Here is a 40617-nt window from a genome sequence, read left to right on the forward strand (position 1 = left end):
CCGCGGTGCCGGCGACGCCCGCGCCACCGGCCGCGGCCCCGCGGCCGGCCGGCGACGCCGCCACCGGCGGCGGAGCCTCCGACGACACCTGAGAGAATCGGTCCGTGCACATGCCCGAAGCGTCTAGCCCAGTCAGCCCGGCCGCCGCGCCCGCCCCGCGGGTGTTCTCCGGCATCCAGCCCACCGCCGACTCGTTCCACCTCGGCAACTACCTGGGCGCGTTGCGGCAGTGGGTGTCGCTCCAGGACACGCACGAGACGTTCTACTGCGTCGTCGACCTGCACGCGATCACCGTGGAGCACGACCCGGAGCTGCTCCGACGCCGGACGCGGGTGTCGGTGGCGCAGCTCATCGCGATGGGCGTCGACCCGGACCGGGCGACGCTGTTCGTGCAGAGCCACGTCCCCGAGCACGCCGAGCTGGCGTGGGTGCTCGGCTGCATCACCGGGTTCGGCGAGGCGAGCCGGATGACCCAGTTCAAGGACAAGTCGTCCAAGCAGGGGACGTCCGGGACGAGCGTCGGGCTGTTCACCTACCCGGTCCTGCAGGCCGCCGACATCCTGCTGTACACGCCGGAGCCGGGCAGCGCGGCGATGCGCGTCCCGGTCGGCGAGGACCAGCGGCAGCACTTGGAGCTGACCCGGACGCTCGCGCAGCGGTTCAACCACCGGTTCGGCGAGACGTTCGTGGTCCCGGAGGCGCACATCCCGGAGGGCGCCGCCAAGATCACCGACCTGCAGGAGCCGGACGCGAAGATGAGCAAGTCGGCGTCCTCGCCGCAGGGCATCATCGACGTGCTGGAGGAGCCCGGCCCGATGCGCAAGAAGATCATGCGCGCGGTCACCGACACCGGCACCGAGGTGGTCTACGACGAGGAGAAGAAGGCCGGCGTCACCAACCTGCTGCGGATCTACTCCGCGCTGGACGGCACGTCCGTCCCCGACCTGGAGGCGAAGTACGCGGGGTCCGGCTACGGCCAGTTCAAGAAGGACCTCGCCGAGGTCGTCCTCGGCACCTTCACCCCGATCCGGGAGCGCACCACCGCGCTGCTGGACGACCCGGCGGAGCTGGACCGGATCCTGGAGAAGGGCGCCGAGCGCGCCGGGGCGGTCGCGGCGCGCACCATGGAGATCGTCCGTGAGCGGGTCGGCTTCGTGGGACGCGGTCGCTGACCGTGGCGGGCGAGGGGGCGCGTCCCGGGCTCGCGGACACCTTCATCGGGGTGCCCGGGGGCCCGGCCGCCGGCGGCGTCCGGATGATCGGGGTCGCGATCCCGGTCCCGGAGCCGTACGGGACGGAGCTGCAGCGCATCCGCGCCTCCTACGGCGACCCCCTCGCCACCGCGATCCCGACGCACATCACGCTGATGCCGCCGACCGAGGTCGCCCCCGACGAGATGGGGGCGATCGAGGCGCATCTGCTGGACGTCGCGCATTCCGAGCGGCCGTTCCGTATCCGGTTGCGCGGCAGCGGAACGTTCCGACCGGTGTCCCCGGTCGTGTACGTGGCGCTGGCGCAGGGAATCGGCGGCTGCGAGCGCGTGCAGGCGAAGGTCGCGTCGGGGCCGCTCGCCCGGCCGCTGCCGTTCCCGTACCACCCGCACATCACCATCGCCCACCACCTGCCCGACGACGTGATGGACCGCGCCTACAAGGACATGTCCGCCTACCGCGCCGAGTTCGAGGCGTGGGGCTTCTCGCTGTACGAGCACGGCCTGGACGGCGTGTGGCGGCCGCAATGCGATTTCGTGTTCGGCAATGGGAAACGCCACTCAACGTTCAACGGTTGATTACCGTCCGCCGCATCGAGAGCCAAGGGTTGGGTACGTTGCGTACATGCGGCAGGTGATCAGCGGGGTTCAGCGGTGGATCGAGGCTCTGCTGGCGGACGGGAAGGCCGTCCTGGGCGCCGCCCGCGGCCGCTGGCGCTGGTTCGACCACCTCGCCCGCGCCTTCGAGCGCTACCAAGAGCGCCGCGGTGACCGGCTCGCCGCCGCCTTGACCTGCTACGGGTTCCTGTCGTTCTTCCCGCTGCTGGCGCTGGCGTACTCGCTGCTCGGCTATCTGGTCGGGATCAGCACGCAGGCCCGCGACTACTTCGTCAGGGCCGTCCAGGAGCTGCTGCCGGGGCTGTCGGACCAGCTCCAGGTCGAGCAGATCGCCCAGTCCAAGACGGCGGTCGGCGTCGTCGGCCTGGTCGCGCTGCTGTTCACCGGGCTCGGCTGGGTGCAGGTGCTGCGCGAGTCGCTGCGCGACATCTGGGGCAACCCGCCCACCGGCGGCGGCAACTTCTTCCTCAAGCGGCTGTGGGACCTCGCCGTGCTCGCGTTCCTCGGCGTGATCCTCATCTGCGGGATGGCGGTGTCGACGGTCACCTCGTCGGCGACCCACACCGTCCTCGGCTGGTTCTCGCTGGAGGATGTCCCGGGCGCCGGCACCGGGCTGCGGCTGCTGTCGCTGGCCTGCGCCGTCGCGTTCGACACGGTGATCTTCCTGGTGCTGTTCACCCGGCTGTCGGGGACGATCGCGCCGTGGCGGCGGATCATCCGCGGCGCGCTGTTCGGCGCGCTCGGCCTGGAGCTGCTCAAGCAGGTCGCGACGCTGCTGATCGGCCGGACGACGCAGAACCCCGTGTACGCCTCGTTCGCCGTCCTGGTCGGGCTGATGGTGTGGATCAACATCGTGTCCCGGTTCACGCTGTTCGTCGCCGCGTGGACCGCGACCCGCCGCGTCGTGCTGAAGGCCGACGCCGAGGACCCGGAGAACCTCGCCGACCGGGAGATCGGCGAACTGGAGGAGCGCCGCGAGGCGGAGGAGCGCCGCGAAGCGGGGAAGCGCCGTGAAGCGGAGGACCGCCGTGAAGCGGAGGACCGCCGTGAAGCGGAGGACCGCCTCGAACCGGAGGACCGCCCCGGACCGGAGAAGCGCAGGGAGCCGGAGAAGCCCCGCGAGCGGGAACGGGACGGCGCCACGGACGCCCGGGCGTCCTGAACGGCTCTAACGGGCCCCGTCGTTGTAAGAGCCGTCGTTGTAGGAACCGTCGTCGTAGGGGCCGTAAGGGCCGTCGTTGTAGGGCCCCGCGTAGTGCCCGGTGTTCCCGCCGTCCGCTGTGTTCCCGCCGCTGTTTCCGGCAGGGCCCTGGGCGGGGCGGACGTTCCCGCCCGGTCCCACAGCGCCGCCGAGGCCGGTGTTCCCGGCGGGGCTCGGAACGGGGTGGTGGCGACGGCGCCGGTACACCGCGAACAGCACGCCGATGGCCAGCAGCGCGCCGGCCGTCCCGCCGCCGATCTCCCAGACGAGCGCGGACGAGCCGCCCGAGGAGTCCAGCGAGGTGCCGGGGAGCACGCCGCCCGACTCGCCGTCGGTGTGCTTCTTGGCCTGGGTGTCGCCGGGCGCCGCCAGCGTGCCGACCGGCTGCACCTTGCCGCGCGCGGCGAAGCCCCAGTCCAGCAGCTTGGCGGCGGCCTGGAACGGCGAGCCCTCGCCGTGCATCACCGAGACGATGATCGTGTGCCCGTCGCGGCGCGCCTCGGCGACGTAGGTCTGCTGGGCGTGCACGGTGTAGCCGTTCTTGCCGCCGAGCATGCCGCGGTAGCCGTACTTCTGGCCCGGCAGCAGCTTGTTGTGCGTGTAGATCGGATAGCCGCCGACCTTCTTGTGCTTCTTCCTCTCCTTCTTGGTCGGCGGCGCCGGGAACTGGAACTGGGTGGCCTGCACGTACGTCCGGAACTGCGGGCTCTTCATCGCCTCCCGCAGGAAAAGCACCAGGTCGTAGGCCGACGTGTGCTGGGTGCGGATGTTCAGGCCGTAGTCGACGTCGAGGCCGTTCGGCGACGCGGCGAGCGTGTCGTCGGCGTGCAGGTACCTCGCCTCGGTGTTCATGTCGGCGATGGTCTTCTTCATGCCGCCGTTGGCCTCGGCGAGCGTGACCGCCGCGTCGTTCGCCGACATCATCATCAGCGCGTGGAACAGGTCGGAGACCTTGTACTGCATGGACGGCGTCAGCCCGACCTTCGTGCCCTCGACGTCGCACGCCTTCTGCGACGGGCGGACGAGCCGGTTCGGATCGAGCTTGGTGACGAGGGTCGCCGACGTCAGCGTCTTCAGCGTGCTGGCCGGCAGGTACCGCCCGTGCGGGTCCTTGCCCGCCAGCACCTCGCCGGTGTCGGCGTCGGCGACGAGGTAGGAGGAGAACTGCAGCTTCGGCAGCGCGGGCACTCCCGGCGCCTTGTTCAGCACGATGCCGCGGCTCGCCAGCTGCGGCCCGCCGACCGGGTCGCGCTGCGGCGCCGCGGCCGGGCTCGCGGCCGCGGGGGCCGCCAGCAGGCAGACCGCGCTCAGCGGCACGATCATCGGTACGGTCATCCTCGGCACGGCGCGCCGGACACCGGTCCGCCCCTGTCGTCCTGCTCGCAAGCTTCCGACGCTCCTCAGTCCCGCAGCGGCCGTTCCGCCCCGCACGCCCATGGCTCCCCCGAAGACTAGGCGACACATCCGGCGAAGGGGTACCCGACCGTGAAGACGGCAAGCTCGGGACGGATGAGGCGTATGGTGCGTTAGACGATTTTTGTGGTGCTTATGACTACTCACGGTATGTAAGCGGACGCTAGGCTCGGTCACCGTCCGTCGCCGCAGGTAGTTTGGGTCGGGCGGACTAGTTCGATCGAATGGTGCCGGGTACATGATCAATGACCGAAAAGTAGGGGACGCCCGGGCCCGCAGGCGGCCCGTACGGGTCAATTGACCCGCGAAGGGCATGGAGTCCGGCGTGGCGGCGGGCGCGGGCGCCATGATGGTGTGAACACGTGACCTGGACCCGGCGTTTGTCCAGGCTTAGGGACCCGCTGGCTGAATTGCGCCACGTGCCACGCAACGACCTGCAAGGATTGTGGACGGAGGTTGGCCGTGGCCATTGAGTTCAACGCATCGAGGGGCACGACGCTCGGCGTCGAGTGGGAGATCCAGCTCGTCGATGCGGAGACCAGGCACCTGCGGCAGGACGCGCGCCAGGTGCTCGCCGCGCTGCCGTCGCTCAGCGAGGACGGCGAGATCGCCAAGGTGCGGCACGAGCTCATGGAGTCCACCGTCGAGGTCGTGACCGGGATCTCGCACACCGTCGGCGAGGCCAAGAACGACCTCGCGGCCACGCTCGGCGAGCTGCGCACCGCCGCCGCCGACCGCGGCATCGAGCTCGCCTGCACCGGCACCCACCCGATCAGCGACTGGCGCGACGCGGTCATGGCCCCGACGCAGCGCTACGCCGACCTGGTCGAGCAGATGCAGTGGCTGGCCCGGCGCATCCAGACCTTCGGCGTGCACGTCCACGTGGGCGTCTCCGACGGCGCCAAGGCGATCCCGATCGTCAACGCGCTGTCGTCCTACCTCCCGCACTTCCTGGCGCTCACCGCGTCCAGCCCGTTCTGGAGCGGCGCGGACACCGGGCTGGCGTCCTGCCGGGCGGTCGTCTTCGGTCAGCTGCCGACGGCCGGTCCTCCCCACTTGCTGGACGACTGGGCGGCCTTCGAGGATTACATGGACACCTTGCTTCGCGCCGGAACCATCCGGAGCATCAAGGAGGTGTGGTGGGACATCCGCCCCCACCCGGACTTCGGCACCGTCGAGATCCGGATGTTCGACGGGATCCCCACCCTGCGCGAGGTCGGCATGGCGGCGGCGCTGTGCCAGAGCCTGGTCACGCTGTTCGAACAGCAGCTCGACCGCGGCTACACGCTGCCGCGCCCGGCGGCGTGGGTCGTCCGCGACAACAAGTGGCGCGCGACCCGCTACGGCCTCGACGCCATCGTCATCACCGACGACAGCGGCAACACCGCGCCGCTCCGCGACGACCTGTACGAGCTGATCCGCGAACTGGAACCGGTCGCCGACCGGCTCGGCTGCGCCGAGGAGCTCAAGGTCGCCGGCGAGGTCCTGGAGAACGGGGCCGCGTACGAGCGGCAGCGCGCGATCCGGGCGGCGGGCGGATCGCTGGAGAACATCGTCGACGCGGCGGTCACCGAACTCGCCGAGGACAGGTTCGTCGCACTGGGGGAGGTCGTCCATGCCGGGGCCTGAGCGGCCGGCCCGCCCGGACGGGGGCCCCGAGGGAACGGCCAGGGGCGCTTCGGGAGAGAGCACGGGGGGCACCGGTGCGTCCGGTGCCCGTGACGACAGCGGTGACGCCGGCACCACGGGCGGCACCGGCACAGGACAGAACACCCGCGCGGCCGGCAGCGGCGGCGCCGGGAAGAACTCCGGGCGGCGGCCGACCGGCCCCGCCCTCGCGCAGGGGGCGCACATGACACAACCGGGACCCGGGGTGATGCCCGGCCTTGAACCACCGACCGCCCCGGGACCGCACGGCCCCGCGGGCAGCGAGCGCCCGGCGGCCCTGCGGCCGCAGCTCGAGGTGTTCCTCGCCCGGCACGAGGAGGAGCTCGTCGCGTTCCGCCGCGACCTGCACATGCACCCCGAGCTGGGCTACAACGAGCACCGCACCACCGCCCGGATCGCCGAGCGGCTGCGCCTCGCCGGGCTCGAACCGCGGATCCTGCCGAAGGGCACCGGGCTGTTCTGCGACATCGGCCCGGGCGACGGCCCGACCATCGCGCTGCGCGCCGACATCGACGCGCTGCCGCTGCAGGACGAGAAGGAGGACGCCCCGTACCGGTCGACGGCGCCGGGCGTCGCGCACGCGTGCGGGCACGACGTGCACACCACGATGGTGCTGGGCGCCGGCCTGTTCCTCGCCCAGCAGGCCGAGGCGGGGCTGCTGCCCGGCCGGGTCCGGCTGCTGTTCCAGCCGGCCGAGGAGACCCCCGGCGGGGCGCTGGACGTGATGGCCGCCGGCGGCATCGCCGGCGTCGACCGCGCGTTCGCGCTGCACTGCGACCCGCGCATCGAGGTCGGCGAGCTGGGCCTGCGCTCCGGGCCCATCACCGCGGCCTGCGACAAGGTGTACGTGAAGGTGACCGGCCCCGGCGGGCACACCGCCCGGCCGCACCTCACCGCCGACCTGGTGTACGCGCTCGCCAAGATCGTCACCGAGCTGCCGGCGGCGCTGTCCCGGCGGGTCGACCCGCGCTCCAGCCTGTCGCTGGTGTGGGGGCGGGTGTCGGCCGGGTCCGTCGCCAACGCGATCCCCGACGACGGCATCGCCGAGGGCACCGTCCGGTGCCTGGACGACGAGGCGTGGCACCGCGCGCCGGAGATGATGAAGGCGCTGCTGCAGTCCGTCGCCGCCGCCTACGACGTGGAGGCGTCGCTGGAGTACGTCCGGGGCGTCCCGCCGACCGTGAACGAGGCGGCGAGCGTGCAGATGTTCCGCGACGCGGCCGCGCAGGTCCTCGAGCCGGAGGGCGTGGTGCCGACGCCGCAGAGCCTCGGCGGCGAGGACTTCGGCTGGTACCTGGAGTCGATCCCGGGCGCCCTCGCCCGGCTCGGCGTCCGCACCCCCGGCTCGCCCGGCGAGTACGACCTGCACCGCGGCGACTTCGACGTCGACGAGCGGTGCATCCCGGTCGGGGTGCGGGTGCTGGCGGCGACGGCGCTGACCGCCCTGTGGGACGGCGGCCGCCCGGCCGACCCGGAGACCGTCGAGGGCGCCACCCTCGCCTGACGCCTGACGCCTGACGCCTGACGCCCGACGCCCGACGCCTGACCTCCGGCGTCCGGCGCCGGGCGTGTGGCGCCGGGCGTGTGGCGCCCGGGATGTCTGGTGTCCGGCCCGGCGTCCGAAGCCCGGCGCCGGGCGTCCGGCGCTCCGGTGAGGCGGGCCGGCGGCGGTGCTCCGGCCGCCGGCCCGTCCCCCGGAACGGTCACGCGCAGCGATCACCCGCACGCTGACCTGTGCCGATATGCGTACGCATTGGTAACGGACCTGTTGCGAAACGGTGCAAGTCGGCAGCTATTGACCGAACGCGAGGTAGCGTCCCAACGATTTCGGTGGCCGAGCGGCCGCCGATCCCGGGTGGGGAACGGAAGGAGCGCTACCTTGCGCCGTGGACTGAAGATCACTCTCGTCACCGTGACGGGTGCGGCGCTGACGCTGGGCGGCGCTTCCGCGTGCGGTGGCAAGAAGGCCGGCGGCGACAGCGACGGCGGCGACGGCAAGAAGACCCTCAAGGTCGGTCTGGCGTTCGACATCGGCGGCCGCGGCGACCAGTCGTTCAACGACTCGGCGGCGGCCGGCCTCACGAAGGCCGAGAAGGACCTGCACGTCACCACCAAGGAGATCTCCGCGCAGCCGGACGAGCCCGACTCCGACAAGGAGTCCCGCCTGCGGCTGCTCGCCAGCACCGGCTACAACCCGGTCATCGGCGTCGGCTTCTCCTACACCGCGTCGCTGCTGAAGGTCGCCAAGGCCTTCCCGAACACCAAGTTCTTCGTCGTGGACGCCGACGGCTGCAAGGTCGAGGGCGCCAACGTCGCCGGCTCCTGCTTCTCCGAGGAGCAGGGCTCGTTCCTGGTCGGCGCCGCCGCGGCGCTGAAGTCCAAGACCGGGAAGATCGGCTTCATCGGCGGCGTCGACGTCCCGCTGATCCAGAAGTTCTTCGCCGGCTACCAGGCGGGCGCGAAGAAGGCCAAGCCCGGCATCACCGTGCTGCCGCCCAAGTATCTGACCGAGCCGCCGAACTTCAACGGCTTCAAGGACACCGGGCTCGGCAACGAGGCCGCCAAGGGCCAGCTCGACGCGGGCGCCGACGTCATCTACCACGCCGCGGGCGGCGCCGGCATCGGCGTCATCAAGACCGTCGGCGCGGCCGGCAAGTGGGCCATCGGCGTCGACTCCGACCAGTACAACCAGCCCGCCGTCGCCGACGTGAAGACGCACATCCTCACCTCGATGGTCAAGCACGTCGACCTGTCGGTGTTCAACTTCGTCGAGTCGGTCGCGAACAACCAGTTCAAGCCCGGCACGGTGCAGTACAACCTGCAGAACGACGGCGTCGGCTACGCCACCACCGGCGGCAACATCGACGACATCAAGGCCAAGCTGGACGACCTGAAGTCGCAGATCGTCGCCGGCAAGATCACCGTCCCGACGAAGCCGTAGTGGGGACAGGGCGGGCCGCCGCGGCATCCGCCGGGCCGGCCCGCCCGGCCGTCTCCCGGCCGGGCGCGCGCGCCCGGGCCGTGCGTCGCCGACGCGACGCCGCCCGGCGCGCGCGCCCCGGCCGCGTATCCCGAGGCAGGAGGAGGGGCACTCGTGCCTGACCAGGTGCCGGCCGTGCGGCTGACATCGATCACCAAGCGGTTCCCCGGCGTCGTCGCCAACCGCGACATCAACCTGAGCATCGAACCCGGCGAGGTGCACGCGCTCTGCGGCGAGAACGGCGCGGGCAAGTCCACGCTGATGAAGATCCTGTACGGGATGCAGCGGCCGGACGAGGGCACCATCGAGATCGACGGGGAGGCGGTGTCGTTCCGCACCCCCGCCGACGCGATCGCCCGCGGCATCGGCATGGTCCACCAGCACTTCAAGCTGGCCGACAACCTGACCGTGCTGGAGAACGTCATCCTCGGCGCCGAGCCGCGCGCCAAGGGCTGGCTGCGCGGCCGCATCGACTTCGACGCCGCCCGCGCCCGCATCCGCGAGATGTCGAAGGCGTACGGGCTGCGCGTCGACCCCGACGTCCTCGTCGAGACGCTCGGCGTCGGCGAGCGGCAGCGCGTCGAGATCCTCAAGGTGCTGTACCGGGGCGCCCGCCTGCTGATCCTCGACGAGCCCACCGCCGTGCTCGTCCCGCAGGAGGTCGAGGAGCTGTTCGGCAACCTGCGGGAGCTGCGCGCCGAGGGCCTCACCGTCCTGTTCATCTCCCACAAGCTGGACGAGGTGCTGTCGGTCGCCGACACCATCTCGGTGATCCGCCGCGGCACCACCGTCGCGACGCGGCTCGACCCGTCCGAGGTCACCTCGCGGCGGCTCGCCGAGCTGATGGTCGGCTCGCAGCTTCCCACCCCGGAGCTGCGGGACTCGACCGTCACCGAGGACGTCCAGCTGGAGGTCGGCGGGCTCACGGTCCTCACCCCCGAGGGCCGTCCCGTCGTCGACGACGTCTCGCTGCGGATCCGGCGCGGCGAGATCGTCGGGCTGGCCGGCGTCGAGGGCAACGGGCAGAGCGAGCTGATCGAGGCGATCATGGGCCTGCGGTCCGCGGACGCCGGGACGATCGTCTACGGCGGCGAGGAGATCGAGCACTGGCCGACGCGGCGCCGCCGCGAGGCCGGCATCGCCTACATCCCCGAGGACCGGCACCGGCACGGGCTCGTGCTGGAGGCCACCCTGTGGGAGAACCGGGTGCTCGGCCACCAGACGCAGCGCCCCAACGTCCGCGGCCCCTGGGTGGACCGGCGCGGCGCCCGCCGCGACACCACCCGGATCGTCCGCGAGTACGACGTCCGGACGCCCGGCATCGACGTGCCCGCCGCCGCCCTGTCGGGCGGCAACCAGCAGAAGCTGATCGTCGGGCGGGAGATGTCCGGCGAGCCGCGGCTGCTGATCGCCGCGCACCCGACCCGCGGCATCGACGTCGGCGCCCAGGCCGCCATCTGGGACTACCTGCGCCAGGCCCGCGCCGACGGGCTCGCCGTGCTGCTGATCAGCGCCGATCTTGAGGAACTCATCGGAATGTCCGACACCCTGCACGTGATCCTGCGGGGCCGGCTGGTCGCGGAGGTCGATCCGCGGACGGTCACCCCGGAGGAGCTCGGCTCCGCCATGACCGGCGCCGGGGACCCGTCATGACCGGCCCGAACGACACCCCGGACCCGAACGACCCCCCCACCCCGCCCTCCGACCAGAACAAGCCCCCCAAGCCCGACAAGGCCTCCGCCCCCAACACGGCGTCCGGATCCGGCGCGGCTTCGGGATCCAGTGATGCGTCCGAGTCCGGCACGGCGTCCGGGGCCGGTGTTGGCTCCGGGGCGGAGCGGGTGGAGGTTCCCAAGCCGGCTGAGCCCGATCCTTCGGAGCGCGGGGGGCCGGTGAAGGCGGGGCCCGAGCCGGTGCCGTCGTGGAAGGCGGTCCTGCGCGGGCTCGGTCCGACCGGGCTCGGCCTGAAGATCGGCGCGCCGATCCTCGCGCTGCTGATCTCGCTCGGCATCACGATGATCCTGCTCCGGCTGACCGGCGCCGACCCCGTCAGCGCCGTGCAGAGCATGGTCGACTACGGCACGCAGCAGCACTCCATCGTCGACATCATCAACCGCGCCACCCGGTACTACCTGTCGGCGGTCGCGGTCGCGATCGGCTTCCGGATGGCGCTGCTGAACATCGGCGTGGACGGCCAGTACCGGCTGGCGGCGTTCCTCGCCGCTGCGCTGGGCGGCGCGGTCTCGCTGCCCGCGCCGTTTGGACAGATCCTGGTGATCGTCGCGGCGGTGCTGGTCGGCGGGCTGTGGGCGGCGATCGCGGGCGTGCTGAAGGTGACCCGCGGGGTCAGCGAGGTGCTGTCGACGATCATGCTGAACGCGATCGCCACCGGCGTCATCGCCTACCTGCTGAACGACAAGCGGCTCGCCGAGCCCCGGCCGAACAGCAACGACGTCGCGACCGCGACCATCCCGCACTCGGGACGGGTCGGGCCGCTGAACGGCTTCCTGTCGGCGATCGGTATCGACCTGCCCGGCGCGGTGTACGGGCTGCTGCCCCTGGCGATCGTGGTCGGCGTCGTGTTCTGGGTGGTCATCAACTACACCCGGTTCGGGTTCGACCTGAAGATCTCCGGGCTGTCCCCGTCCGCCGCGCAGGCCAGCGGCGTCAGCGCCAAGCGGATGATCGTGATCACGATGGTGGCGTCCGGTGCGGTGTCCGGGCTGATCGGCATCCCGGGGCTGCTCGGCGAGTCCTACGACTACTCGCTGAACTTCCCGGCGGGCCTCGGCTTCACCGGCATCACCGTCGCGCTGCTCGGCCGCAACCATCCGGCGGGGATCGCGCTCGCGTCACTTCTGTTCGCCTTCCTCGACCAGACCTCCGACATCCTCCAGGAGGTCGAGGTCCCGAAGGAGATCGTCGGGGTGATGCAGGGCGTGGTCGTGCTGACCGTCGTCATCGTCTACGAGCTCGTCCGGCGCTGGGAGATCCGGTTGCAGCAGCGGTCCGTCGCCGCGGAGCTCGCCACCGGCCATGACCTGGCCCGCGAGGCCGCTGGGAGCACCTCATGACCGCGACCGAGACCGTCGCGCCGGCGAAGGCGGGGAACGGCAAGTTCCGGCTGCGCTGGCCGCACTACCTGCTGATCGCGGCGGGGATGCTGGTGCTGCTGTCGCTCGTCCGGGTGATCGACGGCGCGAACGACGTGACCTCCAGCGGGACGGTCGGCGCGGCGCTCCGGCTGGCCGTGCCGATCTTCCTCGCCGGGCTCGGCGGGCTGTGGGCGGAACGCTCCGGCGTGATCAACATCGGGCTCGAGGGCATGATGATCCTCGGGACCTGGACCGGGGCGTGGGCCGGCTACCAGTGGGGTCCCTGGATCGGCGTGCTGTTCGGCATCCTCGGCGGCGCGCTCGGCGGGCTGCTGCACGCCGTCGCGACGGTCACGTTCGGCGTCGACCACATCGTGTCCGGTGTCGCGATCAACATCCTCGGGCTCGGCCTCACCCAGTTCCTCGCCGGGCTGATCTTCAACACCGGGCACGCGAAGGACCTCGGCGGCGGGCCGCGGCAGTCGCCGCCGATCGACCCGATCAAGACGCTGACGCTGCCGGTGCTGTCCGGCGGCAAGATCGGCGGCTGGGAGAGCCCCGACTGGCTCGGCTCGCTGGAGAACCGCCACTGGTTCCTGGTGTCGGACATCGCGGGCATCCTTCGCGGGGTGACGAACGGGCTGTCACTGCTCACCGTGGTCTGCCTGCTGCTGATCCCGCTGACTTTCCTGATCCTGTGGAAAACTCCGTTCGGGCTGCGGATCCGGTCCTGCGGCGAGGACCCGTACGCGGCCGAGTCCCTCGGCGTGCACGTGTACCGGATGAAGTACGCGGCCGTGATCATCTCGGGCGGGTTCTCCGGCCTCGCCGGCGCGTTCCTCGTCACCGTCGCCGCGACCCTCTACCAGGACGGGCAGACCGGCGGACGCGGCTACATCGGCCTCGCGTCGATGATCTTCGGGAACTGGCGTCCGGGCGGGCTCGCCGCCGGGTCGCTGCTGTTCGGCTACACCGACGCGATGAACGTGCGCGGCGGCGGCCAGTCCGTGCACGCGCTGCTGCTGTTCGTCACGATCCTGCTCATCGGGGTCGCGGTGTGGCAGGGCGTGCGCGCCAACCGGCTGCGCTCGCAGGTCGTGACGGACCTCGGGCGGCGCGAGGTCCGCGGCGCCTACGTCGGCGCGGTGCTGTCGCTGGTCGCGGCGGCGGCGCTGCTCATCTGGTTCCTGCTGAGCGACGCCGTCCCCGGTGAGCTCGTGTCGTTCAGCCCGCACCTGACGACGCTGCTCGTCCTCGCGCTCGCCAGCCAGCGGCTGCGGATGCCCGCCGCCGACGGCCTGCGGTACCGGCGCGGCGAGGCTCGCTGACCTGGCGCGGTGAGGCTTGCTGTGCTGGTGTGGTGAGGTTCGCTGTGCTGGTGTCGTGAGGCTTGCTTTGCTGGTGTCGTGAGGTTTGCTGTGCTGGTGCGGTGAGGTTTGCTTGCCCGGCGACGCGAGGCTCGCTGGCTCGGTCTTGCGAGACCCGCTGACCCGCTGACCCGGTGCCTTCCTGAGAGATCATGGGTGCATGACCGATATCGACTGGCCTGCCCTGCGCACCGCCGCGCGGGAGGCGATGGAGCGCGCGTACGCGCCCTACTCCGGTTTCCCGGTGGGAGCGGCGGCGCTGGTGGACGACGGGCGTGTCATCACCGGCTGCAACGTCGAGAACGCCTCGTACGGGGTCGGGCTGTGCGCCGAATGCTCCCTGGTGTCGGCGCTGCACGGGCCCGGCAAGACCGGGACGCCTCGGCTCGTCGCGGTTTCGGTCGTCGACCGGCACGGCGACCCGCTGATGCCGTGCGGGCGCTGCCGCCAGCTCCTGTGGGAGCACGGCGGCGCCCAGACGCTGCTGGAGACCGTCCGCGGCATCCTGCCCATGTCGGACGTCCTGCCCGACGCCTTCGGCCCCGACGACCTGATCACCCGGGCCTGACGCCCCGACCCCTCACCCGTGGGGGCCGACCAAGTCCTGACCGAGTCCGGCCAAGGTCCGGCCCAGGGGCTCCGTTCCGAACTGAGAGGACACTGTGGACGCCATCGACGTCATCCGCAGCAAGCGCGACGGCGGGACGCTCACCGCCGACCAGATCGACTGGGCGGTGGACGCCTACACGCGCGGCGAGATCGCCGAGGAGCAGATGGCGTCGCTGGCGATGGCGATCCTGCTCAACGGCATGACGCGCGCCGAGGTCGCCCGCTGGACCGAGGCGATGATCCGGTCCGGCGAGCGGATGGACTGGTCCGCGCTGGACCGTCCGACCACCGACAAGCACTCCACCGGAGGCGTCGGAGACAAGATCACGCTGCCGCTGGCGCCGGTGGTCGCGGCGTGCGGCGCGGCCGTCCCGCAGCTGTCCGGGCGGGGCCTCGGCCACACCGGCGGCACCCTGGACAAGCTGGAGTCCATCCCCGGCTGGCGCGCGTCGCTGTCGAACGCCGAGATGCTGGACGTGCTGCGCTCCACCGGCGCGGTGATCTGCGCCGCCGGCAGCGGGCTCGCCCCCGCCGACCGCAAGCTGTACGCGCTCCGGGACGTCACCGGGACCGTCGAGTCGATCCCGCTGATCGCGTCCTCGATCATGTCCAAGAAGATCGCCGAGGGGACGGGCGCGCTGGTCCTGGACGTCAAGGTCGGCTCCGGCGCGTTCATGAAGACACCGGAGACGGCCAGGGAGCTCGCCGAGACGATGGTCGCGATCGGCACCGATCACGGGCTGCGGACGGTCGCCCTGCTCACCGCCATGGACCGCCCTCTCGGCAACGCGGTCGGCAACGCCGTCGAGGTCGCGGAGTCGGTCGAGGTGCTGGCCGGGGGCGGGCCGTCCGACGTGGTGGAGCTGACGCTCACGCTGGCGCGGGAGATGCTGGCCGCCGCCGGCGTCTCCGGGAAGGACCCGGTGGACGCGCTGAAGGACGGGTCCGCCATGGACGTCTGGCGCCGGATGATCAGCGCTCAGGGCGGCGACCCGGACGCGGCGCTGCCGTCCGCGCGGGAGAACCATGTCGTCGCGGCGCCGTCGTCCGGTGTGCTGACTCGTCTGGACGCCTACGGTGTCGGCGTCGCCGCGTGGCGTCTCGGCGCCGGGCGCGCGCGCAAGGAGGACCCGGTGTCGTTCGCGGCCGGGATCACGTGCCATGCCAAGCCGGGTGACCGCGTCACGGCCGGGCAGCCGCTGCTGACGCTGCATGCCGACGACGAGTCTCGGTTCGCGCGCGCGCTGGAATCGCTGGACGGCGCGTTCTCCGTCGAAGAGAGCGGGACGCCGGACCTTCATCCCCTCATCCTCGACCGCATCTCCTGACCGCTGTGCGGGAGCTGGACGTCTTTTCTGCGGAGGCCGGGGGAGATGTCGTCCAGGTTCTGCTCGCGGCTCTGAGGACGGCTCAGGGGGAGTGGGGCCGCTTTCGGGGCGTCCCGCTGCGGTGGGTCGTCTTGGACGGCTCGACGGCGGGTGCTCAGCCGCGGGAGCGTCGGTTGAAGCCGGGACGGAGGCAGGTCCGTGGTCAGGGATGGGGGCGGGTCCGTGGTCAGGGCCAGGTGCGAGTGCAGAAGCCTACGCACGAGGACCTCGCCGTGGACTGGGACCGCCTCCGGGGTGAGGACTCCTTCTGGCCCGCCGTTCACGAGAAGGCACGTACGTGTCGTTGCGCTGCCCTGGTCTACGGAAATGCGCTGCCGTCCCGTACCTGGGGTTGCCTCGGCGTGCTCGTAGGGCTTCTCTACCGTGAACTGCCGGTTCTGGACGGGGAGGTCCGCGTGCTCGTGGAGCATCGGACGGGTGAGCGGGCCTCTTTCGGCTTCCCGATCAGGTACCGGCGGGTTCCGTTCCGGCGCCTGGTGTACGTCGAGGACGTCCGGACTCTTCTTCGCCGCGCCTCGGAGGGCTGAGCGGCGGCGCCGTCGCCGGAACTAGGCATTGACAAGTTCGCGTTCGCGGGTGAAGCTGTATCCGGATCTAGACAGTGACAAGATTGCGAGCCGCGAGCCGTGACCCCTACGAGCGGAGAGCGGTGAGCGGGGAGTGCAGAGGTGACGGAGATGGCCATGAACCATGACTTGAGCACCGTCCGGCAGATGTGGCAGCTGCTGGAGCCTGTCCATGCCGTCCTGTACTACGCGCCTGAGGCTTCCGAAGAGGCTGCGGCCTTGGGATATACCGTCGACGAGCGCTGGCCGAGCTACTTCCCGTACCGGGCCGCTCCCCTGGGAGCGGTGGACGCGTCAACGGTGAGCGAGCTCTTCTACAGCTTCAACCCGGAGATGGTCGAGCGGTACATGGCGTCGGCCTGGCAGACGGCAACGCCCGAGCAGGTTCTGGCCGCGCGCCGTAGCGCCATGGACCGGGCGCTGCGCCGGATCCTGGGCGACCGGATCGGTTCGCCGGAACTGCGGCAAGCCGCCCAGACGGCGCGTCGAGTCGCCGAGGCGGCGGACGTGGCGGATCGGCCGATGGCCGCCGCCAATGCCGCACTGCCCTGGCCGGACGAGCCGCACATGGTGCTGTGGCAGGCCGCCACCATCCTGCGCGAGCACCGCGGCGACGGCCACATAGCGGCGCTCCGGGCCCATGACATCGGTCCCGCCGAGGCGCTGGTCTCGCACGCCGCAGTGGGTGCCGCTCCCGCCGAAGTGTTCGCCAGCCGGCAGTGGACCGTCGAGCAGTGGAACGCCGCTCGTGACCGTCTCGCCGCTCGCGGGCTGGTGCGGGCGGATGGGGAAGCGGTCGGCCAGGCTGGGGAAAAGGCGGGCGTGCCGGGCGAGGCGGGCGACGTCGGCGAGGCGGGGGCGGAGGGGGCGGCGGCGCCCGGGCGTGTCGGTCAAGCGAGCGCTGTGGCGGTCACCGCTACCGAAGAGGGCGTCCGGGTTCGCGCGGCGGTCGAGAAGCGCACCGACGAACTCGCCGCTGGTCCGTGGGATCTCCTCACGTCCGGCGAGGTGAAGGAATTGGCGGATTTGCTGATGCCTATCGTTCTCGACATTGTCGGCACCGGACTCCTTCCAATGCAGAGCACCCTTGGAATCGGCATGACCTACGATTATGAAAAGCTCGAAACCGGCCAGTCCGTGTGAGGGTGTGGCGACGATAAGGCGCCGGGCAATGGGATATCGGGAGAGGGGATATCGGGCGGTGGGGGCGGCGCTTGCGTACGGGGCCGCCCCTCCAAAGTCAAGGGCGCCTTCGGCGTCGCTTCGCGATGGACTTCGTCCACCCTTGACTTTGGAGCCTCTGCGGCCCCTGGGCAGGTGATGGGGGCAGGCTCCGCCTGCCCCGCCCCGGGTCGCGCCGCCCCCACCGCTCTCCACGTGAGGGGCGGTTGTCGAGTGGGTCTGCCGTCGGAGCCATGCAATTTTGAGCTGTCGAAATTTCGCATAGGTATAGCTGGCCATACCTATCTGTGGGGTGAGGATAATCCATCCCTTCTTTGAAGATGAGTGCGTCGGTTGGACGATATTATTGACCCATGCGCTCAGTTCGGGTCGATCTCGATGAGGCGTCCACTGCGAAATTGGTGGACGCTCTCTCGGTGATCGCCGCTGAACTCGCTGGACGAGACGCCCCTGATTCGGCGGCCGCCTGTCTGGAACTCACCGAGACTCTCGTCGCGGCTTCCGATATGCAGGAAAGCGCACTGGCATCGTTCATCGGTCGGGTCGACGCCGCCGGAGAGCAGGCGCGATGGGGTTATCCCTCCACGCAGGCTTGGCTGCGATCGCGGTTGGGCATGCGGGACGGTCGTGCCAAGGAGCGGCTCGTTCTCGCCCGGCAGCGTCATCGTCTCCCGCAGGTGGCCGAACGCCTCGCCGCCGGAGATCTTTCTTACGGTTACGCCGCCGCTGTCGCCGACTCGGTCGTGCGCTTGGACGACACCGACTGCGCTGAGGCCGAGGCGACCTTGCTGGGCTTCGTCGAGCAGGGTTTTTCGGCCGGGAAGGTCGCCGCGTTCGGGCGGCGGATTCGTGATCTCATCGCCGAGCGCGACGGCACCGAGGACGCCCCGGACGAGGACACCAAGCGGGGCTATGACAAGTCGTGGCTGACGACCACGCGCTCGCTGGACGGCGGCCGGTATGTGAATGGGTGGCTGAACCCCGAGGACGCCGCGATCTGGGACGGCACTCTGGCTCCGTTGGCCAAGCCGGCCGGGCCCGACGATCGCCGGGACCTCGCAGAACGGACGGCGGCGGCGCTGTCGAGCGTGCTGTCGGGTGGGCACAAGGCGTCCAAGGTCACCGTGATCTGCGACCTGGAGACGCTGACCGGCGGCAACGCTCCGGGCCGTCTTGCCGATGGGACTCCGATTCCCGCCGCCCAGGCCCGGCGCATCGCGCTGGCGGCTGGGGTATCGCCCCTGCTTCTGGGGCGAGGGAACACTCCGCTGTACCTGGGCTACCGGGAGCGGTTCGCTTCCGCAGCGCAGCGGCAGGTGCTGGAGACGCTGTACTCCTCGTGCGCGGTGCGGGGGTGTGAGGTGCCCGGGGCGCTGTGCGAGGTCGACCACGTGCACGGATGGGCGCTCGGACGATCGCCCACCGACATCGATCAGCTCGCCCTGACGTGCGGATGGCACAACCGCTTCAAGCACGCCAACCCCGACCGGATCCGCATCAGCAAAGATCCGAATGGGCGGTACGTCTACCGGCTTCTTCCGCCTCGGGACGTGGGGGTGCCCCGTGCCACGAGTCCGCCCGCCGATCTCGATCGGGCTGCCTGAACCCCTGCGGATCAGCGGTGCGGCCGCCTGGTGCCGAAGGCTTTCGTTGCCCGGAAGGGGGGTCTTGTCTCTGGTCAGGGGTGGTGCAAACGTGGAAGTGATGACGAAAGGGGGGAATCGTCATGATGGAGATCAAGAGCATTGAGAAGCCGGACGACCGCCGCGACTTCCCCAGGGGGCACCTGGAGGTCGTGAACATGTCCGGGCTGGTGTTCGGCAAGGCGACGTTCGAGCCGGGATGGCGCTGGACGGAGTCCGTCCGGGACATCGCGGGCACCGAGCTCTGCGAGGTGCACCACAACGGCTACGTCGTCGACGGGCGCATGCGGATACGGATGAGCGACGGCGCCGAGCAGGAAGTCGGGCCCGGCGACGTGTTCGTGGTCTCGCCCGGTCATGACGCGTGGGTCGTCGGGGACGAGCCGTGCATCGTGTTCGACTTCGCCGGGAACATCGGCGACTACGCGAAGGCCGACTGAGCTTCCCGGGTGTCGGCAAGAGTCGCCGAGGTCCGCGGGGTACCGCGGGCAGTAGATTCTAGAGATGGACGATCGGCCGACTCTCGACGACATCCGGCGGGCACCGAAGGTGCTGCTGCACGACCACCTCGACGGTGGCGTCAGGCCCGCGACCATCGTGGACCTGGCGCGGGACAGCGGGTACGAGGCGCTGCCCACCACGGACCCGGAGAACCTCCGGGCGTGGTTCGAGGAGGCGTCCAACTCCGGGTCGCTGGAACGGTACCTGGAGACGTTCTCGCACACCGTCGGGGTGATGCAGTCCGTCGAGGCGCTGACGAGGGTCGCGTACGAGTGCGGCGAGGACTTGGCGGCCGACGGGGTCGTGTACGCGGAGGTCCGGTACGCGCCGGAGCAGCATCTGAGCGGCGGCCTGACGCTGGAGCAGGTCGTCGAGGCGGTCCTGGACGGGTTCGCGAAGGCCCGTCGGGACTTCGGGATCCGGGTCGGGACGCTGGTGACGGCGATGCGGCACCAGGCGCGGTCGATGGAGATCGCGGAGCTGGCCGTCCGGTACCGGGACCTCGGGGTGGTCGGGTTCGACATCGCGGGCGCGGAGGCGGGGTACCCGCCCACCCGGCACCTGGACGCGTTCGAGTACCTGCAGCGGGAGAACGCGCACTTCACCATCCACGCGGGGGAGGGTTTCGGGCTGCCGTCGATCTGGCAGGCGATCCAGTGGTGCGGCGCGGACCGGCTCGGGCACGGGGTGCGGATCATCGACGACATCGAGGTGGACGGGGAAGAGGCGCGGCTCGGCCGGCTCGCCGGGTACGTGCGGGACAAGCGGATCCCGCTGGAGATGTGCCCGACGTCGAACATCCAGACGGGCGCCGCGAAGTCGATCGAGGAGCACCCGATCGGGCTGCTGCGGCGGCTGAGCTTCCGGGTGACGGTGAACACCGACAACCGGCTGATGAGCGGGACGACGCTGTCGCGGGAGTTCGCGAAGCTGCGGGACGCGTTCGGGTACGGGTGGGACGATCTGCAGTGGTTCACGGTGAACGCGATGAAGTCGGCGTTCGTGCCGTTCAACGAGCGGCTGGAACTGATCAACGGGGTGATCAAGCCCGGATTCGCGCAGCTCAAGTGGAGCGGCGCGCGGCCCCTGGCATGATCGGGCCATGCTGACCATTCGCTCCACCGGCGGGCGCATCGCCGCGTACGTGTGGCTGGTGTTCGCCGGGCTCAACATCATCGACCTGGTGTTCGGCGTCACCGGCGACGCCACGTACTCGCTGGCCGCCTTCACCATCGGGGCGCTGCTGCTGCTCGGCTGCGGCATCGCCTACACGGTCGGGCTCCGTCCGGCGATCATCGGGACCGAGGAGGCGGTGGCGGTCCGCAACCCGCTGCGGGAGACGCGGGCGCCGTGGCCGGCCGTCCGGGAGATCGTGGGGACGAACGCGGTGACCGTGAAGTTCGACGGGCCGGACGGGCGGGAGCTGGAGACGCGGGCGTGGGTGCACCAGACGTCGCCGCGCGCGCAGGCGAAGGCGGAGGCGCGGGCGCGCCGGTCGGAGGACAAGATGGCGGCGGCGCTGAAGGGCCGGACCCCGGCGGCGTACGCGGCGCAGCAGCTGAACGAGATCCGGGACCGGCAGCGGACGAAGACCAGGTCGGAGGCGCTCGACCGGGCCGCCGAGGCGAAGGCGGAGAAGGACGGCGCGACCGGGACGATCAGCTGGTCCGTCCCGGCCCTCGCGTCCCTGCTGGTTCCCCTGGTGGCCCTGATCGGGCTGCTGGTCGCGGGCGCGGTCAGGTGAGGGCGAGGGCGGCGGAGACGTCCTCGCGGAGGGCGTCGAGGTCGGCGGCGGCGCGTTCGCGGGCCGCCGCGACGTCGCCGGACACCGGGCGGACGACCTCCAGGTAGCACTTCAGCTTGGGTTCGGTGCCGGACGGCCGGATGACGACGCGGGCGCCGCCGAGGCGGAACCGCAGGCCGTCGGTGGGCGGCAGGCCGTCCACGCCGCCGGACAGGTCGTCGAACGCCTCCACGGCGCGTCCGGCCAGCTCGGCGGGCGGGTTCGCGCGCAGCCGGGCCATCGCGCCGGCGATCAGCGACAGGTCGTCCACCCGCACCGACAGCTGGGACGTGGCGTGCAGCCCGTACCGGCGGGCCTGGTCGTCGAGGAGGTCGAGCAGGGTGCGGCCGTCGCGGCGGGCCTCGGCGGCGAGCGCCGCGACGGCGAGGGCCGCGCCGATGCCGTCCTTGTCGTTGACCAGGACGCCCCGGTCGTCGCCGACGCTGTAGCCGAGGGCCTCCTCGTAGCCGAACACGAGCCGGTCGCCCGGCCCGCCCGCCTTCATGATCCACTTGAAGCCGGTGAGGGACTCGGCCGACCGGACGCCGTGCTCGCGCGCGATCGACGCCAGCAGCGACGACGACACGATCGTGGTCACCACCAGGCGGTCGTCGCCGGCGGTGTGCCGCAGGACGTGCTCGGCGAGCAGCCCGCCGACCTCGTCGCCGGTCAGCGCCCGCCAGCCGCCGGGGCCGGGGACGGCGACGGCGCAGCGGTCCGCGTCGGGGTCGTTGGCGATCACCAGGTCGGCGTCCCGGTCGCGGGCGAGCGCGAGGGCCAGGTCGAGCGCGCCCGGCTCCTCCGGGTTCGGGAACGCGACGGTCGGGAAGTCGGGGTCGGGCTCGGCCTGCTCGGGGACGACGACGGGCGCGGGGAACCCGGCCTGCTCGAACGCCGCGAGGAGGACGTCGCGCCCTACGCCGTGCATCGGCGTGTAGACGATCGAGATGTCGCGCTCATCGCCGAGGCGCAGGTCCGCCAGGGCGTCCAGGTAGAGGCGGGTGTCGTGGTGGACGGTCCAGTCCGAGCCGAGCGGCAGCTCGTCCACGCGGCCGACCGCGTCGATCGCGGCGGAGATCTCCGCGTCACGCGGCGGGACGATCTGCGCGCCGTCCCCCCAGTACACCTTGTAGCCGTTGTCGCGCGGCGGGTTGTGGCTCGCCGTCACCATGACGCCCGCCACGATGTCGCCGAACGACCTCGTGAAATGGGCCAGGACGGGCGTCGGGACCGGGTCCGCGAACACCTCGGCGCGCAGCCCCGCGCCCGCCAGCACCGCCGCCGTGTCCTGCGCGAACCGCCGCGACCCGTGCCGCGCGTCGAACCCGACGATCACCCGGCCGCCGGCCGGGAGGCACGCGGCGAGGCCCGCGGCCGCACGCATCACCGTCACCCGGTTCATCCGGTTCGGCCCGGCGCCCAGCTCGCCGCGCAGCCCCGCCGTCCCGAACTCCAGCCGGGACCCGAACCGGTCCGCGAGGGCCCGGTCGTCGCCCGCGTCGAGGATCGCGCGCAGCTCCGCGCGGTTATCCGGGTCCGGGTCCTGCGCCAGCCATTCCTCGGCGTATCCGCGAAGGTCGCTCATGCTCACAGCTTCGTCAGGACGGTGCCGAGCAGCTCGCCCATCCGGCCCGCCGCCGCGCGGCCCGCCGCCAGGACCTCCTCGTGGTCCAGCGGCTCCCCGGACAGGCCCGCCGCGATGTTGGTGACCAGCGAGATCCCCAGCACGTCCGCGCCGCCCTGCCGGGCCGCGATCGTCTCCAGCGCCGTGGACATCCCGACCATGTCGGCGCCCATCGTCCGCAGCATCCGGATCTCCGCCGGCGTCTCGTACGTCGGGCCCCGGAACGCCGCGTAGACGCCCTCCGCCAGCGTCGGGTCGACCTCCTTCGCCAGCGCGCGCAGCCTCGCCGAGTACGCCTCGGTCATGTCCAGGAACGACGGCCCCGTCAGCGGGTTCGCGCCCGACAGGTTCAGGTGGTCGGAGATCAGCACCGGGTCGCCGACCCGCTGGTGCTCCGGCCGCAGCCCGCCCGCCGCGTTCGTCAGCACGACGGTTCCGACGCCCGCCGCCAGAGCCGTCCGGACGCCGTGCACCACCGCGTCCACGCCGCGTCCCTCGTACAGGTGCGTCCGGCCGAGGAACACCAGCGCCCGGTGCCCGCCGACCTCCACGATCCGGACCTTGCCCGCGTGGCCCTCGACGGCGGGCGCCGCGAACCCCGGCAGCAGCGTGACGGGCAGCTCGTCGTCCGGCGCCCCGAGCGCGTCGGCCGCCGGGACCCAGCCCGACCCCATCACCAGCGCCACGTCGAAGGAGTCGATGGAGGTGCGCGTCCGCAGCTCGTCGGCGGCGGCCCGCGCCAGGTCAAAAGCGTCGTTGCTCACATCGCCGACACTACAGCCGTCCCCCGGCCGGGCGATCCTCGCTCCGCTCCGGTCGCCCGCCGCGCCGCGTCGGCTCACTCGCGGGAAGGGCGCCGCCGCCAGGGGCGATCCTCCTCGGTTCTGGTCGCCCGCCGCGCCGCGTCGGCTTGCTCGTGGGTCAGTCGCCTAGGGATTTGCAGGGGCGGGTGCGCAGGTCCTTGACGTAGTCGTCCGGGGCGCCGGCCGCCTCGGCGGCGTCGGCGAGGATGCCGAGGTAGTGCGCGGACGGCAGGCCGCCCTCGTAGTCGTCCAGGACGTAGAGCCAGCACAGCGCGTCCCCGTCCAGCGTCTGCACGCGGACCCGGATCTTGCGGTAGACGCCGAGCGCGGCGCCCTCCCACGCGTCCAGCTCCTTCTCGTCGAAGGCCGGGACGTCGTAGATCACCACGAAGACCTGCTCGAAGTCGTCCTCGACGACGGTCGCGAGGGCCCCGTCGAAGCCCTGGCCGCCGAAGGTCAGCCGCCAGCCGGTCAGCCAGCCGGTGCCGCGCATGGGCGAGTGGGGAGCCCGGCTCGCCATCTGCTCGGGGTCCATGTTGGAGGCGTACGCCGCGTACAGAGCCACGTTGGCCAAGGCTACGCCACATGAGAGGGCGGGACCGCTGCGGAGCGGCGTTCGCGTACCCGCGGGTCTTATCACTGGTCTGAGTAGGAAACAATGGGAGATGTGACCCGCATCGTGATCATCGGAGGAGGACCGGGCGGCTACGAGGCCGCACTCGTCGCGGCGCAGCTCGGCGCGGACGTGACCGTCATCGAGCGGGACGGGCCCGGCGGCGCGTGCGTGCTCACCGACTGCGTCCCCTCCAAGACGCTCATCGCCACGTCGACCCGCATGGCGGTCATGTCCGAGTCCGCCGGGCTCGGGCTGCGCTTCAGCGGCGGTCCCGACGGCATCGTCGGCGGCCTCGAGGTCGACATGGCCAACGTCAACAAGCGGGTGAAGGACCTCGCGCGGGCCCAGTCGTTCGACGTCGCGGAACGGCTCGCCTACGAGGAAGTGAAGATCGTCCGGGGTGAGGCGCGGCTGGTGGAGCCGCACGTCGTCGCGGTCGGGGAGCGGCGGATCCGGGCCGACATCGTGCTGATCGCGACCGGCGCGACGCCGCGGGTGCTGCCCGGCGCCGAGCCGGACGGGGAGCGGATCCTCAACTGGCGGCAGCTGTACGACCTGCCGGAGCTGCCCGAGGAGCTGATCGTGGTCGGGTCCGGCGTCACCGGCGCCGAGCTGGCCGGGGCGTACCTGTCGCTGGGGTCGAAGGTCACGCTGGTGTCCTCGCGGGACCGGATCCTGCCGACGGAGGACGCCGACGCCGCGTCCGTGCTGCAGGAGGTGTTCCTGCGGCGCGGGATGAACGTGATGTCGCGGTCGCGGGCCGCGGGCGTCGAGCGGTCCGGGAACGGCGTGATCGTCACGCTGGAGGACGGCGGCAAGGTCGAGGGCACGCACTGCCTGATGACGGTCGGGATGGTGCCGAACACCACGGGCATCGGCCTGGAGGAGGTCGGCGTCGCCTGCGACAAGCGCGGGTTCGTCGAGGTGGACAAGGTCTCCCGGACGTCCGTCCCGCACATCTACGCGTCCGGCGACTGCACGGGCGTGCTGATGCTGGCGTCGGTGGCGGGGATGCAGGGCCGGATCGCGATGTGGCACGCGCTCGGCGAGGCCGTCCAGCCGCTGAAGCTCGGCTGGGTCGCCTCCAACATCTTCACCGACCCCGAGGTGGCGTCGGTCGGCGTGACGCAGCAGATGGTCGACTCCGGCGACGTCAACGCCCGGACGGTCATGCTGCCGCTGTTCACCAACGCGCGCGCCAAGATGCAGGGCTTCGAGGACGGCTTCGTGAAGCTGTTCTGCCGGCCGTCCACGGGGATCGTGCTGGGCGGCGTGATCGTGGCGCCGCGGGCCAGCGAGCTGATCCTCGGCGTGTCGATCGCCGTGCAGCAGCACCTGACGGTCGACCAGGTCGCGCACACGTTCGCGGTGTACCCGTCGCTGTCGGGCAGCATCACCGAGGCGTCCCGCCGCCTGATGTCCGAGCACGCCTACTAGGACGACCGGGCGGCGCCGCCCCGGGGCGGTCGGCGGAGCGCGGTCAGCGGCGGTCGGGCGGGTGCAGGCCGTGGCGGTGCAGGCGGGACCGGCGCAGGTCCTCGGCGGTGATCGCGACCGTGAGGGTGCTGGCGACGAACGCCAGCAGCGGGACGGCGGCGCGGATCCACGTCGGCCCGGGCAGGAGCGCCAGCAGCAGGCAGACCGGGACCATCACGTACAGGTGCCGCAGCAGCAGCCGGCCCCGCCAGCCCGCGTCGGTGAGGTCGTGCCGCACCCACTCGCGGTTGCGGGGCGGCAGCCGGAAGCCCAGGGCGTACCGGACGCGGCCTAACGGGCCCGGGTCGCCTGGTATGCGGGTCATGCTCGGGAGACCACCTCAGAAGCCGCCGAAGTCGTTGCCGCCCCAGTCTCCGCCGCCGCCGAAGTCGCCGCTGCCGAAGTCCCAGCCGCCGCCGACGTCACCGCCGTCGCCCCCGAAGCCGCCGTCGCCGCCGCCGAAGCCGTCCCCGCCGTCGCCGTAGTAGCCGCCGCCCCAGCCGAAGCCGCCGCCCATCATCGAGCCCAGCGCGGTGCCGAGCAGCAGGCCGCTGAGCAGGTCGAAACCGCCGTAGCCGTAGTAGTAGCCGCCCGCGTAGGGCGCGTAGGCGGGGCCCGCGTCCCAGTAAGGCCGCCGCGCGCCCCCGTACGGGACCATCCGGACGTCCGGGTCGTGGCCCTCCAGGACGGCCCGCGCGTCCGCCGCGCAGGCGGGCACGGACCGGGCCACGCCGCCCGGAGGCGCCCACGTGACGTCCTGGACGGACGGGCCGTGCTGCGGGTTGAAGAAGCACGGCGGGCGGCGCTCGGGCACGGGCTCGCCGGCCAGGCGGGCGCGGGTCGCGGTCATGTAGTAGCGGCCGTCCTCCAGCGCGGTGGTGACGGCCTGCATGTCCTGCGGCTTCTGGGCGCGCTCCGTCGCCGTCTTCGCCTTGTCGTAGGAGTTCATGGCGCGCTCGTAGTCGGCGCGGGTCTCCGGATCGAGGCCGGGGTCCATGACATTGAGGTCGAGCCGGGCGATGTCCTCGCCGAGCAGGGTGACGTCCTCCTGGACGCCCTGCTTCAGGTCCGCCATCTGCCGGGCGTGCCGCTCGCGGCGCCGCTTCCGGGCGACCAGGACGGCGCTGGTGACGGCCGCCGCGATCACGACGAGGACGCCGATCACGACGTACCCGACGACCGCGCCGGACCGGGCCTTGTCGTCGACCTTCTTCTCGGCGAGGTTCCCGAACTGGATGAGCCGCTGCTTGAGCGGCGACCCGTCGGTGCGGGTGACGAGCTGGTTGATCTCGTTGGTGTCGAGCTTCTTGGAGATCCCGCCCATCCGGGTGCCGTCCGCGGTGATCGCCACGTACGTCTGGCCCTTGCCGACGCGGTTCGCGACCGCCTTCAGCATCTGCCCGACCTGCGGCCCGCTCACGTCGTTGCGGACGACCACCGCGCGGATGTCGGCGTCGTGGTCGCCGTCGAGCGCCGACCTGATCTGCTGCTGGTCGGCCGCCGACAGGTTCGACCCGGAGTCGCTGGTGACGTACAGGCGCGAGCCGAGCAGGCCCTTGGCGATCTGGCCGACCGTGTCGGCGGGAAGCGCCGCCGGGGCCGTCGCCGCCCGAGCGGGCGCGGCCTGCCCGGACACTGCCTGCGCGGCCTGCCCGGACACTGCCTGCGCGGGCGCGGCCTGTGCGGACACCGCCTGTGCGGACACCGCCTGTGCGGACACTGCCTGCGCGGCCTGCGGAGACGCGGCGTGCGCGGGTGCGGCGAGGCCGGGGGCCGCGAGGCCCGCCAGCACCGCCACGGCGAGGACCACCGCCGATACCGCCCCGCGGAGTACCGGCCGGACGGTACGGATCTCGGAACTCATGATGTCAGTCTGCCCCCTCATGAAGGCCGACGACCGGGCCGCCGCACGCGTTCCGTAAAAACCGCTTTTAGTGACGAAAACGACACCCCCGTCCGAACCGGGCCGGACGGGGGTGCCATGGGAGACGCCGCGCGTCAGTCCTTGATCTCGCAGATGACCGCCCCGGAGGAGACGGTCTGGCCGACCTCGGCGGACAGGCCGCTGATCGTGCCGGCCTTGTGCGCGGTGAGCGGCTGCTCCATCTTCATGGCCTCCAGGACGACGATGGTGTCGCCCGCCGCGACGGTCGCGCCGTCCTCCACGACCGTCTTGACGATCGTGCCCTGCATCGGGCTGACCAGGGAGTCACCGGACGCCTGGGCGCCGCCGCCCTTCTTGCCGCCGCGCCGCTTGGCGGGCGCCCCCTTGCCGGCCGCGGGGGCCGCGGACGCGCCCAGCCCGGCGGGCAGCACGACCTCGATGCGCCTGCCGCCGACCTCCACGGTGACGCGCTCGCGCTCGCCCGCCTCGGCCTCCTCGCCCGCGGCGGTGGGGTCGAACGGCGGGATCCGGTTGTCGAACTCGGTCTCGATCCAGCGGGTGTGGACGCTGAACGGCGTCTCGTCGTCGGCCGGGACGAACGCCGGGTCGTCCAGCACCACCCGGTGGAACGGGAGCACGGTCGGCATGCCGTCGATCACGAACTCGTCCAGCGCCCGCTTGGCCCGCTCGGCGGCCTGCCGACGCGTCGCGCCGGTCACGATCAGCTTGGCGATCAGCGAGTCGAACGCCTGCGGGACGGTCTGCCCGGCGACGTAGCCGGAGTCCAGCCGGACACCGGGGCCGGACGGCGGGTCGAACGCGGTCAGCGTGCCCACGGCGGGCAGGAAGCCGCGCCCCGCGTCCTCGGCGTTCAGCCGGAACTCGAACGAGTGGCCGCGCAGCACCGGGTCGTCGTAGCCGATCTCCTCGCCGTCGGCGACCCGGAACATCTCCCGGACCATGTCGACGCCCGCGACCTCCTCGGTCACCGGGTGCTCGACCTGGAGCCGGGTGTTGACCTCCAGGAAGGAGATCGTCCCGTCCTGGCCGACGAGGAACTCGCAGGTCCCCGCGCCGACGTAGCCGGCCTCCTTCAGGATGGCCTTGGACGAGGTGTACAGCAGCTCCAGCTGCTCGTCCGACAGGTACGGCGCGGGGGCCTCCTCGACGAGCTTCTGGTGGCGGCGCTGCAGCGAGCAGTCCCGGGTGGACACGACGACGACGTTGCCGTGCTTGTCGGCCAGGCACTGGGTCTCGACGTGCCGCGGCTTGTCCAGGTACCGCTCGACGAAGCACTCGCCGCGGCCGAACGCGCCGACGGCCTCGCGGACCGCCGACTCGTACAGCTCGGCGACCTCCTCCAGCTTGCGCGCGACCTTGAGGCCGCGGCCGCCGCCGCCGAACGCCGCCTTGATCGCGATCGGCAGGCCGTGCTCCTCGGCGAACGCGACGACCTCGTCCGCGCCCGACACCGGGTCCTTGGTGCCGGCGACCAGCGGCGCGCCGACCTTCTGGGCGATGTGCCGGGCCTGCACCTTGTCGCCGAGCGCGGTGATCGCGGCGGGCGGCGGGCCGATCCAGGTCAGCCCGGCGTTCTCGACGGCCGCCGCGAAGTCGGCGTTCTCCGCCAGGAACCCGTAGCCGGGGTGCACGGCGTCCGCGCCGGCCTCGGCGGCGACCTTCAGCAGCTTGTCGATGTCCAGGTAGCTGTCCGCCGCGGTCTGGCCGCCCAGGGCGTACGCCTCGTCGGCGACCCGTACGTGCAGCGCCTCCAGATCGGGTTCGGCGTACACCGCCACACTGGCCAGCCCCGCATCGCGACAGGCACGGGCTATACGAACCGCGATCTCACCGCGGTTGGCGATCAGGACCTTGCGCACGTGGGTCTCCTCCCTAAACCTCGCACGCAGTCTAGATAACCGCCGTTCGAGGTTTTCGTAAGGCCCTCCTTATTGCACCTGGACGCCAGATTTCAGGGCGGATGCCGCTCAGCGGGACCTATCGCGCACCCCCGTGCCACCAGGCGCTCCCGGGCGGCCCGCTGTTGATCGAGGCACGGTGTTGATCGCGGCCCGGTCTTGGTCGCGGTGCGGTCTTGGTCAGCGGCCTGGCCTTGGTCGCGGTGCGGTCTTGGTCGCGGCGCGGTCCTCGGCGGCCGCCCGGGCACGGCGAAGGCCCGCGCCTCGGGGAGGCGCGGGCCTTCGATCGGACGTGCCCGGGGCCGCGCGGGGCGCGGTGGCGGCCCGGCGGGCGCGTCCGGACGAGTCAGCTCCGGTTGTACCGGCGGTTGAACCGCTCGACCGCCCCGGTGGTGTCCAGGACCTGCTGGCGGCCCGTGTAGAACGGGTGGCTCGCGGACGACACGTCCACGTCGACCAGCGGGTAGGTGCGGCCGTCCGTCCACTCGATCGTCCGGTCCGTCTCGGCCGTCGAACGGGTCAGGAAGGCGTAGTCCGCACCACGGTCGCGGAAGACCACGGGCCGGTACTCCGGGTGGATCCTGTTCCTCATCGTTCCTCCCTGGTTCTCGGCTGTTCACCCCTCCCAACAGGGTGGCAACGGTTTTCATTCCCCGATTTCCGGAGTGCCGCCCGAAGCCCGCCGCGCCGGTGTATCTTCGCCACTGATCAGCTTCGCGACCGGGCTTCGCCACCGAGCTTCGCCACCGGGCTCGGCCCTGCCCTCCGTCGCTGATCAGCCTCGTCAGCCAGCGGGAACGCATGGGAAGGGGCCGGATGGCTCGCCACTGGACCCGGGCCGGACTCGCGGTGGCCCTGGCCTGCTGCCTCGCGGCGCCGTCGTCCGCCGTCCGGAGCGGCCCGTCCGCCGTGGACGCCGCCACCACCCGGCAGCTCACGGCCGCCGCCGGAACGCTGCTCCAGGGGCGCTCCGAGGCGCTCGTCCAGCGGCACGCGCGCCCCCATCCGGAGGTGCCGACGGAGGTCCTCGGCGTCCGGATCTCCTCGCGCGTCGCCCGCGTCCAAGAGCGGGCCTTCCGCGAACTGGAGAACAGCAACCGCGCCCCCGTCGAGGGCGGGCCCGCCTACACCGGCGCCCGCACCAGCCTGGACGCCCGGCGGGCCGTCCGCACCGGCGACCGGATCACGCTGGACGCCGTCGAGCACACCGTTGTCCGCTACCGCACGGGCAAGGTCACCCAGTCGGTCCCGCGCCGGTTCGACTTCCGCCAGCGCGGCGACGACATCGTCCTGGTGGGCGAGCGGGTCCTCGATCCTAAGGCGCAGCCGGTGAACGACCCGGCCCCGCGCTCCCGCTGACGTCCTTTCCGGCATTGCGGGCATCGTTCCGGAAAGCCCGTGGCGCGGCCGCTCTGAAATGCCTTTGACGGACAGTAATTAAGCGGGTCACGGCATTGCGGAGCGTCGCCGGTCGGTGGCGCCGGGCCGCGAAACCTCCACCTGGCGGGGGCTGTGTGGCCACATCCGGTCACACTCGAACGGCGGGATTGCGGGTGTTTCGTCGCCCGATCTCCGATGTGCCGCTGGATTCCCGTGATCGGGGAGGCGTAGGCTGGCGCCATTCTTTCGCAGTGCGGCAGGACCGGAAAACGTTCCAGTTGAAGTCCCGCCCCCGGCGGGCGGCGGATGGCGACGGAGGGTCGGAGCGATGAGCGGTGACAAGCGCGGCGCCAACCTCGGCGAGCTGGAGGAGCTGTCCCGGATCTTCAGCAAGCACTCCAAGAACCTGGACGCCCTGATCAGGGACCTCAACGGCCGCACGGTCAGCAGCAGCGCCGCCTGGTGGGGGCCCGGCGCCGACCGGTTCCGCAGCGCCTGGGCCGAGGCCAAGACCGCGTTCGACAAGATGGCCCTCGCGCTGGAGCAGGGCAGCCAGGACATCCGCAAGTCCCAGCAGAACATCGAGGCCGCCACGCGCTGACGCCTCGTCACGGACCGCGGGTCCCGGCCCATCCCCCCGAGGCCGGGACCCGCATCATTTTCTCCGCACGCCCCGCAGATCCCGGCCTCCCGGTGGTGACCGCCGCCTCCAGGTGAGGGACCGCTACTCGGCGCTGACCGGAGGCGGAAGGGCCACCTGGATCTGGGTGGTGGCGCCCGCGGCGACGAACAGGCCCCGGCCGGTCGGCCCCGCCAACGGGGCGTTGCGCGGAAGGCGCAGCCCGAACAGGTCGCCGTCGTCCGGCGACTCGACGGACAGCAGGACGCCGGAGCGCGACCGGCGGGCGTCGGCGAGGAAGCCGCGGTAGCCGCGGCCGATGTCGGCGGTCGTGCCGCCGACGACGACGGCGTGCTCGCCGTCGCGGGCGGTGCGCAGCACGTCGCACAGGGCGTCGTCCATGTCGGTCTCGTCGAGGAGCTCGGCGTCGTCGACGACGACGGCGTAGCGGTGCTCGTCGCCGATCGCGCGCTCCAGGTCGTCGGGGTCGGAGTCGGACGTGAGCACCCCGAGGACGCCGGGCCGCCCGGACAGCAGCCGCAGCGGGGAGCGGCGCGGGGTGACCAGGACCACCGGGACGAGCCCGCCCCCGACGGCCGGGTCCAGCAGCGAGTGCACGATGGTGCGCAGCGTGGTGGAGCGCCCCGACCGGGGCGGGCCCGCGACGGTGAAGCCGGGGCCCTCGTTCAGCAGGTCGGCGCCGACCGGGGCGAGGGTGTCGCCGCCGACGCCGACGAGGGCCCAGAGCGCGGACGGCGCGAGGAACGCCTCGTCCAGCGCCATCGCCTCGCGGTAGGTGACGCGGACGGGCAGCTCGTCGACGTGCAGGGGGCGCTGGCGGCGCGGGAGGCGGCCGTAGCGGGCGACGGAGGCGCGGGCGATCTCCTGGAGGGCCGCGACCTGCGCGGTGCCGGACGGGTCGTCGCCGAGCAGCCCGATCTGGGACTCGCGCGGCGCGGCGCCGGGCGCGGCGGGTTCGAGGGCGCGGCCCGGCGGCATCGCGGCGGGGACGTGCCGGTCCTGCAGCCCGGCGTAGCCGTAGTCGTTGGGGTCGGCCATCCGCAGGACGAGGCGGCGGTCGAAGACCGTGGAGATCTGCCCGCCGAGGCCGGTGCGGTCGCCGGTGAAGACGGCGCGCAGGCCGACCGCGGCGCCCTCGCGCAGCAGCCGGAGGGTCTGGTCGACGAGGCGGCCGTAGTCGTAGTGCTCGAACGCGCCGAGGAACCCCTCCCACCGGTCGAGGAGCAGGACCATCCAGGGCAGCCGGTCGGTGGCGGCGACGGCGGCGCGCTGCTCGGCGAGGGACGCGAACCCGGCCTCGGCGAGGAGCTGCTGGCGGCGGGCGACCTCGGCGGCGAGGGCGGTGAGGAGGCGCTCGCAGCGGTCGAGCTGGTCGCGGGTGACGACGGCGCCGCAGTGCGGCAGCGAGATCAGCGGCAGGAGCGCGTTCGCGCCGCAGTCGATGGCGTACAGGTGCGCGTCGTAGGGGGAGCAGGCGCCCGCGAGGGACCCGGCGATGGTGCGCAGCGCGGTGGACCGCCCCGACTGCGGCGATCCGGCGATGTAGAGGTGGCCGCCCGCGGCGAGGTCGAGGACGAGCGGCTCGCGCGACTGGACGGCGGGCAGGTCGGTGATCCCGAACGGGACGGCGGGGACGTCCACCACCGAGCCCCCGGCGGCGGTGCGCGGGGTGAGCCGGACCAGCTCGGGCAGGGGGGTGAGCCACGGTGACGGTTGCCGGGCGATCCCGGCGCGGCGGGCGGCCTCGTCGACGGCCTGGACGAGGACGGCGAGGTCGGTGGCGGGCGCGTCGCCGGAGGGCTCGTCCGGCGCGGGCAGCGGATGCCCGAGGCCCTGCCAGGGCAGCGGCCGGACGCTGGTCCGCCGGCCCGCGGGCCCGGCGCGGCGCCCGCCGATCCGGGCGGACTGGACGGCGTGCGGCGCCGCCGCGCCGGACCGGACGTAGCAGCGGCCCGGCGTGGACTTGGCGATGCGGGCGGCCTCGGGGCCGTCGATGACGTCCGTGGACTCGTCGGGGTCGGTGACGCGCAGCGCGATCCGCAGGTTGGTGTTGGCGCGGATGTCGGCGGTGACGACGCCCGCGGGCCGCTGCGTGGCGAGGATCAGGTGGACGCCGAGGGAGCGGCCGCGGCGCCCGATGTCGACGAGGCCGGCGACGAAGTCGGGCAGCTCGGCGACCATCGCGGCGAACTCGTCGATGACGAGGACGAGCCGCGGCAGCGAGCCCGCCGCGTCGTTGTGGTCGTCGATGTCCTTGGCGCCGGCCCGCAGCAGGATCTCCTCGCGGCGGCGGAGCTCGGCGGCGAGGGACTCCAGGGCGCGTTCGGTGGCGTGCCCGTCGAGGTCGGTGACCATGCCGACGGTGTGCGGGAGGCGCGCGCAGTCCTTGAACGCGGCGCCGCCCTTGTAGTCGATGAGGACGAACGTCATCTCGTCGGGGCGGTTCGCTACGGCGAGCGACGCGATGAGGGTCTGCAGCAGCTCGGACTTGCCGGCGCCGGTGGTACCGGCGATGAGGCCGTGCGGGCCGTCGGTGCGCAGGTCGATCTCGTAGGGGCGGCCGGGACGTCCGGGGCGGTCACCGGTGCCGAGGCCGATAGGAACGCGGGTACGGCGTCCGCCGGTGCGGGACCAGGACTGGAGGATGTGCTCGGCGGTGGGTTCGGCCATGTCGAGCAGGTCCAGGAGGCGGACGTCCGACGGGATGGCCTCCTGGGCGTCCTCGCGGGACACGTCCCGTACGGGCGCCAGCGCGCGCGCCACGCGTTCGGTCCAGGCGGGGGACACCTGGTCGGCGAGCACGGGGCCGAGGTCGTCGAGGCCCTGCCCACGGAGGTGGACGAAGGACGGGTACTGCGAGTCCCACTCGGCGACGGCGTTGCACTCTTCGGGGAGGAGGCGCTCCTCGTCGTCCACGCAGATGGCGTGGATGCCGTACTCGGCGCCGCGCGACAGCAGCATCGGCATGCCGGGTATGCGGCGCAGTGCGCGCGCGCCGTCCAGCACGAGCAGGATGTTGTAGGGGACGGCGTCGGCGGGCTTGCCCTGCCCGAAGAACGCGGACTCGGCCTGCGCGGCGCGGCGCCGTTCCGTGACGCGGATCGCGAGTTCGGTGACGCGGTGCGCGGCGGACTCGGGATCGGTGCCGACGAGCGCCACGCACTCCTCGCCCTCGCGCGGCGCGCAGTGCGGCAGCCACCGCACCCAGTTCCACGCGTCCCCCGCGTGCTGGTCGGCGGACAGCACGATGATCGACAGGTCGCGGGGGCTGTGCAGGACGGCGGCCTGCGCGACGAGCCAGCGGGCGAGGGCCCGGGACGCGGCGCGCGGCCCGGTCAGCCCGAGCACGCCGATCTCGCCGAGCGGCAGCGCGACCGGCACCAGGCGGGCCGCCGGGACCGGCAGCGCGCCGGCGTCCCCGCCCGCCGGGTCGGTCAGCGCGATGCGCGCGGGCAGGTCGGCGACGCCGAGCCGCAGGTGCAGCGTGTCGGGGTCCTCGCGGCGGCGCTCCCACAGGCGGCGGCGCGGGCCCGTCGCGGTCAGCAGCACCTCGGCGGGGTCGGGGTACAGGGCGCGGCGCTCGGCCTCGTCCTCGCGGCGCAGCCCGTCCAGCTCGCCCCCGAACGCGTCGGCCCTGCGCTGGTACTCCTTCAGCGCCTTCTTGTACGACTTGCGGCCGTGCATCCGGTCGCCGACCCATTCGCCGACCGTCATCACCGGCCAGGCCAGCGCGAACAGCGCCCACCACCACTGGTGCAGCCCGAACGCCATGGCGAGGCCGAACACCGCGAACAGGATCGCGCCGAACAGCCGGAGGCGCTCGCGCGGGTTCCGCTCGGGCCGCTTCGGGATCTCCAGCGTGCGGACGCGGTGCGCGGGCGCGAGCCGGGGCGGCCGGTTGAACGCCAGGCCGCCCTCGGGCAGCGGCTCCAGGTGCGTGTCGGGCGCGGCGCTCGGCGCGAGGGTCAGCACGCTCGCCCCGACGGTCAGCATCCCGCCGACCGGCCAGGGGGTCTTGGCGGTGAGCGGTTCGCCGTCGAGCCGGGCGGCGCCCTGCATCGTCATCGCGGACGCCTCGACCTGCACCTCGTCGCGGCCGACCGTCAGCCGCAGCGACCGGGCCGGGACGGACGGGTCGCCGAGCACCACGTCGACGTCGTCGCCGGACCCGATCGTGCTGACGCCGAGCCCGAGCCGGTGCACCGGCCCCGCAGCGGGCCCGCCGACGACCCGGACCTCCACCAGCCCGGTCGGCTCGGCGAGGACGGTCGCGGCGGCGGCGCCCCGCTCGACCGCGACGACCGCGCCGTCCCGCAGCTCCTTGGCGGCGAGCGCCTGCGGGTCGAGCATCCGCCCGTCCATCCACAGCGCCCCGCGCTCGGCGGTCGGGCCCGCGGGCGGGACGCGCGGCGCCTGCGGCGCCCCGGTGAGCAGCGCCTCCTTGGAGAAGCGGGGGGCGGGGACCCCGCCGGCCGCCGCCGGGGCGTCGAGCGCGGCGGTCAGCGACCGGGCGACCCCGCCGACGGTGATCTCCGAGTCCATGTCGATCACGACGTCGCGTGGTCCGCCGCCGGTCAGCGCCGTGAACGAGATCCGCATCCGAGCCCTCCATCGCGCGCCGCCCCGCGCCGCCGGCGCTGCCGTCCGGGCCAGCTTAATTACCGGCGCCCGCACTTTCCGGCGAAGCCGGTTCGGGCGGTGCGGGGGCGTCCTGGCGTCATTCTGCGCGGGGCGCCGACTCGCGGGCCGCGGCGATGATGGTCCTGAGCGCGTCGTCCAGCGGTGTCGGCGCCATGCCGAAAGCGGACTGGAAGGCCGAGGAGTCCAGGATGTACGGCCGGTCGAACTGGTAGCGGGTCTCCCGCATCTCCTTGAGCAGCGGGCTGGCGAGCCCCGCCGCCGTGAAGACCGGCCGCGGCACCTCGTGGATGCGCGGGGCGGGCGCGCCGGCGATCCGGCACAGCCGCTCGGCGAGCTCCCGCGTCGACACGGCGGGCCCGGTCGGGATGTGCCAGGCCCGGCCGTAGGCGCGCTCGTCCGTGCCGGCGATGGCGAGCGCCTCGGCGACGTCGGGCAGGTACGTCCAGGCGTGCGGAATCGAGGGGTCGCTGAAGTAGAGGACGCGCCTGCCCGCCAGCAGCGGCTTCACGAACCGCGTCTCGCCGACGTACGCCTGGTCGGTGCTGCCGGGGCCGTAGTAGTCGGATCCGCGCAGCTCGGTGGCGCGGACGCGGCCCGCCCGGTGCGCGGCGAGCATGTCGTGCCACATCGCCGCGCGGACGCGCCCCTTGGTGCCGGTCGCCGCCAGCGGCAGGTCCTCGGTCATCGGGCCGTCGACCGGCCCGTACCCGTAGAGGCAGCCGAGGGTGACGAGGGCGGCGCCGGTGTCCTCGGCGGCGCCCAGGAACGACGCGGCCATCGGCGGCCAGTCCTGCGCCCAGCGGTGGTAGCGGGGGTTGACGCAGTTGTAGATGGTGTCGGCGCCCTTGGCGACGGCGGCCAGCCGGGCCCGGTCGGCGACGTCGGCGGCGACCCGCTCGACGCCCTCCGGTCCGGAGCCGGAGCGCGTCACGACGGTGACGTCGTGCCCCATGCCGGTGAGCCGCTCGACGAGGTGCGAGCCGACCTGCCCGGCGCCGACGATCACGTGCTTGCCCATGGTCCTTCTCCTTCGGTGTTCTTCGGTCCGGCCGCCGTCCGGTGCGGCCGGGGTTCCGGTGCCGGTCGCGGTTTCAGGCCGTGCTCTCGATGTGGTTCTTGAGGGCGGCCAGACGGGCCTCGTGGCCGGCGCGGAGCTTGTCCTCGCCGTAGACGAGGCGGACGAGCGGGCCGTCGAGGGACTCCTGCAGCGTCACGCGGGTCCGGCCGCCCTCCCTGGTCAGGACCATGCGGTCGACGGCCCGGTAGAGGCCGAGCATGCTGCCCGTCCAGCTCAGTTCGCGGCCGGGGGCGACGACCGCGAAGCGCGAGCGCAGCGGCACGCCCTTCTGGGCCCAGCGGAACTCGCGGCCCGGCTCGACGGCGTCCAGGGCGCGCAGCCGGAAGTCGGTGGCCCAGCCCTCCCAGCCGCGCAGGTCGGCGAGCACGTCCCAGGTCCGGTCCGGTGACGCGTCGATCAGGACGCTGGACGCGCTGACGACGGGGGCGTCCTCGTCGATCCGGCCGCGCAGCGCGTACTCGTCGTGCAGGGTCGCCAGGTTCGGCATGGCCGCCTCCGTCCGGTCCGGAGCCCGTGGGTTCGGTGCTCTCTGATGTGAGCAATGCTCTCTCTTTGGAGCGGCGCTCGTCAAGAGCAGTGCTCTCGTTTTGTTTCAGCGCTCTGCTAACCTCGCCGCATGAGCGGGCGGACGGTACGGGAACGGGTGCGCGCGGAGCTGATCAGGGAGATCACCGGCATCGCGCGGGAGCAGCTGGCGACGGAGGGCGCGGCGGGGCTGTCGCTGCGGGCGGTGGCCCGCGAGATGGGCATGGCCTCCTCAGCGATCTACCGCTACTTCCCGAGCCGCGACGACCTGCTGACCGCGCTGATCATCGACGGCTACAACGCCGTCGGCGAGGCCGTGGAGCAGGCCGACGCGACCGCGCGCGAGGCCGGGACGTCCTTCTCCGGGCGGTGGCTCGCCGTGTGCCGGAGCGTCCGCACGTGGGCGCTGGCGCACCCGCACGAGTACGCGCTGCTGTACGGCTCGCCGGTGCCCGGCTATGAGGCGCCGGAGGACACCGTCCCCGCGGCCATGCGGGACACGGTCGTCTTCGCGCGGCTCGTTTCGGAGGCGCACGCGGCGGGGGCCCTGGAGCCCGCCGGGCCGTGCCCGCCGGCGCCGCCCGTGCTGGGCGAGGACCTGGCGCGCGGCCGGGCCGCGCTCCTCATCGACGCGCCCGACGACGTGGCGGCCCGGGCGTTCACCGCGTGGGCCGGTCTGTACGGGACGGTCAGTTTCGAATTGTTCGGGCAATTCAACAATGTGATCGAGGAACGGGCCGCCTACTTCGACCACGCGATGACCCTGCTGGGGCGGCTCGTCGGCTTCCACGACGTCCCGTAACGGCGCCGCCGCCGGGGCGGGCAGGTCGCCGCGAATGTCCCGCCAGAGGCGGTCAGTGACGGATGTGACTGGTGGTAAGTAGCGAAGTGACCGATGAATTCGCAGGTCATCGCCATGGTCGGGGAGAACGGCGCGCTTACCCTCACCGAATCCATTGACGCGGCCTTGCCCGCACCGCAAGCATGGATCGCCCGATGATGCGGAGACCTCCTGAGGCGAGGTCCGCGGGAGGGCGGGAAGGGGCACGTGCGCAGCGCGATGAAGGCCAACCAGTCGGCCCTCGCCGGCGGCTCGTCCGGCGGCTCCTCCGGGCCGAACGCCGGCGGCGGGCTCGGCCGCACCGGCCTCGGGACCTCCGGCGGGCAGCGGCTGCCCGTCTCGCCGCGCGAGCGCAAGCCGGCGCTGGCCGCGCTCGCGGTGCTGCTCATCCTCGGCGGCGCGCTGGCCAGCGCCTACCTGGTGATGGCGAGCGGCCAGCGGGTGTCGGCGATCCGGATCGCGCAGCCCGTCGCGGCGGGGCAGCAGATCCCGCAGAGCGCGCTGGAGGAGGTGCAGATCGGCGACACCGGCGTCCAGTACATCACCTGGTCGGAACGGCTGAACGTGTCCCGGTACTACGCCTCGGTCCCGCTGGTCAAGGGCGCGCTGCTGACCAACGGCATGATCAGCCGGACCGACGAGGCGGCCAAGGGCCGGCTGGTCGTGGGCCTCGCGCTCAAGCCGGGGCAGTTGCCGTCCGACGGCGTCGAGAGCGGCAAGAAGGTGACCCTGTACGCGGTCGGCAACGGCGGCGGCAACGGCGGCGGCCCGCGCGCCGGCACGGTGCTCGCCGCCGAGGCCATCGTGATCAACGTCGGGAGCGGCGGCGGCGACCGGCTGCGCTCCGACCAGACGACCGTGGACGTCGCCGTCGCGCCTGGCGACGCCCCGCAGGTCACGGAGGCCGCGTCCGCCGGGACGGTCGCGATCGCGCTGATCCCCGACGGGACGAAGGCGCCCGGCCAGCCGGCCGGCGGGACGCCGGGCAGGCAGACCCCGGCGACCGGCGGCGCCCAGCCTCCGGCCGGGACGGGCGGCAGCGGCGACGGCGACGGCAACGGCAACGGTGCCGGTACCGGCACCCCCGGTGCGGGGAACGGCACTCCGGGCACAGGCGGGAACTGACAGTGGCACTGATCGCGCTCGCGGCCGACAAGGGGGCGCCGGGCGTCACGACCGCGGCGGTGGCCCTCGGCGCGGTGTGGCCGCGCCCCGTGCTGGTCGCCGAGTGCGACCAGGCGGGCGGCGACCTGGTGTACCGGCTGCCCGCCGCCGCGCCGGACGGCGCGGGCGACGGCGGCATGCTGAACCCGGCGCGCGGGCTGCTCAGCCTCGCCGCGACGGCCCGCCGCGGGCTGCGCCCCGACCAGATCGGCGAGCACTGCCAGCGCCTCGTCGGCGGCCTCGACGTGCTCGTCGGGATCACCAACGCCGAGCAGGCGCAGGGGATGACGTGGCTGTGGGGGCCGCTCGGCCGCGCGTTCGCCGGGCTCGCCCCGGTGGACGTGATCGCCGACTGCGGGCGGCTCGGCGCCGGCACCCCCCTCAACGACCTGCTGCGCGAGGCGGACCTCGTCGTCCTGCTCACCCGGGCGACCCTGGAGCAGGTCGCGCACCTGCGCGAGCGCGTCGCCGCGCTGACGGCGGAGCTGCGCGGCGGGCCGCCGGTCGGGGTGCTGGTGCTCGCCGACCCGCGCGACTTCCGCGGCTCGATCGCCGAGGTCGACCGGATCATCGTCGGCGCGCGCGGCCGGCAGGCCCCGGACCCGGCCGCGCAGGCCGGGCCGCCGCCGCCGGAGGTGCGCGTGCTGGGCGGCCTGGCGCTCGACCCGAAGGGCGCCGACCTGCTGTCGGGCCGCTGGGGCGGCCGCCTCGACCGGTCGCTGCTGATCCGCTCGGCCCGCGAGGTCGCCGGCGACCTGGTCGCGCGCCTCGGCGCCGCGCCCGCCGCCCCGCCCGCGTCCG

Annotated in this window: 34 protein-coding genes; 23 read left to right on the top strand and 11 right to left on the bottom strand. The window is 72.8% G+C overall.

What is annotated here, in order from left to right; genetic code table 11:
- Nucleotides 1-110: 110 nt before the first annotated feature.
- The 3 genes from trpS to amrb99_RS42640 are packed head-to-tail and all read left to right on the top strand — an operon-like array spanning nucleotide 111 to nucleotide 2990.
- Nucleotides 111-1172, top strand: coding sequence for a tryptophan--tRNA ligase (trpS, locus tag amrb99_RS42630; RefSeq protein ID WP_190867449.1), 1062 nt, complete (start codon nucleotides 111-113; stop codon nucleotides 1170-1172).
- 2 nt (nucleotides 1173-1174) lie between these two features.
- The gene (locus amrb99_RS42635) at nucleotides 1175-1789 is read left to right on the top strand and encodes a 2'-5' RNA ligase family protein (RefSeq protein ID WP_347257102.1); all 615 of its coding nucleotides are present in this window, start codon (nucleotides 1175-1177) and stop codon (nucleotides 1787-1789) included.
- 46 nt (nucleotides 1790-1835) lie between these two features.
- Nucleotides 1836-2990: a YhjD/YihY/BrkB family envelope integrity protein gene (locus amrb99_RS42640; protein WP_190867395.1), complete on the top strand. Its 1155-nt coding sequence runs from the start codon at nucleotides 1836-1838 to the stop codon at nucleotides 2988-2990.
- Nucleotides 2991-2996: 6 nt separating this feature from the next.
- On the opposite strand, the gene amrb99_RS42645 is transcribed toward amrb99_RS42640, so the two are convergent.
- On the bottom strand, nucleotides 2997-4364 hold the full coding sequence (locus tag amrb99_RS42645; RefSeq protein ID WP_206700330.1) for a D-alanyl-D-alanine carboxypeptidase: 1368 nt from the start codon (nucleotides 4362-4364) through the stop codon (nucleotides 2997-2999).
- 540 nt (nucleotides 4365-4904) lie between these two features.
- Between amrb99_RS42645 and amrb99_RS42650 the strand changes: the two genes are divergently transcribed.
- The 14 genes from amrb99_RS42650 (at nucleotide 4905) to amrb99_RS42715 (ending at nucleotide 21185) form a co-directional block, all read left to right on the top strand.
- On the top strand, nucleotides 4905-6071 hold the full coding sequence (locus amrb99_RS42650; RefSeq protein WP_190867398.1) for a glutamate--cysteine ligase: 1167 nt from the start codon (nucleotides 4905-4907) through the stop codon (nucleotides 6069-6071).
- Nucleotides 6072-6294: 223 nt separating this feature from the next.
- Nucleotides 6295-7614, top strand: a complete 1320-nt coding sequence (locus amrb99_RS42655) for an amidohydrolase (protein WP_190867400.1) — start codon at nucleotides 6295-6297, stop codon at nucleotides 7612-7614.
- 375 nt (nucleotides 7615-7989) lie between these two features.
- On the top strand, nucleotides 7990-9051 hold the full coding sequence (locus tag amrb99_RS42660) for a BMP family ABC transporter substrate-binding protein (protein ID WP_190867402.1): 1062 nt from the start codon (nucleotides 7990-7992) through the stop codon (nucleotides 9049-9051).
- Between the two features lie 153 nt (nucleotides 9052-9204).
- A complete protein-coding gene (locus amrb99_RS42665; protein ID WP_190867404.1) occupies nucleotides 9205-10743 on the top strand; it encodes an ATP-binding cassette domain-containing protein in 1539 nt (512 codons plus the stop codon).
- A gap of 239 nt (nucleotides 10744-10982) precedes the next feature.
- Nucleotides 10983-12164, top strand: a complete 1182-nt coding sequence (locus amrb99_RS42670) for an ABC transporter permease (protein WP_347257103.1) — start codon at nucleotides 10983-10985, stop codon at nucleotides 12162-12164.
- Nucleotides 12161-13513: an ABC transporter permease gene (locus tag amrb99_RS42675; RefSeq protein ID WP_190867406.1), complete on the top strand. Its 1353-nt coding sequence runs from the start codon at nucleotides 12161-12163 to the stop codon at nucleotides 13511-13513. Before amrb99_RS42670 ends, amrb99_RS42675 begins: the two co-directional genes overlap by 4 nt.
- Before the next feature lie 199 nt (nucleotides 13514-13712).
- A complete protein-coding gene (locus amrb99_RS42680; RefSeq protein ID WP_190867409.1) occupies nucleotides 13713-14120 on the top strand; it encodes a cytidine deaminase in 408 nt (135 codons plus the stop codon).
- A 94-nt stretch (nucleotides 14121-14214) separates the two neighbouring features.
- On the top strand, nucleotides 14215-15489 hold the full coding sequence (locus amrb99_RS42685; protein WP_190867411.1) for a thymidine phosphorylase: 1275 nt from the start codon (nucleotides 14215-14217) through the stop codon (nucleotides 15487-15489).
- Nucleotides 15490-15494: 5 nt separating this feature from the next.
- A complete protein-coding gene (locus tag amrb99_RS42690; protein ID WP_190867412.1) occupies nucleotides 15495-16076 on the top strand; it encodes a hypothetical protein in 582 nt (193 codons plus the stop codon).
- Between the two features lie 150 nt (nucleotides 16077-16226).
- Nucleotides 16227-17258, top strand: a complete 1032-nt coding sequence (locus amrb99_RS42695) for a hypothetical protein (protein ID WP_241756473.1) — start codon at nucleotides 16227-16229, stop codon at nucleotides 17256-17258.
- Nucleotides 17259-17650: 392 nt separating this feature from the next.
- The gene (locus tag amrb99_RS42700; protein ID WP_190867414.1) at nucleotides 17651-18901 is read left to right on the top strand and encodes an HNH endonuclease signature motif containing protein; all 1251 of its coding nucleotides are present in this window, start codon (nucleotides 17651-17653) and stop codon (nucleotides 18899-18901) included.
- Nucleotides 18902-19023: 122 nt separating this feature from the next.
- Nucleotides 19024-19380 carry a cupin domain-containing protein gene (locus amrb99_RS42705; RefSeq protein ID WP_190867416.1) on the top strand — a complete coding sequence of 119 codons (357 nt, stop codon included), beginning with the start codon at nucleotides 19024-19026 and terminating at the stop codon, nucleotides 19378-19380.
- A 64-nt stretch (nucleotides 19381-19444) separates the two neighbouring features.
- A complete protein-coding gene (locus tag amrb99_RS42710; protein WP_190867418.1) occupies nucleotides 19445-20536 on the top strand; it encodes an adenosine deaminase in 1092 nt (363 codons plus the stop codon).
- Between the two features lie 7 nt (nucleotides 20537-20543).
- Nucleotides 20544-21185 carry a PH domain-containing protein gene (locus amrb99_RS42715; RefSeq protein ID WP_190867420.1) on the top strand — a complete coding sequence of 214 codons (642 nt, stop codon included), beginning with the start codon at nucleotides 20544-20546 and terminating at the stop codon, nucleotides 21183-21185.
- Here amrb99_RS42715 and amrb99_RS42720 read toward each other — a convergent pair.
- From amrb99_RS42720 to amrb99_RS42730, 3 genes are all read right to left on the bottom strand, one after another.
- Nucleotides 21178-22809 (bottom strand): phospho-sugar mutase, encoded by a 1632-nt coding sequence (locus tag amrb99_RS42720; RefSeq protein WP_190867422.1) that lies wholly within the window; start codon nucleotides 22807-22809, stop codon nucleotides 21178-21180. The genes amrb99_RS42715 and amrb99_RS42720 overlap by 8 nt on opposite strands.
- Before the next feature lie 2 nt (nucleotides 22810-22811).
- Entirely contained in the window at nucleotides 22812-23612 is an 801-nt protein-coding gene (locus amrb99_RS42725) for a purine-nucleoside phosphorylase (RefSeq protein WP_190867424.1), read from the bottom strand.
- Nucleotides 23613-23769: 157 nt separating this feature from the next.
- Complete coding sequence (locus amrb99_RS42730) at nucleotides 23770-24216, bottom strand: gamma-glutamylcyclotransferase (RefSeq protein ID WP_151543661.1); 447 nt, start codon at nucleotides 24214-24216, stop codon at nucleotides 23770-23772.
- A 102-nt stretch (nucleotides 24217-24318) separates the two neighbouring features.
- Between amrb99_RS42730 and amrb99_RS42735 the strand changes: the two genes are divergently transcribed.
- On the top strand, nucleotides 24319-25704 hold the full coding sequence (locus amrb99_RS42735) for an NAD(P)H-quinone dehydrogenase (RefSeq protein ID WP_190867426.1): 1386 nt from the start codon (nucleotides 24319-24321) through the stop codon (nucleotides 25702-25704).
- A 43-nt stretch (nucleotides 25705-25747) separates the two neighbouring features.
- Here the strand turns inward: amrb99_RS42735 and amrb99_RS42740 are convergent, their stop codons facing one another.
- The 4 genes from amrb99_RS42740 to amrb99_RS42755 all read right to left on the bottom strand — a co-directional run bounded on the left by amrb99_RS42740 (nucleotide 25748) and on the right by amrb99_RS42755 (nucleotide 30139).
- Nucleotides 25748-26068, bottom strand: a complete 321-nt coding sequence (locus amrb99_RS42740) for a DUF5313 family protein (RefSeq protein WP_190867428.1) — start codon at nucleotides 26066-26068, stop codon at nucleotides 25748-25750.
- A gap of 15 nt (nucleotides 26069-26083) precedes the next feature.
- On the bottom strand, nucleotides 26084-27607 hold the full coding sequence (locus tag amrb99_RS42745) for a hypothetical protein (protein WP_190867430.1): 1524 nt from the start codon (nucleotides 27605-27607) through the stop codon (nucleotides 26084-26086).
- Nucleotides 27608-27741: 134 nt separating this feature from the next.
- A complete protein-coding gene (locus tag amrb99_RS42750) occupies nucleotides 27742-29508 on the bottom strand; it encodes a biotin carboxylase N-terminal domain-containing protein (RefSeq protein WP_190867432.1) in 1767 nt (588 codons plus the stop codon).
- Nucleotides 29509-29893: 385 nt separating this feature from the next.
- Nucleotides 29894-30139, bottom strand: a complete 246-nt coding sequence (locus amrb99_RS42755; protein WP_151543655.1) for a type B 50S ribosomal protein L31 — start codon at nucleotides 30137-30139, stop codon at nucleotides 29894-29896.
- Nucleotides 30140-30363: 224 nt separating this feature from the next.
- Between amrb99_RS42755 and amrb99_RS42760 the strand changes: the two genes are divergently transcribed.
- Nucleotides 30364-30906, top strand: a complete 543-nt coding sequence (locus amrb99_RS42760; protein WP_190867434.1) for a hypothetical protein — start codon at nucleotides 30364-30366, stop codon at nucleotides 30904-30906.
- A 349-nt stretch (nucleotides 30907-31255) separates the two neighbouring features.
- Nucleotides 31256-31528: a WXG100 family type VII secretion target gene (locus amrb99_RS42765; protein ID WP_151543653.1), complete on the top strand. Its 273-nt coding sequence runs from the start codon at nucleotides 31256-31258 to the stop codon at nucleotides 31526-31528.
- 123 nt (nucleotides 31529-31651) lie between these two features.
- Here the strand turns inward: amrb99_RS42765 and amrb99_RS42770 are convergent, their stop codons facing one another.
- The 3 genes from amrb99_RS42770 to amrb99_RS42780 all read right to left on the bottom strand — a co-directional run bounded on the left by amrb99_RS42770 (nucleotide 31652) and on the right by amrb99_RS42780 (nucleotide 37773).
- Nucleotides 31652-36166, bottom strand: a complete 4515-nt coding sequence (locus amrb99_RS42770; RefSeq protein ID WP_190867437.1) for an FtsK/SpoIIIE domain-containing protein — start codon at nucleotides 36164-36166, stop codon at nucleotides 31652-31654.
- Between the two features lie 118 nt (nucleotides 36167-36284).
- Entirely contained in the window at nucleotides 36285-37226 is a 942-nt protein-coding gene (locus tag amrb99_RS42775) for an NAD-dependent epimerase/dehydratase family protein (protein ID WP_190867439.1), read from the bottom strand.
- Between the two features lie 73 nt (nucleotides 37227-37299).
- Nucleotides 37300-37773: an SRPBCC family protein gene (locus amrb99_RS42780; RefSeq protein ID WP_190867441.1), complete on the bottom strand. Its 474-nt coding sequence runs from the start codon at nucleotides 37771-37773 to the stop codon at nucleotides 37300-37302.
- A 129-nt stretch (nucleotides 37774-37902) separates the two neighbouring features.
- Here amrb99_RS42780 and amrb99_RS42785 point away from each other — a divergent pair, with 129 nt between their 5' ends.
- From amrb99_RS42785 to amrb99_RS42795, 3 genes are all read left to right on the top strand, one after another.
- Nucleotides 37903-38613 (top strand): TetR/AcrR family transcriptional regulator, encoded by a 711-nt coding sequence (locus amrb99_RS42785; protein WP_190867443.1) that lies wholly within the window; start codon nucleotides 37903-37905, stop codon nucleotides 38611-38613.
- A gap of 246 nt (nucleotides 38614-38859) precedes the next feature.
- The gene (locus amrb99_RS42790; protein ID WP_190867445.1) at nucleotides 38860-39777 is read left to right on the top strand and encodes a hypothetical protein; all 918 of its coding nucleotides are present in this window, start codon (nucleotides 38860-38862) and stop codon (nucleotides 39775-39777) included.
- Between the two features lie 2 nt (nucleotides 39778-39779).
- Nucleotides 39780-40617, top strand: an 838-nt coding sequence (locus amrb99_RS42795) for a hypothetical protein (protein ID WP_190867447.1), incomplete at its 3' end; no start/stop codon positions are given.

The sequence above is a fragment of the Actinomadura sp. RB99 genome, from assembly GCF_014706005.1.
Taxonomy (GTDB): Bacteria; Actinomycetota; Actinomycetes; order Streptosporangiales; family Streptosporangiaceae; genus Spirillospora.

Coding starts and splice junctions, on each gene's coding strand:
- trpS (WP_190867449.1), top strand. CDS start 111: ATGCCCGAAGCGTCTAGCCCAGTCAGCCCGGCCGCCGCGCCCGCCCCG.
- amrb99_RS42640 (WP_190867395.1), top strand. CDS start 1,836: ATGCGGCAGGTGATCAGCGGGGTTCAGCGGTGGATCGAGGCTCTGCTG.
- amrb99_RS42645 (WP_206700330.1), bottom strand. CDS start 4,364: ATGACCGTACCGATGATCGTGCCGCTGAGCGCGGTCTGCCTGCTGGCG.
- amrb99_RS42655 (WP_190867400.1), top strand. CDS start 6,295: ATGACACAACCGGGACCCGGGGTGATGCCCGGCCTTGAACCACCGACC.
- amrb99_RS42675 (WP_190867406.1), top strand. CDS start 12,161: ATGACCGCGACCGAGACCGTCGCGCCGGCGAAGGCGGGGAACGGCAAG.
- amrb99_RS42680 (WP_190867409.1), top strand. CDS start 13,713: ATGACCGATATCGACTGGCCTGCCCTGCGCACCGCCGCGCGGGAGGCG.
- amrb99_RS42695 (WP_241756473.1), top strand. CDS start 16,227: ATGGCCATGAACCATGACTTGAGCACCGTCCGGCAGATGTGGCAGCTG.
- amrb99_RS42700 (WP_190867414.1), top strand. CDS start 17,651: ATGCGCTCAGTTCGGGTCGATCTCGATGAGGCGTCCACTGCGAAATTG.
- amrb99_RS42705 (WP_190867416.1), top strand. CDS start 19,024: ATGATGGAGATCAAGAGCATTGAGAAGCCGGACGACCGCCGCGACTTC.
- amrb99_RS42710 (WP_190867418.1), top strand. CDS start 19,445: ATGGACGATCGGCCGACTCTCGACGACATCCGGCGGGCACCGAAGGTG.
- amrb99_RS42715 (WP_190867420.1), top strand. CDS start 20,544: ATGCTGACCATTCGCTCCACCGGCGGGCGCATCGCCGCGTACGTGTGG.
- amrb99_RS42720 (WP_190867422.1), bottom strand. CDS start 22,809: ATGAGCGACCTTCGCGGATACGCCGAGGAATGGCTGGCGCAGGACCCG.
- amrb99_RS42740 (WP_190867428.1), bottom strand. CDS start 26,068: ATGACCCGCATACCAGGCGACCCGGGCCCGTTAGGCCGCGTCCGGTAC.
- amrb99_RS42745 (WP_190867430.1), bottom strand. CDS start 27,607: ATGAGTTCCGAGATCCGTACCGTCCGGCCGGTACTCCGCGGGGCGGTA.
- amrb99_RS42755 (WP_151543655.1), bottom strand. CDS start 30,139: ATGAGGAACAGGATCCACCCGGAGTACCGGCCCGTGGTCTTCCGCGAC.
- amrb99_RS42760 (WP_190867434.1), top strand. CDS start 30,364: ATGGCTCGCCACTGGACCCGGGCCGGACTCGCGGTGGCCCTGGCCTGC.
- amrb99_RS42765 (WP_151543653.1), top strand. CDS start 31,256: ATGAGCGGTGACAAGCGCGGCGCCAACCTCGGCGAGCTGGAGGAGCTG.
- amrb99_RS42770 (WP_190867437.1), bottom strand. CDS start 36,166: ATGCGGATCTCGTTCACGGCGCTGACCGGCGGCGGACCACGCGACGTC.
- amrb99_RS42775 (WP_190867439.1), bottom strand. CDS start 37,226: ATGGGCAAGCACGTGATCGTCGGCGCCGGGCAGGTCGGCTCGCACCTC.
- amrb99_RS42780 (WP_190867441.1), bottom strand. CDS start 37,773: ATGCCGAACCTGGCGACCCTGCACGACGAGTACGCGCTGCGCGGCCGG.
- amrb99_RS42785 (WP_190867443.1), top strand. CDS start 37,903: ATGAGCGGGCGGACGGTACGGGAACGGGTGCGCGCGGAGCTGATCAGG.